We start from the raw sequence: 57,671 nt of genomic DNA, 5'->3' as shown, positions 1-57,671 counted from the left end.
ATTTTTTCCGAAAAATATAACAAATGGCGCCTTTACATCCCACTACGTTCAGATAAAACCTTATGAAGCTAATCGTTTTGCTTCTGTTCTTGGAGCTTTACATCCCACTACGTTCAGATAAAACTCGTGCAATGAACCGAATAGTCTGACAACTTCCTCACTTTACATCCCACTACGTTCAGATAAAACATGTAATCAAAAAAGCGTTACAAGATAAATTCGGCACACCTTTACATCCCACTACGTTCAGATAAAACGCAAAACATCTTCTCTATTTTTCCGTTTACTTTCTTCTTTACATCCCACTACGTTCAGATAAAACTATGGTGCGGACGGACATGCGCTTGCTCCTCGTTCGATGCTTTACATCCCACTACGTTCAGATAAAACTAACCGTCCATGTTATAATACGCTACTTATCCACAAGCTGCTTTACATCCCACTACGTTCAGATAAAACTTTTTCGATCTCGCTTATGATGTTCGTTTCGTAAGCGGCTTTACATCCCACTACGTTCAGATAAAACTCGTATATACGATACAACAAGAGGTCACGCAAGGATCTTTACATCCCACTACGTTCAGATAAAACATTATCGCATTTAAACAAAGATGATATAAGAAAATTTTTCTTTACATCCCACTACGTTCAGATAAAACGCGTAATTTCGTTACCGTCCTCAACAAACACCGCTTCCCACTTTACATCCCACTACGTTCAGATAAAACCGGTGGTTTTTGTTTTTTGGACAAGACTTTCTACAAGACAACTTTACATCCCACTACGTTCAGATAAAACTCGCAATTTCGTTTTTTCGATTTCGCAAAAACGAAATGACTTTACATCCCACTACGTTCAGATAAAACGTAGCAAGGATTTCGACGGAGATGCCATTCGTTTTGAACTTTACATCCCACTACGTTCAGATAAAACATAATTCACCCTTGAACGCTTCATAATCACGTACCCCTTTACATCCCACTACGTTCAGATAAAACGTATGTTAATCCCCCAATTTGTCGCTGTTTTTGTCGTGTCTTTACATCCCACTACGTTCAGATAAAACTTTTTCAATACATGAAGAAAGAACTGAATGTGAAGCTTTACATCCCACTACGTTCAGATAAAACTATTGAAAGTCCAGAGCCGTTTGAAGAGGAAGGGGTCACTTTACATCCCACTACGTTCAGATAAAACGTAGGCAGAAATAAAGAGACAGATGAAGAACTTCGCTTTACATCCCACTACGTTCAGATAAAACCCTCAAATCTAAAAACACAAAGTGCTGTCATATCAACGATTTTGGAAAATGGTTGATATGACAAGTTTCTACTTTTTGCAGTGAAGCGTCAGTCGTGTTTTTTTCTTATCCTAAAACTACCGCATTTCTTGTTGATATATCAAGCATTTTTTCCGTTTTTTCAAATTAGAGGTTCACTGCAAATGTTAAAGAAAAAGTTCATCAAAGTTTTTCTCCTGTCCAAATACTTGCTTCTTGATGTTCTTCGGATTAGCCACTTCGTAAATATAAATGGAATCCTCATCTTCATCGATAATTTGATCGATTTCGTTTAAGCATTTCATTAACAAACTTTTAGTAATTTCCCCCTCGAACACAGAGTTCTGTGTCCATGTTAAGTACTCTCTTAACTTTTTACACACTTTATTTACGCGCTTTTCCCCAACATCGTACGTAATAATTACAAACATAACTACCACCATGCTTTCAATGGTTTATAAGGCTCATCGCCAATGAAATGTTTAATGAGTTTGTAACATTCCAGACGAATAAAATACCGATAACTTACTTTTCTCTTCAGTTTCCGATGTTGTACCGTTGTTGATAGCTTCTCATCCCACTCTTTAATAAAACGCTTTTTTCCTTCCTCACTTAGCAACACCATTCCATCGAGAAAATCGAAATGCTTCTGGGTGATGATGCGATTATTAATGCACGAAATAATCACAACGTCAACAAGTAATGGCTTGAAAATCTCCGCTAAATCTAGACATAAAGAAAATCTCTTCGTTGACGGCTCATGCAAAAAGCTAATAGTCGGATCTAATTGTGTTTTATAAATTTCCGACAAAACTACCGTATAACAAAGCGAATTGCCGAACGAAATAAGGGCATTCAATGGATCTTGGGGTGGCTGTTTCGTTCGTTTTTCAAAGATAAAATCTTGCTTCAAAATTGCATTAAATGACTGATAATAATGTTGGCGAATGCGTCCCTCTAACCCCATTAGCTCTTGAATTGTCGTAGCACTATCCATCTTTTTCGCTTCTTCTTCGATGTCTTTTACATATTGCTCCGTTTTTTCTTTGTATCGTCGAATATTTCGTAGCATATGATGCACGGCACTTTGCAAAAACAACCTCGCCATATGTAGTCGTTTCTCGTGATCGAGATAATGGGCACTTTGTTGTACCACAGTAAATCCTGAAACTTTTTTATTTCGCGGACAAAACGTTCCTGCATAAAAACCATAGTAATTAAATACATGAAGATGAACATCATGCTGGCTCAATAGGTTCAATAACGACGAGTTTAAATCTACTTCTCCAAATACATATAAATTATCCGTTTGATGAACAGGAAGGCTCTTTTTATTTTCTTGTTCATCAAAAAAGTATAGCGTATTATCTTTTCTTTTCAATCTGCCGTTAGAAAAAATATAGTGATCCCGTAACATTTAATCATCACCTTCTAGCGCAAAACAAAATTCATAATATGCGCATTTTGTACAGTAAGGAAGTTTTTTTAACCGTGGTGGAAAAGGAGATTGTAAAATGACATAAATCTCCTTTATCGCCTTTTCAATCACACTCTCATCTTTTTCTGTCAGTTCTACCTCTTCTATTTTCCGCTCCTTCGTATAGCTAATCAATCCCTTCTTCGTAATGCCCCGTTTCTTTAGCTCATATAAGTAATACAACATTTGAAATCGATCAGCTTCTGACATTTTGCTAGAGATCTTAATTTCGCGAACATACTCCTTATCTAAAGCATCTAACTTGAATGTATCATCAACTAAGATTTCCCTATCTTCCAAACGCGGATAAGCCCGCTCGTGTAAAATCTTTCCCTCAATGACACGTTCATGTTCATTTTCCATCGCAATTCCTTTTGAAAACAACCATAGTTTCCGCTTACACACTTTGTAATACTGCATTTGCACACCACTAACCATGAATATAAACTCCCTCTTAATGTTGATTGGATGAAGGTTTGTCCAATAAAATGCCTTTTCCTTTCAACTGTTCACGATCAAAGTCATATTGAACATCGGCAATATATATGTGGTCAAATGGCTTTGGCAACCGCTCCGACACATATTTTTCCGCTACATATCGCTGGACGCTAACTGTTTTCTTTTCAATTTCCATTCGTAATTTCAACCGCTTTCTCCATTCTCTTTCTTTTTTATATTGCTCGAATAGATGCTCAATTTGATCATACATTTGCCGCGTAATAACTTGGATGTTTTGAATATCACGCAGTTTTTGTTGCGCCTCACGTTTATCCATTCCGTATGGATCGAGATTGTCAAACATATATAAGGCATCTTCAAACTCTTTCAAAAATGATGTGCCCTTTAATTGTTTTCGATCATATAGCTGCTTTACCATTTCTACCTTGGCACGTTCGTCAACGATTTGGTAATCGTATTGCTCTAACAGCCGAATGCTCTCATTTACAAGATGTTCGTTATATACTCTTGGAATGCCAGAGATCTTTTCAGTAAAAATATGAATATTGCAATGGTCATGGTCTAGTGCTCTTTTACGGTAACAACGTCCGAAACGTTGAAACAAGCTATCTAACGTTGACATTTCGGTAAACAAATAATCAAAATCAATGTCAATACTCGCCTCGACGAGTTGCGTCGTAATCCAAATTCCTCGTTCATTTTTTTCGTTAAATTGTTTAATGCGCTTTTCCAACAACTGACGATCTTCTTGTGTGAATTGCGAATGGAGTAAGTAGATAGGGACTTGTGTATCACAGTCTAAAAATTTATCATAAAGACTCATTGCCTTACGAACAGTATTGACAATGACAAGTACTTGTGACGTTTCGCCCAGTTCTAACATTTCTCCGATTGTTTCCTCAATCCCCTCCGCACGCATGCGAATACGGTGACGGTGTACGCTTGTATCGATGAACTCCCCAACTACAATCTGGTCGTTGTCAATCACATTTCGCTGTTTTAGCTCATCCAAATATAAAGTTGGAAGTGTGGCAGTCATAATCATAAATTTCCCACCTACACGATGGATCATCTCGAGGGATTTAATTAGCATCGCTGCAATTTTTGGTTCATATGCTTGTATCTCGTCGATTACTATTTTTGCATTCGCCATCGCTGCTAGTTCCTTTTCAAAACCCTTATAATAAAACGGGAACTTTAAAATTTGATCAATGGTTGTAAGCAATAACTTCTTCGCATAATGTTCAGACTGCTGTTTTAATTCTTCCCAATTTTCCTCCTTGTCTACTAAATAATGCACGCTCGTGGAGTGTAACAACCCAACCGCGTCATAGCCCATTTTTTCTTTTATTCTGTCGTATATCGCATTAATGCTCACTCGAAGTGGCAATGTAAAAAATGCTTTATCATCTCGAATCCATAAAAGGGCTGCTTCCGTTTTCCCCATTCCCGTTTGTGCGATAGCGATCACATGCTTATCATGATGTTGTTCAGCAAATTGTTGCAAATCGTTTTTATGAAATCCTTGTTTTTTCATATATTCATTTACATTTATGTAAATTGATTTTTCTACATCTCTTTCGACATCCATATGAGCAGATGCCGCATGGTCTAAACGATGTAGCAACCCTTTAATCATGACATATTTCCAAAACTCTTCTCCGTCATGATACGTATATCGCTTTAACAATCGATCAACGAATCGATATGAAAATTTTTCTGTCATAGGTAATCCCATATGTTCACTTAGTTGTGGTAACTGTTGCTTTATATCGTTTTCTAAAATATGACGAATCATTTCTTTTTCTGGAAATTGCTCACGCTCATGGTGATAACCGACTGCGTGAATAAGCAGTCGCTCTTCTTCTTTCGTGAAGTCTAGCTGTTTTAGCGGGATACATCCTACTGATAAATAATTGTGAGGCACATTTGTTTCTACATCTGTTTCTAACACGGATTCATGAATTACTTGACGAATTTTGTTTTGAAATACCGTATTCGCTTTGCCAACATCATGATATTGCACAGCTATTTCTAACAGCTTCCACATTCGCTCGTCCATTAACGTGAATTTGTAACCGTAAGCATTTTTTAACAAGTTTAAATTATGAAGGAGACGATCCGTATGTTCACGAATCGTCTCTTTTCCCTCCGATTTTGCATAAAAAGTCATCATTGCCCCTCCTGCAGATGATAAAAAACTAGTTCCCCATCTTCATCAATCCATACTCCCTCTGGAGCCTCGATTCCTTTTTGAACATAACCAACATGAATTTTTTCCCACTGCCGAATTCCGTTAACAATTTCATATTTCCAATTCAGCTGATAAGGAATACTTTTTGTTTCTGGATCAAGAAGATGTCTTGGAATATAAGCATCTCGCTGCAAAGTCTCCCCTTCTTCTTCAAGCTCTTGGACTTCTACGAGCTTATATTCATCAATCCGAACTAAATCTTCCCACCGCCCAAGGCTATAATGAGTGATACTATGCTCGATAGCATGAATGATTTGTTCTAAGATGTGTTGCTCTGCTTCGACATGGATTAATAAATGGACGTTGTGCAACAAATGCGTGTACATTGGCATCGTTGTGATTTCGTTTTTATCGTAGGAAAATTCCATTCGTGCTAACCCATCTAGTACAAGCGGAAAGCTTGATAGTTCTTTCTTTTTGAAAAAATAATATCGCTGATAATCAAGCAACTTCGCTTCATACGTCCCTTGTACACTTAGACGCATCGGAATGAATTGGCTTGCATCAATCAAAGCGTGAATCATTCCTTTTACGGTTGAATATGGCGGAAGCGGATACGTTTCCGCCACTTTGGAAGCAAACGGCTTTTTGTAGCACGCTGTTTCTTGAAATAACTTTAATCGTAATGCCTTCATATTTAAACACCGTAATACGCTTGAATTTGTTTTGAAACATATTGGAAAAACGGCTCGACAGGCATCACTTGCTCGTTGAATACATCGTACAACTCTCCTTCATTTGCAAAAACACCGCTCAATATACCGATGCGTGTATCCTTGCCGATCGCTTCTCCAGCAAATGTTTGTTCCATCGTTTCTTTAATTGGCTTCGTTTGAATAGCCCATCCGTTCCCTGTTACACTTAGTTGCACGCGCCCGAGGAAAAACGGGTTGGCGACATTGTACATTCCACCGATGACAAAAAGAGGAGATAAATTTTCTTGTCGTCCGCGAATGTTACGGTTTAGCACTTTTAACACTTCAAGCAACTGAAGGACACGGTTCGCTTTTTCTTCGCTTGGAAGTTCAATCTCCCCATCTACACCGACACGGTTTAAATCGATGGTAATCGTATATGTGTAAAAACTATGATGTTGTTCAATATTGGCCAAGTTAGCATCTTGTCCAATGCGACTTGCGAGTCCCATGTTGTTTAAAAATTCCAAATCACTTTTGTATGGCTCAAGCGAAATCGCATGGCTTAACCGAACAACAGCAGGACGTTTTTGCGAATTTTTATCTGTTTTTAAATATCCAAATAAGTCCATTTCAACAGAGTCATTAATCGTCACATCTTTTTTAAATTGGACAACTCCACTCGCTTTGTCAACCGTATCTAAATTCCACCCAAACAGTTCGTTCCCGAGCCGAACAATATCGTAACGGATACTTTGTCTCGATGCGTACGTATATACCTCGCCATCGCCGCGATGAAATTTTTTCAACTCTGAAATATTAGCAATACCTTCTCCATAGTTTAATGAGTTTGCTTGAAAAATCGCGGTCATCGTTAACGCTTTTTTCATGCTTGAACTTCCTCCTGTTCTTCTTTATATTGATTTGCTAGTAATCCAGCAATAAACGCATTCGCCACTGTCGCAAAATCTAAATCCCGTTCATGTAGCGCATTTAAGAAAATAGGTGACATCGGACGATCTGTAGACATATAAATACGCATAAGCGTATCCATAAAACTTTTTCGATTTCCGGCTTTGGCAGCGTTTAATAAACGGTAAGCAATGCTTGTTACTTTTTTCTCCGAACCGCTTGAACGTATGATCGCATCGCGAATTTCTCGCCCTTGCATAAACAATGCGCTTACTCTTTTATCTGTCGTGGCCATATCTCTCACTCCTTTTTTAAACTGCAAAATTCGATTCCGCTCCCGCACAGCAATGTACGGGCCGTTCGTACTTCTTTCATTTTTGATGCAATCGCGCAAATAGTGATAGATGACATGAATTGGATCGGCGCCGCGCAATACATATTGCACAAACTGCTCGCGATAGTCGTATGGTTTGATGTAATCAAGCCCGTCAGCATATTGCTTGAAATAATGGGCTAAGTACATAGGAAGGTGGTAATAATGCAAGTGTGTTTTTTTACTACTATAATCCGAAAAAAATTCCAGGAAAAATAAGTGATCGATCACATACTCTGATTCTTTTTTTACGCTTTGAACGAGTTGACTGACGATTTTGTTAAAAGGCTCTCTTTTTTTCTTTAATTGCTTAAAATGATTGTTTTTCTGTAAAACTTCCGCAAAAGTAGCGTCCGTCTGAACAAAACCTGCATACAGTCGTCGTTCCGTTTGTTCATTTATTCCTTCGTTTTTGTAATAAATAGTCGAGCCAATCGGTGCGAATAAAAGCACAAGTTTAGCTAATGAAGACAACGGTTTAGGTTGCTGACTATCAAAATGCCAACTAAAGTTAAACGCATTGTCTTTCGCAACCCCTATCGGAGAAAACACCATTTCTTCGAAGTTGTAAAAAGCAAGATGTTCATTGAAGAGCAGACACTTATTTATTTTTGTCTTGATGTATTCTTGTACTTCTTCTAACGTTTTTTTCTTCCATGCCCGTTTTAATTGTTTAAACGGTTGATAATCACTCTGTTTTTCTAACAAAGAACTTATCGCTTCAATAGAATGACTACCTCTAAGAGTGCATTCCAACTGTAGATCGCTAATCACAGGCAACACGTAACTTTTATAAAACTCCTCTACATGTCCATCCAAATCCAAACTATTCTTTGTCACATTTAAAAAAGATACTTGTCCAAAAAAAGATTGTAATATAGCGGCTTTAAAATAATTGAAGGTCAATTTTTCGTTAATCTTTTCTTCATTCACAATGTTTTTAAACGCATGAATATATTTTAACAACTGATCCATATGTTCGTATTTTTTTATTTCCTTCATTTTGTCAACGATGTTTTCTAATTCAGGGTTAGGGAAATATTTAAGAATTCTTTTCCCCGTATCTGATATAACTTTCTTTATCGCTGTCAAATGATTTTTAAACTGTTCTTCATTCTTCACCTGTTCCATGTAAGCATCTAATCTTTCGCATTCCCTTCTAGCAACACTATACTCCTCCAACAAATACAAGAAATATGCCCGTGGCAATTGTGGAAGCACATCGGTATCCAATTCAATTCCCCATGGTTTAACTGTCACGCTATGTTTTTGTTCTTCGCTAATTATTTCATGTTTCCGTCCGTATTCAAACACACGATATAGCCCGACAAGTCCCATGTTAATCATCCATTCCCCCATGTGCAATTCAACCTTCATTCCTTCACCTCCTCCACTTCAAGCATGCCAAATCCTTGATTACGCCGTTTTGATAAACCGAGTTGATAAAGCAATTGTAGATCGTCAGCGTCTCCACTTACCTTAAATAAGCCATGATACGCAGTGAAGTATAAATGCTGTTGTTCCCCATACTTTTCAGTAAATTGATGATTAGATTCTTTTATGACCGTCTTTTTAAATCGAATCGGTCGCACCGTCAACGGTCTATATAATCCCTTCTCACGATATTCATATAAAATCGTATCGGCTAAGTAATTGATATGTTTTTCATAATTTGGATCATCTGGAGCAATGGGAATTTTCTTTTCATCTTCTATTAACAAAGGAGAAAGCGTTCGAAATATGACAGCAGATGATGTAATCTTTTTTTCCTCTCCCATTACTATTTTTGTTCGAATAAATTCGTATCCTTTGTATTCAAACCTTTTTTTACTTTGCAAACCATTATACAAATGAAGCAAAAATTCATAATCAGGTGAACTAACAATAACGCGTAATTCATCTAGCTCAATTTCATCACCTTTTAAACAGAAGTTTTTTAAAAAAGGTGAGAAAACGAAAGGTTTTGTTTTTTGATTCATGTACAACTTTTCGTAATATTCCTCGCTAGATGTCCGTATACTTTCTTTCATGATCGACACAATTGCCATTCGATAATGAATTGGGAGTTTTTTCACTTGAAATGAGCAAATAATTCTCATAAGACACCTCCTTTTGCCTCATTTTATCGAAAAAGAAAAGAAAATGTTGTCGTTTTTTGTCAAATAAAAAGAAATTTCAATAAAATTTAACAATTAAAAACATACCATATTCAGTCATTATATTAATAAATTCGAAATCAAAAAACTCGCAAATATCCATCTATCTTCTACACTTTCTTGACATAATATTTAAATATACAAATAATAGGGAAGGGAGCAAAAAACATAAGGACTTGGGAGGGATCGATATTGTTAAGAGTTCTATTATCACTTGCTGCAGCTTTCACTCTTTTCTTTACTTCTTCTGTATATGCTCATCCTGGGAAAACAGATGCAAACGGGGGGCATACTTGTCGAACAAATTGCGAAAAATGGGGACTAAAATCTGGAGAATATCATTATCACGATAAAAATGGCAATATCATTCGTCAAACAAATAAAGCTACTCATCCCCCTGACATTCGTGTTAATTCAAAACATGTTGTAAAAGTTATTCGTGTAGTAGATGGCGACACAATCGATGTTCGTTTTTCTAACGGCGCAACATCACGAGTTCGTTTCATTGGCGTTAATACGCCAGAAACTGTCCATCCTCAAAAACCAGTAGAGAAATATGGAAAAGAGGCATCGAACTACACAAAAAAACGATTGACCAATCAAACGGTTACACTTGAATTTGATGTAGGAGTGAAAGACAAATACGGCCGTTTTCTAGCGTATGTTTGGGTCGGAAAAGAGCTTTATAACGAAACGCTTGTCCAAGACGGATATGCACGAGTGATGACAATTCAACCAAACGTCAAATATCAACAACGCTTTATTACAGCTGAACGAAAAGCACGTCAACAAAAGAAAGGGCTATGGCAATCATAACAACATAAAAGCTGTTCCGAAAAACACCTCGGAACAGCTTTTTAATCCTTATAGGTACGATACAAACCAAAAAAAGTGTTGATGTATCAACACATGGAAAAGCTATACAGCTCCATTATACACACGTTTGAAAATTCAGTCAATAGCCTGTATTCCTTGCTACATATGCAAAAATCGCGAAAAACAACTTGTCGTCGATCCCCTGGGATTTTTGCAAGATTGGAGGTCGACGACGGTTGTGAAGTTTTTCACAACCGTTGTGTAAAAAACAGCCTCCGATTCGGAGACTGTTTTATGCTTCCGCGTTCACTTCCGCAATAATAACAAAGCCAATGACGGCTGTGATGACTAAGCCTGTGATCATCCACATCATCGTGCATTCCCCCTTTGCCCATTTTCTTTTATTTTACACGTTTTTTCTTTGTTCGAAAATGGGTTTATGCGTCTTCTTCTATTTTTCGTGCGTATGCGTGCGAACGGTGAGTGAAAAAGATCGAGGCGAGCATGAGAACGAATACTGCGCCGAGCACAAGTGGACGCTTTTCACCGTCGATTGCGCTTGGGATGAGTGTACCGACATATAAAAACGCACTAAGCGCAAATAAAACGAGACTGTATGCTTTATAGTCACGCGCTTTTCCTAACCAATTTCGCTTTTGTTCATCCAAAATAACCGTCCCCCTTCCTTCTTTCAATGTATCATAGAAAAGAAAAAAGGGGACGATGTAATTTATGCCAACGCTTGTGCTAAATCTTCTATTAAATCGTCAGCATCTTCTAATCCGACAGAAATGCGAATGAGCCCGTCCGTAATGCCCAATTCGTCGCGACGCTCTTTCGGAATAGAGGCGTGCGTCATTTTTGCTGGGAGTGAAATTAAACTTTCTACTGCACCTAAGCTTTCCGCAAGTGTAAAGTAACGGACGCGGGTTAATACTTGTTCTGCCTTTTCGCCGCTGCCGACGTCAAATGAAACCATACCTCCAAATCCGCGCATTTGTTTTTTCGCTACGTCATAGTTTGGATGAGACGGAAGACCTGGGTAGTATACGCGTGTGACAGCTGGATGGTTGATTAAAAATTCAACAATTTTGTGCGTATTTTGTTCGTGTTCTTCCATGCGAATGCCGAGCGTTTTCATGCCGCGCATTAATAGCCATGAATCTTGTGGGCCGAGAATGCCACCTGTTGAGTTTTGAATAAAATGTACATCTTGCGCGAGTTGTTCGTTATTGACGACGACAAGCCCTGCGACGACATCGCTATGTCCACCTAAATATTTTGTGGCGCTATGAATGACGATGTCTGCACCAAATGCGATCGGCGTTTGCCAATATGGCGTGCTAAACGTGTTGTCGACAATCATCAATAGTCCATGACGTTTCGCAATTTCTGATGCACCTTGTAAATCAGTAATTTTTAAAAGCGGATTTGTCGGCGTTTCGATATAAATCGCTTTCGTGTTTGGTTGAATGTGCGCTTCAATGTTCGCTAAGTCGCTCGTATCGACAAACGTTGATGCAATGCCCAAGCGGTTTAATACTTTCGTCATGACGCGATATGTGCCACCGTATACGTCGTCCGTTAAAATGACGTGGTCGCCACTATTGAACAACATCATGACTGCGGTAATCGCTGCCATACCTGAACTAAACGCAAAACCTGCATATCCTTCTTCCACATCTTTAATGAGCTCCTCTAACGCATGGCGCGTCGGATTGCCTGTGCGCGAATATTCATATCCTTTATGCACCCCGACTGCCTCTTGTTTATACGTGCTCACTTGATAAATCGGAACGGATACAGCACCTGTATGGGCATCTCCCACAATGCCGCCATGAATGAGTTTCGTTTTTCTTCTCACGTTACATCCCACCTTCGTAAATGTTTTTACTTAAATATCGTTCGCTACTATCTGGGAAAATGACGACGATGTTCGTTCCTTCTTTCGCTTGTTCCGCCTCTAGCAACGCCGCATGAAACGCTGCCCCAGATGAGCTGCCGACAAGCAATCCTTCTTTTAGGGCAAGTTCTTTGACGCGACGAAATGCATCGTCATCGAGAATTGTATAAATCGCATCAAAATAGCTTTCATCCATATATGGTGTTAAACTTTCCATCCCGATGCCTTCCGTTCGATGCGGGCCCGGTTTTCCGCCGTTTAAAATCGAGCCTTCAGGTTCAACGATGACCGTTTTAATACTTGCATTTTTTTCTTTCAAAAATTTAGCCGTACCCATAAATGTGCCGCCTGATCCAGCACCGGCGACAAATACATCAATTTGTCCGTTCAGTTGTTCCCAAATTTCTGGTCCAAGCGTTTTGTAGTACGTGCGTGGGTTCGCTGGATTTTCAAACTGTTGTGGGCAATAAGCGTTCGGAATTTCCGCAGCAAGCTCTTTCGCTTTGCGAATCGCTCCCGCCATCCCTTCGCTCGTTGGGGTGTTGATTACCGTTGCGCCAAGCGCGCGCATCAGTTGTTGTTTTTCGATGCTAAATTTTTCTGGAACGCAAAAAATGACGCGAATATTTTTCCCGATCGCTGCAAGCGCAAGACCAATTCCTGTATTTCCTGCCGTCGGTTCAATAATCGTTCCCCCTTCTTTAAGCTTTCCTGTCGCTAGTGCATCGTTTAGCAGCTCTTGACCGAGACGATCTTTCACGCTTCCACCCGGATTCAAATATTCGAGCTTCGCAAATAAACGTACTCCTTTTGGAAGCGGAAACTGTGTAATTTCAACGATCGGCGTATTCCCGATTAATTCATGCACGTTTTTCGCTACCTTCATGTTGTGACCTCCCGAAAGATAAAAAGAAGGAGAGGAAAACTCTCCTATTTGTTTAACTCGTTTACCATTAATTGAACAAGCTCAGATGAATGAAGGGCTGCTTTTTGTAAAAATTGTTCAAACGATACGTTCGACTCTTTGCCAGCGATGTCTGATAATGCACGAATGACGACAAACGGCACACCAAACTGATGGCATACTTGCGCAATCGCGGCCGCTTCCATTTCCACAGCATATAAATCAGGAAACTGCGTGCGCACAAAATCAACGCGCGCAGGATCGTGCATAAATGAATCGCCTGTCGCAATTAATCCTTTCGCCACTTGGATGGCACGAATGTGCGCTGCGCTCGTTTCAGCCGCTTGTACTAATCGTTCATCTGCCTTATAGCGCGCTGGCATGCCTGGCACTTGACCGTATGCATAGCCAAATGCGGTGACGTCGACGTCGTGATGAACAACTTCAGTCGAAATGACGATATCTCCAACGTTTAATGATGGCGCAAAACCGCCAGCTGAACCTGTGTTAATAACGACATCTGGGGCAAAACGTTCAAGTAAAATCGTCATCGACATCGCTGCATTCACTTTACCGATGCCTGATTTTAATAAAACGACGTCTGCCCCATCTAACGTGCCGCTATAAAAAGAACAATTCGCTACCGTCGTTTCTGTTCGATCGGCAATTTTTTCGCGCAAAATCGCCACTTCTTCTTCCATCGCTCCAATGATTGCTATTTTCATCGTTTCAACCTCTTTCACTTATTGTTTCACAGCCTCCATCAACCAGACGAAACGATTCATTGGCGTAAATGTGACGGTAAAACCGTGCGTTGTAAACATATGCTCAAGAGCAGGAATCGTCGTGTAATATTCCCGTTGTAAATCTTCGGCTAAATCGACGAATCCTTTTTGTTTCGCTTCTGCAATCATCGCCTCGTGCGCTTCGCGGTCGATAAACGCTGTATCAGCAAACACTATTTTACCACCTTTACGAAGAAGTGCGCTATATTTGCCGATCGCTTCTTCTTTTTCCGTATCTGTTAAATGGTGAAACGCATACGTGCTCACGATCGTATCGATCGGTTCATTCAGCAACGGAAATTGTAAAAAGTCACCATCCTCAACGGACACATCTCCAAGTTTTTCTTTCGCCAGCTCGCGCATCGGGGCAGACGGCTCGATGCCGTACACTGTTTTTTTCGCCTCGATAAGCTTTTTCGTTAAATTTCCTGTGCCAACGCCGAACTCTAGCACGACATCGCCACTTTTTTCAACGACTGTATTTAAAATCGCCTCATATCCGTCAAATACGTCACGATATTGTTCATCGTGTCCGTATACAGACGAATCGTACGACTGCGCCCACGTTTCAAAGATGTCTAAAAACTCACGTCCCATGATGTCACACTCCATAATTATAATAATTCCTATAAGTATAGTATGAATTTAATGTATTGCTGTTCTCAATCTACCATATTTTTTTTAGATGTTCAATGGAAATGTGTTAAACTACGTGTAGAAAGGAGGAAGACAATGATTACGTTTGATCTCATTCAAGATAAAGTGGAGTTTTTTGAAGCGACAGATTTAAAGACATTGGAAAAGAAAATTAATGAACAAATTGAACATAACAAAGCGATTATGCTTGAAGTGTATCATGTGTCGTATGACGTACAGCTGTTAGAAAACGGACAACGTCTATACAGTGCGATGGTGCATTTTAAAGCAAAAAAATAGAGCGTCACGGACGGCGCTCTATTTCTTTTAGTTGTTGCACTTTTGTCGGCTTCCAACCTTCGTCGGTCACCCATTCGATAAACACTTTATAATGTTCTGTTTTATCTTTTTTTGAGACGGTGGCAACGGCGTGGTTCGGACTGCCGCCATTTCCGATAAACCAGACGATCAGATCAGAAGAAGAAATGCCTGTCGCATAACTAATGGCATCGAGCATTTCCTTCCAATCAACAGAGTTTTTATCATATTGTGTCACATGCGGCTCCGATTGGGTTGTACCGATCGGCTGCCATGACGGGTTAACAATTTCGCGAATGGCGTTTGAATTTGGATCTTCAACAACCGTTTCTTGTACGTTGTCGTTCGGCTGTTGTTCATTTGTTTCTGTTTCCGTTTCAGATGGTTGTTCGTCGTTTGACGGCTCATTTGTTTCCACTTCAACTGGTGCTGGTTGCGGAGAAGCGTTCGTTTCCTTGACGGAACGGTCGTTAGCGAACAACCATTTCCATCCGAAAAATAAAATAAGCGCAAACACAATCGCAATGAACGTATTCAATACACGATTCACTTTTCTTTGTTTTGAACGTTTTGCAAAACGGCTGCTCACTCTTGGTACCTTCCTTTCTGTTCCAACTCATATGTGGCACGAACGATATCGGCAAATATACTGTTCGTGACGGCGGCAGAGGACGTTGTTTCTAATTGTACCACAACGAGCGCATATTTTGGACGGTCATCTGGAAAATAACCCGCAAACCATTTGTTCACTACGTCATTTTTTCCTGTTTGCGCTGTTCCTGATTTTCCTGCTACGGCGTAAGGCAACGATTGAAACGAACGGCCCGTCCCTTCTGGGTGCTTCACAACAAGTTGTAACAGTTGTTGCAGTTCGTCTACCGTCTCTTTGCGCAATGAATCCATCGTTAATCGCTTCTCATCAAATGCAAAAAACGTCGTTCCATCTTTATACATCATTTTTTGAACGATGCGCACTTGTTTTGCTTCACCGCCCCGAGCAATCGTTGCCATCATATTCGCGACCGCAAGCGGTGAAACGCGCACATCTTTTTGTCCAATGGACGTTTGCGCGACGGCAAGCGGAATATGTTTATCCCGTTCATCTCCCCAAATGTTCCCTTTTTTCTCTTCATGAAGCGGGCGAAACGATGGAAAGTGATATACATCTCCCTCCCAACCAACGCGCGGCAACAATCCAAGTTTTTGAGCATATGTCTCAAACACATTTTTATCTATCGCAATCAACTGTTTTCCTAGCTCTCCAAACGTCCTGTTGCAACTGATCGCAAAACTATCTTCAAACGTGCGCATCCCTTTCTTTTTTTCTTCTGGCTCACCGTTAATTTTTTGGTCACAGTTAAACGTCTGTCCGTGAATGAGTCCATGTTCAAGCGCAGCAGCTGCAACGACGACTTTAAAAACAGATCCCGGCACTTGAGGAAGAAGCGCTTTATTTTCCATCGCTCCATCTTTGTACGGATCTCGTTCATCGATGGCGGGAGCGCTCGCTAAAGCGAGGACGTCATTTGTTTTGACATCAAGTAAAACGACAGCCCCTTTTTGCATGCCATGTTGCGCTACAATTTGTTCAACACGCTGTTGAAGGGTGCGATCAATCGTCGTTTGTACCGTAATCGGATAAAACGGATTCGCCTGCTCCGTATATTTCACATCCATCCCAAACAGCGGCTCACCGCGAGCATCTACGTGATACAATAACTTCGTTTCCCCATCAGGAATTAAAAATTCATCAAACGAACTTTGTAAGCCAGACACGCCTATTTTTGTTTTTGGAGATAAGTTTCGATCCGCGTAGCGTTCTTTTAACACTTTAACATTTTCTCCAAGTAAGCCGATGACATGTTGCGCATATTTTTGTTTGAGTTCGTACTGTTTATGAACGGCAATCACACCTGGAATGCGCAAATCATTAATCCGCTCCATTTGCCAAGGTTGCAGTTGAATTGGTTGTTGTCCATTGTGCAAAATGATCGGACCTTTCGCCGTTTCAAGCTGCCGTTTTATCGTTTCTTTTGGCATGGAAACAATCGTTGCGATTTGATCAATGGGCCAGTCCATTTTTTTTAAAAAAGGAAATAACACGAGCGTCGGAATGTATTCATATGTGAGCGGCTCGCCGTTTCGTGCGACGAACATGCCGCGTCCGTTATCAATCACAAGCTGTTCCGTCCGCTGTGCAACGCTTGCTTCAATTAAATTCACCCCATGAAACGACTCGGTGCTAACAAGTTGTAGTTGAACGAGTCGCCCTGCGAGCGCAAGTATTCCTAATTGTATCATCGTTAAGATAATGATGATTCGTTTTTTTATCATAAAAAACACCTCGTCTTCATTGTCGACGAGGTATCACATTTTAAAACCTATTTTACCGCGACGATTTTTACAACCATATCGCCACCAGGCGTATGAACCGTCACTTCTTCGCCAACGCGGCGACCGATAAGAGATTTAGCAATTGGAGAGTCGTTTGAAATTTTTCCTTCAAACGGATCCGCTTCTGCACTACCGACGATCGTATACGATTCTTCTTCCCCATCTGGAAGCTCGATAAATGTCACCGTTCTTCCGAGCGATACGACGTCTGTGCTTTCTAAATCTTCTTCAATAATTTTCGCATTGCGAATCATATTTTCAAGCATTTGGATGCGTGATTCAACGAACGCTTGCTCATCTTTAGCTGCATCGTACTCCGAGTTTTCGGATAAATCACCGAAACTGCGTGCGATTTGAATGCGCTCTACCACTTCTTTTCGCTTCACCGTTTTTAAATATTCAAGTTCTTGCTCGAGTTTCTCCTTCCCAGCTTTCGTCATTGGGTATTCTTTTTCCATTGACATGTAACTCACTCCTTTTTATTTATGTATGGAAAATGTACGAACGAGCTGTTCGTACAAAAGACAAAAAGTTTACATATTATCTATGCTATGGTATTACAAAATAGACTTTTGTTCAAGAATCGTTTGAATTTTTGTAACCATTAAATCAATGGCTACGTAATTATGGCCACCTTCTGGAATAATAATGTCAGCATACCGTTTCGTCGGCTCGATAAATTGATTGTGCATCGGACGCACGACGTTGACATATTGTTCGATGACCGACTCAAGCGTGCGGCCACGCTCTTTAATGTCACGCAACAAGCGACGAATAATACGAATGTCCGCATCTGTATCGACGTACACTTTAATATCCATTAAGTTGCGCAATCGTTCATCTTCTAATACAAGAATACCTTCTAAAATAATAACATCTTTCGGCTCGACGCGAATGACTTCGTTTGAACGTGTATGAAGCGTGTAGTCATATACAGGCTTATCGATCGGTTCATAATTTAAAAGCTTATGAATATGCTCGATTAATAAATCATTGTCAAAAGCGAGCGGATGATCGTAGTTTGTTTTTAATCGTTCTTCAAACGGTAAATGACTTTGGTCTTTATAATAAAAATCTTGTTCAAGCATTAAAATAGAATGTCCTTGAAAATGTTCATAAATTGCTTTTGTGACGGTCGTTTTCCCCGAACCAGAGCCACCTGCGACTCCGATCACAACCGGTTTCTTCCTCATGTTAGTGCCCCTTTCTCATCATGTTGTATGGGAAAACTTCTCGATCGACTTTAAAACGAACGATTTGGAGCGGATGGCGCGCAGCGTCAAGCTCGTTTCCTTCTTCATCCCAAATCGTTTCAATGACTTGTGTAAAGTTTTCAATTTCAGGTCCGAAAAATTCTACTTCATCGCCCGGTTTAAAGAAGTTGCGTTGTTGTAACGTCACGATACGTGTGTCTTTGTCATAGTCTAGCACGAGACCGACGAAATCGTACGTCGTCTTTTTACTATGCACCCCAAACATTTGCTCTTTATAGCCTGGAACACCTTCAAAAAAGGCTGGCGCTGTATCGCGGTTCGCACATTTATCGAGTTCATCTAACCACTCTTTCCGAATGACAAAGTTGTCCGGATCGGCACAGTAGGCGTCAATCACTTTTCGATACACGCTAACGACGGTAGCGACGTAGTGAATCGACTTCATGCGACCTTCAATTTTTAAACTATCGATGCCGAGTTCAATCATTTTTGGAATGGACTGAATTAAGTTTAAATCTTTCGGGCTCATCGCAAACGGGTCGTCATGTTCATCAAACAACGCCACCGCTTGATCGCCTTCAAGCTTGTACAAATCGTAATCCCAACGGCACGATTGACAGCAACCACCGCGGTTTGAATCGCGCGCAGTCATATGGTTGCTTAATACGCAACGACCAGAATAGGCGATACACATCGCACCGTGAATAAACGTTTCAATTTCAATATCGACTTTCTCTTTAATTTCACGAATTTCTTCCGCGCTTGTTTCGCGTGCTAAAACGACGCGTTCGAGCCCTTCTTCTTTCCAAAATTGTACCGCTTTCCAGTTCGTGAGCGATTGCTGTGTACTTAAGTGCACTTCTAATTTCGGTGCGACGCGGCGTGCTGTTTCAATAATGAGCGGGTCGGCAACGATAATGCCGTGCACGCCAACGCTCTCTAGGCCGCGCAAATATTCTTCTAACCCTGGAATGTTTTCATTATGAGCGTAAATGTTTGTCGTGACGTAAATTTTTGCTCCATATTGCTTTGCAAATTGTACACCTTCTGCCATTTCTTCAAGCGTGAAGTTGTCGGCATTTGAACGAAGGCCGTATTCTTGTCCACCGATAAAAACAGCATCCGCTCCGTAATGCACAGCTACTTTGAGCTTTTCTAAGTTGCCGGCTGGCGCAAGCAACTCTGGTTTTTTTACAATGACGCGCTTGCCGTTGATGATTTGTGATATGCTCATACGTCTCCCTCCTTTTCGTTTAATATACAGTTTCTTTAAAGAAAAAGCCGGTATCTAACGGACGATGTGTTGGTTGAATCGCTTCAATGCGCGCAAACAACTCGCCTTTTTCTTCCTCGTATTGCTCGCGATTTTCTGCGCACAAATCGATCGCGCGACGATATAATTTCGTCACTTCTGTAATATACTCTGGCTCATGAAGCACGCCGTCAATTTTAAAGCTATCAATGCCCGCATCGATCATGTCTTCAAGTTCATCGATAATGCAAATGTCATTTGGACTCATAATATGCGTACCGTTTTCATCTTCAAAAATCGGATATTTATTGTCGCGCTCTTTATCGTATAAAAAGAGCCCTTTCGCATATTTCATTTGTTGTACTTCCATAAACTTGCCTTGATATTCAAAATAGTTGCCGATGAGGGACCGCTTCGACTGAAACATGCACGTCATGCCGTGTACTTGCACTTCAATTTCCACTTCCGCATGATTTTTAATATCAATAATTTCTTCCATATTTAACTCTCGCGCTAAGACCGCACGTTTCGCTCCTTTTCGTCCCCAATAGTTGCACGCATACCAGTTTGTCGCTGTCGTTTCTGTGTTCCAATGAAGTTTCATATGCGGTGCGACTTCTCGTACGGTCATTAACACCGCTGGATCGCCAAATACGATGGCGTCCACTTGTTGTTCGGATAAAAAGCGGACGTAATCACCTAGTTCATCCACTTTATCGTTATGAAAAAGCGCGTTCATCGCAACATATACGCGCACCCCGTACTTTCGTGCCACGTGCATGGCATCGATGATATGTTGCCTTGAAAATTCGCCTGCTAAGCGTAAGCCGTACCGTTGTTCACCGATCATTACAGCATTTGCTCCCGCTTGAGCAAGTTGTTCCATATGCGCAACGCTCGTTGGCGTAACAAGCAATTCTGGTTTTTTCATGTTATTCACCTCTTTTTCTCGATATCGCTATTCCATCCCCGATCGGAATGATGACCGTTTCATAGCGCGGATGCGCCATTAGCCATTCGTTATATGCTTGAATTTTTTTAATCAGCTGGCGAATGCGTTTTTGTTCAATCGGTTCATGTGTAGCGACAAGCCCTTTAAACAATACGTTATCTGTTATAATGATTCCTCGCTCGCTTAATAGCGGCTCGTACAACTCAAAAAAGCGGCGATATTGTCCTTTTGCCGCGTCAATAAATAATACGTCAAAAGGGGCATGCTTTTTCACTTCGTCGCCCATATCAAGCGCATCACCAAACAATAACGTTATTTGCTCTTTTGTATTCGTTTGCTCTACATAAACGAGCGCCTGTTTATAGCGCTCTTCATCGCGTTCGATCGTGACAATGTGTACATGCGGCAACGCTTTTGCCATCCGAATGGCAGAGTAGCCAATGGCCGTGCCGATTTCTAAAATACGCATCGGTTGCACGAGTTTTAACATGTGCAACATCGTTTCGATGCTAAGCGCATCCATAATCGGAACGTTATGTTCACGCGCATATCGTTCCATCGCTACGATCGCTTCTTCTTTTTTTGGTAGTAATCGTTCTACATATTGAATCATTTCCTCATTTACCAACGAACTGTCCTCCTCGCAAAAACAAGAGTTCAAACGAATTGAACTCTTGTTTCATCACGATCCATAACTTTATATATACTACCATAAATCAAAATAAAAAGCGAACGTTTTATTGCTTTCCGATATATTTTGCCTTCTCACGATTATGTTCGTCAAGCGTTTTTGTAAAAATAACATCGCCTGTTGGTGTTGCTAAAAAGTAAAAGTAGTCCGTTTCCGCTGGATGAAGCGCCGCATGAATCGACATTTCTCCCGCATTTGCAATTGGCCCTGGTGGAAGTCCTTTATGCATATACGTGTTATACGGTGAGTTTACTTCCAAGTCTTTGTAATATACACGTTGTTTATGCTTTCCGAGCGCATATAAAACCGTTGGGTCTGTTTGAAGCGGCATTCCTTTTTCCAATCGATTGTAAAACACACTAGCAATTTTTTCGCGATCCGCTTTTTCCGTCGCTTCTTCTTCAATAAGTGAAGCCATCGTTAACAATTGATGAACTGTCATGCCGCGCGCTTCCATATCTTCCGTATATTTCGCCAATATTTCTTCCGTTTTAGCGATCATCGTTTCAATCATTTCTTCAAGTGGCGGTTTTTCTTCCGTAAATGAATAGGTTGCTGGGAATAAATATCCTTCCAGCGCATAACGAATGTTTTTATTTAAAATATCCGCTGTTAAAACAGAAGGATATTTTTTCATTAACTCTTCAATATACGTGCGATTTGTTAATTTCGCCATAATGTCTTCTGTGGAATAGCCCGTCTTTTGTGACATAATCGTCGCAATTTGCGTCAACTGTTTTCCTTCTGGAATCGTTATTTTCAATTTTGGTTCTTTCACAACTTTCCCTGTTTTAAGTTGCTTTACAATTTGTTCAAATGTCATTGCTTTTGTAAACGTATAATTGCCGGCTTGAAAGTCCGCATGGTTTTTAAATTTTACGTAATAGCGAAAAATCGTTGCATCTTTTACGACACCGTTTTTTTCTAATATATTTGCGATTGTATACACCGATGAACCGATCGGAATTTCCACTTGAATCGGTGTTTTGTCGCTCGGATCAACCGGTTGCAAAGCAGAACGAATGTATACAAATAAACCAATGCATGCAGCAACCATGAACAATAACAAAGGTGCAGTAATATATAAAACAATTTTTCGCACCGTTTTCGCTTCGTGTTCTTGTAACATACGCTATCCTCCCCTCACTTTTGACATTATACTACAAACCACGACATGACATAAATAAAAAAAGAAGCTGACGCGCAGTCAGCCTCTTATTCTTCCTCTTCTTCCTCTTCGCCGAGGAATGTGTTTAACATTTCTTCAATCATTTCCCATTCTTCTTCTGTTTCGATCGGCTGCAATTCTCCTGCTTGCCCATCTTCTCCTGGGATAAAGGAAGATGCGTGAATTTCGATTTCTTCGTTGTCATCTTCTTCTGCACCAATTGGGTAGTACAAAACATAAGATTTTCCGAATTCCTCAGATTCAAACGTAAATAATACTTCACAAAGTTGCTCATTGCCGTTGTCATCAACGACTGTAATGTGTTTTTCACCGTGTTCCATCATGTTCACCTCAATTGTTTATGGTCCAAATACGATTGTAAAATCATCACTGCGGCCATTTTGTCGATCACTTTCTTTCGCTTTTTTCGACTGACGTCCGCAGCGATCAACATGCGCTCTGCCGCCATTGTAGACAACCTTTCGTCCCACAAGACGACAGGAAGTGAAAACGTTTGTTTCACTTGTTCTGCAAAGCGTTTTGTCGCTTCACCGCGCGGTCCGATCGTGCCGTTCATGTTTTTCGGAAACCCGACGACGATTTCTTCGACCGCATATTGCTCGATCAGTTGCCGCAAACGGTCAAAACCATATTCGCCATGTTCTTCATCGATGCGAATCGTCTCGATGCCTTGAGCCGTCCATCCTAATTCGTCGCTTACAGCAACGCCGAGCGTTTTCGTTCCAACGTCTAATCCTAAAATACGCATATGGCTATTCCTCGCGATGTGTTCGTAAATAGAATTTCACTAATTCTTCAATTAATTCGTCACGATCAACTTTTCGAATTAAGTTTCTGGCATCTTTATGGCGAGGGATGTAAGCTGGATCACCAGACAATAAGTAGCCGACAATTTGGTTAATCGGGTTATATCCTTTTTCTTGCAACGCGTCGTATACAGTAAGCAATACTTCTCGAACATCGACGTTCATCGGCTCTTCCGAGAAGTTAAATTGCATTGTATTATCAAACGAACTCATCGTTTTTGCACCCCACTCTCACGTTCCGAGAAATCTGGCATATCCATCCTTACATCCATTGTACACGATTTCTACCGTTTATTAAACAGATTTTACCCACTGCTCGACAAATTTCAATGCTTCGTCTACTTTATTCGCATCTTTTCCGCCTGCTTGTGCCATATCTGCTCGGCCGCCACCGCCGCCGCCGCAACGCGTCGCCACTTCTTTAATGAGTTTTCCAGCGTGATAACCGCGGTCGATTAAGTCGTTTGTGACACCGGCAATTAAGTTTACTTTATTTTGTTGTACAGAAGCAAGCACAATGATTGCTGATCCTAATTTTTGTTTTAAATCGTCGACCATTGCACGTAAGCTGTTCATATCAGCGTTATTTACTTTGCTTACAACAAGTTGAACGCCATTGATTTCTTTCGTTTGGTTGACTAAGTTTTCTGCTTCCATATGGCTTAAACGGGCAGCAAGCGATTCGTTTTCACGTTGCAATTCGCGCATGTCATTCATAAGCGTATCGATGCGCGTGAGCACATCTTTCGGGTTCGTTTTTAATTTTTCCGCTACTTCTTTTAACAATGCAATTTGATCGTTCATTAAACGATACGCTGCTTTTCCTGTGACCGCTTCAATGCGGCGTGTGCCTGCGCCAATACCTGATTCAGAAACGATTTTAAACAAGCCGATTTCCGCCGTATTTGTGACATGGCAACCACCACAAAGCTCTAAGCTATAGTCGCCTACTTGCACAACGCGCACGATGTCACCATACTTTTCGCCAAACAGCGCCATCGCCCCCATCGCTTTCGCTTCATCAAGCGGCTTATAGTCGATGTTTACAGGAAGATTACGCCAAATTTGTTCGTTGACGATCGCCTCAATTTGTTCAAGTTCTTCTTGTTTCACTTGACCGAAATGAGTGAAGTCAAAGCGTAAACGATCAGGCGCAACAAGCGAGCCTGCTTGGTTTACATGCACGCCAAGCACATCTTTTAACGCTTGATGTAACAAATGCGTCGCTGTATGGTTTTTCACGATATCGACGCGCGCCGCTTCATCGACATGCGCTGTATATGTGCTGTTTGTTTGAATAACACCGTGTTCGACAACGATATGATGTAAATGTTGGCCGTTCGGTGCTTTTTGTACATCTTTGACGTACGCTTTTCCTGTTTCTCCTTCGATCCAGCCACGGTCGGCAATTTGTCCACCGCTTTCTGCATAAAACGGCGTTTCACGTAAAATGACTTGTGCTTCTTCCCCTGCGCGTACTTCATTGACAAGTTGACCGTCTTTTACGATCACTTCCACGACAGAGGAAACAGAAAGTTGTTCGTAGCCGACAAACGTGCTTTCCACTTTAATGTCACCTAATACGCCGCCTTGAACTTGCATCGAATCAACATCTTGACGCGCAGCACGTGCTCGCTCACGTTGTCGCTCCATTTCACGTTCAAAACCGTCGTGATCCACTTTCATTCCTTCTTCCGCCGCATACTCTTCCGTTAATTCAACCGGGAAGCCGTATGTATCGTACAAACGGAATACATCTTCACCGCTAATCGTGTCACTACCACGTTGTTTTTCTTTTTCAATGACGCTCGCTAAAATCGCAAGACCTTCATTTAATGTTTCATGGAAGCGCTCTTCTTCGTTTTTAATCACTTTTTGAATAAATTGTGCTTTTTCTTTCACTTCCGGATAATAGTCGACCATAATTTCGCCGACAACCGGAACGAGCTCATACATAAACGGACGTTGAATGTTTAATTGTTTTGCATAGCGAACCGCACGGCGCAATAAGCGACGTAAGACGTAGCCGCGTCCTTCGTTTGATGGAAGCGCTCCGTCGCCAATGGCAAACGTGACCGTACGAATATGGTCGGCAATAACTTTAAATGCGACATCTTTTTCTGCATCGGTGCGATATGTTTCACCTGAAATTTGTTCCGTCGCTCGAATGATCGGCATAAATAAATCCGTATCGAAGTTTGTCGGCACGTCTTGTAAAATCGAGCACATCCGCTCTAGCCCCATGCCTGTATCAATGTTTTTCTTCGGAAGCGGCGTATACGTGCCGTCAGGGTTATGGTTAAATTGAGAAAAGACGAGGTTCCATACTTCTAAATAACGTTCGTTTTCTCCGCCAGGATATAATTCGGGATCGTTCGGATCGTTACCAAATTGTTCCCCGCGATCGTAGAAAATTTCTGTATTTGGGCCGCTTGGGCCTTCCCCGATATCCCAGAAGTTTCCTTCTAAACGAATAATTCGTTCTTCTGGCAAACCAATTTCGTTATGCCAAATGTCAAACGCTTCTTCATCTTCTGGATGAATCGTCACAGAAAGACGGTTTGGATCAAAGCCGATCCATTTTTCGCTCGTTAAAAACTCCCATGCCCAGTGAATGGCTTCTCGTTTAAAATAATCACCGATTGAAAAGTTTCCGAGCATTTCAAAAAACGTATGATGGCGCGCCGTTTTTCCGACGTTTTCAATATCGTTTGTACGAATCGACTTTTGCGCGTTACAAATGCGCGGATTGTCCGGAATGACACGGCCATCAAAATATTTTTTTAACGTTGCGACACCGCTGTTAATCCATAACAATGACGGGTCGTCAATTGGAATAAGCGATGCGCTCGGCTCAACGGCGTGACCTTTTTCTTTAAAAAAGTCTAAAAACATTTGACGTACTTGAGCAGATGTTAGCTTTTTCACGTTTCCTTCCTCCCTTAAAAATATAAAAAACTCCCATCCCTGCTCAGGGACGAGAGCTTGCTCGCGGTACCACCCTGTTTATGGACAAAACGTCCATCACCTCAACCGCCGTAACGTGGCTTCGTCGGCAGGGTTTGCCTGCACTCCGGATTAGCGTTCTGTTACCCTTCATCTGGAATTTCTTTCAGCCACGGAAATTCCTCTCTGTGCGCCGAAAGCGCTTTAAGATGGACTGTAACATACTCGATCCTTCATCGTTTTTTATGTATTACTCTTGTGAAAATTATAGACAAGCCCCTTTTTTTTGTCAATGCACCGTTGTTTTCAACGCACGAATGTGCGTAAATGTCTCCTTTACGATCGCAACAATTGGGACAGCGACAATTAAACCAAGCACTCCACCTATTTCCCCACCGACAAATAACGAAAACATAATGATGAGCGGATGTAAATGTAAACTTTTTCCTACGATCAAAGGGGATAAAATGTTCCCTTCAATAAATTGCAATAAAAAGACGATGCCAACGGTCAAAAACAACATATTTACTGAAACGGTGGCGGCGATAATGGCGGCTGGAATCGCGCCAATAATCGGCCCGAAATAAGGAATAACATTTGTTGCGCCGACGATGATGCCGAGCAACAGCGGATATTTCATGCCGATGAGCCAAAACGCAAGTGCGGCGGCTGTTCCGATCAATAAGCAAACGAACAATTGTCCACGAATATAGCCACCGAGCGCCCGATCGACGTCACGCAAAAATTGAACACCTTCATTTCGCCATTTTTTCGGTGTTAAATCCCACGCGGCTTTTTTCATGAGCTCCACATCTTTTAACATGTAGAAAGCGATAAACGGGATAATAAAAAGAACGATAACCCGATTAATCAACTGTTTCAAGCCAATAATCGTCCCTGTAACCGCCTCGCTAATAAATGACTCGGCTTCCGCTATCATGGCTTCAATTCGTTGATGAACATCATAAGGCCATGTTGCCGTTTGTTCATGAATGACGTTCGTCCATTGTTCATACGTACGAACAAACATCGGCAAACTTTTATTTAAGTCTTCCAACTGGGCGATAAATAACGGTGTCCCTTTATAAACAGCAAAACCGATCCCGCCGAAAAATATGGCGTAAATCAAAAGAATAGCGAACGCCCTCGGCATGCCACGTTGATGAACGTATTCAACGACAGGATGCAGCAAGTATGTAATAAATGCAGCGATAAAAAAAGGAGTCGAAATTTTTATAAATAAGTGCAAAAACGGAAGCCATACAGACTTCAGCTTTATGATAAAATATAAACAAACTAAAACAACTAACAATTTCGTTAAACGAACGAAAAAATGAAGATGTGAATATTCCAAGATGATCCCTCCTCTTTTCATAGTGTGAGGTCAAAAGAAGGATGTTATACAAAAACCGGCAACCTCAGATGAGATTGCCGGTTTTTCGTTACATAAATGGACGTAACATTTGTTTGCCGACTTTTCGCATGTTGCGCATGTTCATGCCACCGTTTCGTTGCGCTAATTGATATGCAGCTACTCCTGCACCGATCGCAATTAAAGAAGCGATTGTTCGATTCATCGTCATTCTCCTTTCATTACGAAAACAAAGTTCGTTCTTGTTCACTAAACAAATCATCGAGCGAGCTGAGCGTTCCGTCTTCTTCAACTTGGTGCGTATAAATCATTCCTTTTTGAACGGTTAGCTCAATAAAGCAGTTCCAACAATAATACTGATTAACACCGATTTTCCCTAAATCTTTACTTTGACAATTCGGACACTTTAACATAAAAGGACACGCTCCTTTTTATTTTTTCTTCTATCTTTGTCATTTTTTTATGCAAACATACGTCACGGAAAGAAGGAGCGTGCCAATATGTGTGTCCGTCATTATGTTACGTCATTTTCCATGAAGTCATACGGGGTAACACCTTCCATTCCGATGTTTGCATCTTCCATCGGAAGTAGTTGTTGTTCTGGTGAAATAGCAGCAATTAATTTTTCGTATAATGTCGTCTGTCTCGTTCCGTCTTCTGTTCGCATCACCCCGAGTTGGAACGCTTCTTCTTCACCGCATAAAATTAAATATTGCTTACTGCGGGTAATGGCTGTGTACAATAAATTGCGCCGAAGCATACGATAGTAGCTTTTTACAACAGGCAAAATGACGATCGGAAATTCACTTCCTTGTGATTTATGAATCGAACAACAATATGCGTGCGTAATTTGATGTAATTCTTGTTTTGGGTATGTCACTTCATTCCCATCAAATGAAACGACGACAAGGTCTTGTTTTTCTATATTTTCGTTTGCATAAAAAATGGCAACGATCTCACCAATGTCGCCGTTAAATACGTTTTCATCTGGCTGATTGACGAGTTGCAACACTTTGTCACCAACGCGATAAACGACATCGCCAAAAACGAGTTCACGTTTACTGTCGCATTTCGGATTAAATAATTGTTGAAGCGTCTCGTTAAGCCGATCAATTCCTGCGTGGCCGCGATACATCGGCGCAAGCACTTGTACATCTTTTGCACGATATCCTTTTTGCTTCGCATTTTCCGCTACTTTTTTTACAACGTCAACGACTTGTCCGCTCGTACAACGAATAAACGAACGATCTTTTTGTGGAACCGTCAAATCGTGAGGAATGTTGCCATCTTTAATTGCATGGGCAAGCGAAATAATCGATGAACCTTCCGCTTGACGATAAATGTCTGTTAGCCGAACGGTCGGAATGACGTTTGCGCGAAGCAAATCTTTTAACACTTGTCCCGGACCGACAGAAGGTAATTGATCTTCGTCACCAACGAAAATGACTTGCATCGTTGTTGGGACAGACTTTAACAACTGATTGGCTAACCATGTATCAACCATCGACATTTCATCAACGATTAACAGCTTTCCGCAAATCGGCTCATCTTCTCCGCGCTGAAATCCGTCTCCGCTCCAACCGAGCAAACGGTGAATCGTCATCGCAGGCAAGCCTGTCGATTCCGTCATGCGCTTCGCTGCACGTCCTGTTGGAGCAGCAAGCAAAATAGGAAATGGCTCATCCGTATCATAGCTCGTCGGATCAAGCGATAGCCCATGCAATTTCGCAAACAAATGAACGATGCCGTTAATGACCGTCGTTTTTCCTGTGCCCGGTCCGCCCGTTAAAATAAATAAAGGGGAACAAAGTGCTTGTTGAATCGCTTCTTTTTGCTTCTGCGAGTATTGAATGTTTGCCTCTTCTTCCCATTCCCCGAGCGCAAGTAAAAATTCGGCTTCAGAACATGTCAACGTGTCCGTTTGTTTAAGCAGTCGCTTTATGTTTGACACAATACCTTTTTCGGCAAAATATAGCGAAGGGATATAAAAGCGATCTTCTTCGGCGATTAACTTTCCTTCTTCAGATAAATGAACGATTTCGCGGGAAATACAACCGACATCGACAAGCTCTTGACGTTTCGCTTCTAGTAGTTGTTTCACTTCCGTAAGCAGTTGTTCATACGTCATGTACACGTGCCCTTCTTGCATGCAATGTTGCTCGATAACATATAAACAACCTGCGCGAATGCGATCAGGATGATTGCCCGAAATGCCAAGTTGCAAGCCGAGATCGTCTGCGCGGCCGAATCCGATCCCTTCAACGTCTTCTACAAGTTGATACGGATTCGTGCGAATGATTTGTAACGTTTCATCTTTGTACACTTGATAAATTTTCATCGACAACTGCGGACCGAATCCGAATTGTGACAAGGCGATCATGATTTGTTCTAGCCCTTCATGTTCGCGCAACGTTTCATACAACTGCTTCGCTTTTGCTTTTGTCAGTTTCGGTACGTTCGCGAGCACATCTGGGTCTTCTAATATTTTAGAAATGGCTCTCTCGCCTAAAGTTTCTACGATGGCGGCTGCTGTTTTTTTCCCGATTCCTTTAAACATGCCACCTGATAAATATTGAATGACTCCTTCTTTTGTTTCAGGAAACTCTTTCCGAAAATGCTCGACAACATATTGTTTCCCAAAGCGTGGATGTTCTTTAAATGAGCCGAAAAACGTATATGTGTCATACTCTCCGAGCAAAGGGAAATAGCCTGTTACAACAACGTCTTTTTCTATATGCGCTTCATTTGTCTCTTCCACGCGTACACGAATGACAGAATATAAATTGTCTTCGTTATGAAAAATCGTGCCAATATGGACGCCTTTAATAAACGATCGTCCGTCTAGATCTAGCTGTTGTTGCAACTCCATCTCCCCCTCTTTTATTGCAACGCTCGTTCCATTAGCTTTTTCCCATGTCCTGCAAGTAAATGATCTGGTTGAATAGCAAGCGCTTGTTCGAACATCTCATGCGCTGTTTTTGGATCGTCTTTGTATGCGTAGGCGACACCTAAATTGTAGTAAGCATCGGCATGTTGATTGTTTAATTGCACAGTGCGTTCAAAATAAGTCATCGCCTCATCGACAAACTGCAGTTGTGCTAAACAAAGCCCAAGTTGAAACATCGCTTCCACATCGCGCTCGTTTAGTTCTACCGCCCGTTGTAAATACGGCATCGCTAAGCGCGGTTGCTCTAAGTACATGAGCGACATACCGAGCATAAAAAAGACATCGCCATCTGTTAACCCAGCTTGAATAGCACGTTCAAATTGCTCTTTCGCACGTTCGAACTGTTGCTTGTTGTAATAAATGGATCCGAGACCGTAATACGCTGTCGCTGCTTTTTCATCAAGTTCAAGCGCTTTTTTGAAAAAACGGATCGCTTTTTCTTCTTCACCAACCGCTGCCAACACGTTCCCAAAATTAATGTAACCAACAGGATCGTTCGGGTTTTGTTCAATTGCTTCATGAAAACATTTGACCGCTTCTTCATATTTACGTTGCTGCATATATTGAATGCCTTGTGCGTTGTAATCCATCTACCTCACCTCATATGCATATTATAACAAAAAAGCCTTCAACTCGTCTGTTGAGTTGAAGGTTAGCCAACGTATGTGAGTCGATTGCCGTCGCGAAATACTTGATCAATCGTACCGCCACCGAGACATTGTTCACCGTGATAGAACACAACTGCTTGTCCCGGCGTCACTGCGCGCACGCGTTGGCTAAATGATACACGCGCTGTCGTCTCATCAATCATTTCTACAGTAACCGGCACATCTGGTTGACGATAACGGAATTTCGCCGTACATACAATCGGTTCGCGCGGCTTTCGATCACTTACCCAATTGACATTCGTCGCAATAATGGCATCAGAATAAAGCAATTCGTTATCAAATCCTTGTGCGACGTACAACACGTTTTCTTTCAAATTTTTCCCGACAACAAACCAAGGCTCTCCGCTTCCGCCAATGCCAAGCCCGTGGCGCTGTCCGATCGTATAATACATGAGCCCATCATGTGTACCTTTTATTTCTCCATCGAGCGTTTGCATCTTGCCCGGTTGCGCAGGCAAATAATTGCTTAAAAACTGTTTAAAATTGCGCTCACCGATAAAACAAATGCCTGTGCTATCTTTTTTTCCTGCTGTTGCAAGCCCCGCCTCTTTCGCTATTTCACGCACTTGCGATTTTTGCAATTCTCCGATTGGAAACAGCACTTTCGACAATTGCGCTTGTCCGAGTTGATTTAAAAAGTACGTTTGATCTTTATTTGCATCTAATCCGCGCAACAATTGATATTCACCATCGCGATAAGCGACGCGCGCATAATGCCCTGTCGCTAAATAGTCAGCTCCAAGCGCCATCGCATGTTCTAAAAATGCTTTAAATTTAATTTCTTTATTGCACATCACATCTGGATTCGGTGTACGCCCCGCTTTATATTCATCTAAAAAGTACGTAAATACTTTTTCCCAATATTGCTTTTCGAAGTTCACCGCATAATACGGAATACCAATTTGGTTGCATACACGCACGACATCTTCGTAATCTTCCGTTGCCGTACATACCCCGTTTTCATCTGTATCATCCCAGTTTTTCATGAAAATGCCGATGACATCGTATCCTTGTTGTTTTAACAATAGCGCTGCGACAGATGAGTCGACACCACCAGACATTCCAACAACTACCCTTGTCATTCTTCTCCCTCCTTTCATGCTTTTATTAGTCGCTTCACAATTTTTACAATGTCATACGCTGCTCGTTCTACTTGTTCCAACGTATTTCCATACCCAAAACTAAACCGAACAGATGAGCGAATGCGCTCTGATTCATTTCCGTACATCGCTACTAACACGTGCGACGGATCAATCGAACCAGCCGTACATGCTGATCCACTTGATGCGGCAATGCCTGCTAAGTCTAAATTGACAAGCAATGCTTCGACATTTGTTCCGAAAAACGACACATTTAACACATGTGGCAAGCGACATGTTTCATGACCATTGATTGCGTAATGAATCCCTTCTTGCGCAAACGTCTGTAACATTGTTTTTTGAAACTGTTCATATAACGCTCGTTTTTCAGCCATCGTTTGTTGAGCAAGCTCTGCCGCTTTTTGCAATCCGACAATACCGGGCACGTTTTCTGTTCCTGCACGCCGTTTTCGTTCTTGTTCTCCTCCGTATATGTGCGGGGTAAGACGAACGCCTTCACGCACATATAAAAAGCCGACTCCTTTTGGCCCGTTAATTTTATGGCCAGATACGGAAAGTAAATCAATGCCAAGTTCACGAACGTCAATTGGAACTAAACCGTACGCTTGAACCGCATCGGTATGAAAATAAGCACCATGGTCACGAAGCAATTGCCCGATGTCATGAATCGGTTGCAAAACGCCCGTTTCATTGTTGCCAAACATCACAGATACGATAATCGTATCATCGCGCAACGCACTTTTTAGCTGTTCAACCGAAATGATCCCATGTTCATCAACAGGTAAATACGTCACATCAAACCCTTGTTTTTGTAAATATTTGCACGTATTTAATACGGCATGATGCTCGACAGACGTCGTAATAATATGGCGACCTTTATCGCGATTCGCCATCGCTACGCCCACCAACGCTAAATTATCCGCTTCTGTTCCGCCGCTTGTAAAAATGATTTCGTTTGCTTTTGCCCCAATTGTTTTCGCGATTATCTCCCTCGCTTCATCAAGCGCGCGTCGACTTTCACGGCCGAACGAATGAATGCTTGATGGATTCCCAAAATATGTCGTCATATACGGAATCATTGCCTCAACGACTTGTGGATGAACAGGAGACGTCGCTGCATGATCGAAATAAATGCGCTCCAAATATATTCTCCTTTCTTAAATGTAAAACATGTATGCGTCACCGTGATCGTCAGTATGGCTTGCTAAATCTTCAAGCGTCGTGCTATCTAATACTTCTTTTACCGCATCGCGAATGCGCATCCATAATTCACGCTTCGCTGGTTCTTCGTCTTCTAGCTCTTCGACGACTTGCAACGGACCTTCTAATACACGAATGACATCGCCCGCTGTAATTTTCGACGGTTCATTTGCTAAAATGTAGCCGCCATACGCGCCGCGAATGCTTTTTACTAACCCAGCGTTTCGCAATGGGGAAATGAGTTGTTCTAAATAATGTTCCGATAAATTGTTCATTTGAGCAATCGACTTTAACGAAATTGGTCCCTCTCCATAACGCTTAGCCAACTCAATCATAATCGTTAAGCCGTATCGACCTTTCGTAGATATTTTCAAACGAATCATCCCCTTATTTACTATCAAAAGAAACACAAGCCATTATAACATAAAAGTGCAGAACAAAGGAACGTTACTGCTTTTTTCGTTCATTGAGCCGCTCATAGACGGAAGCAAGCTGCTTTTCTTCTCCGTTTCGTTTCGGTTCATAATATCGCGCACCGATTAAATCATCAGGCAAGTATTGTTGTGCCACCCAACTGTACGGATAATCGTGTGGATATTTATACCCTATTCCACGTCCAAGATGTTTCGCCCCCGCATAGTGAGCGTCTTGTAAATGAAGCGGAATCGACTGTCCTTTTCCGCTTCGCACATCCGCAAGCGCTTGATCTAACGCTTCATATGCGCTATTGGATTTCGGTGATAAGCACATTTCAATCGTCACAACCGAAAGCGGAATGCGCGCTTCTGGCATCCCGAGACGCTCCGCTGCTTCGATCGCGCTCATGACCTTCACACCAATGAGCGGATTCGCTAATCCAATATCTTCATAAGCAATGACCGCAAGGCGACGGCACACTGCGGTAAGGTCTCCTCCTTCAAGAAGACGCGCTAAATAATGAAGCGCAGCATTTACATCGCTTCCGCGAACACTTTTCTGAAAAGCCGAAAGCAAAGAATAGTACGTATCTCCTTGTTTATCATACGTCAACGCCATTTTTTCTACACAAAATGAAACGGTATTTGTATCAACAATGGCACTCTGATCGCCTTGTTTCGTTGCATATACCGCTTCTTCTAAAATCGTTAATGCCATGCGCGCATCCCCGTTCGCTCCTTCGGCAATGATGGAAAGCACCTCGTCGCTAATGTCAATATGCCAATTGCCTAATCCGCGTTCACGATCGGTTAAGGCGCGGTGCAGTAATTCGATCGTTTTCTCTTTTGTTAATGGCTGTAATTGTTTCATTTGTCCTAAGCGGCTCCGCACAGCAGGGTTAATCGAATGAAACGGGTTTTCTGTCGTCGCTCCAATGAGTGTAATGAGTCCATTTTCAACATGCGGCAATAAATAATCTTGCTGCGCTTTTGTAAACCGATGAATTTCATCAATAAATAAAATAACGTTCCCTTCAAAACGAGCATCTGCCACAATTTCTTCGATTTCTTTTTTCCCTGCCGTCGTTGCATTTAACGCATAAAACGGGCGTTTCATCGTTCCAGCAATCGCATAAGCGAGCGATGTTTTACCGACGCCCGGCTGTCCGTAAAGTAACAGGGATGGAACATATCCATTTTTAATCATTCGATATAATGCTGTATGTGGACCGATGACATCGTCTTGTCCGACGACTTCGTCGATTGTGCGTGGACGCATACGATAGGCAAGCGGTTCTTGAGCAAACACTGTTTTTCACCTCACAACGCGAGCGCCGCACGTAAGGCAGGAACGAACTGACGCATGTCGCTTTGTTGTAAATATAAAAGAAACGCTTCAACAATCGCTTTTCTCGGTTCATCTCGCTCCATTTCTTCTTTCAATTGTTTCAACAAATCCATCGTATGATAATCACGTGCTTCTTCAATCATCTCATCAATGAGGGCAAGTGCGCGCGCTTTTTCTGCTTTTGCATCGTGGCAAATGAGGGGCATGTCGTGCTGTAAACTATCGACAAGCGCATCTAGTCGCTCCATTAAAAAAGGAGCTAAACGTTGAAAAGAAAACGACTGTTTTTCAAACAAAGCAAAAAATAAATATTCTTTTAACATCCCATTTAACATAATGGCACAATCAAGTACAAATGGACGAATACGCTCCCCGTACATATCGATGAATGACTGAATGTACCAATCAAACAAATGAGAACGGATGCGCAAAACGAGCGCATGAACGTCTTCACTTACTTTTTGCGCATGGTCTCCCATATGCATTTGCACAATTTCTTTATGTTGTTCAAACGCTTCAATTTGTAAAGAAAGTTGTTTTAAAAATTTTTCTCTTGCCGTCAGCGAACGATCTGAAGCGATGCGCGCAAATTGTTGAAACAACTGATCGTAATGATATTGAAAAATCGACAAAACAATTTCTTCTTTTGACTTAAAGTAGTTGTATAGCGACCCTTTCGCTAAATGACTATGTTCAGCAATTTCTTGCATCGATGTCGCGTGATACCCTTTTTCCGCAAATAGTTTCATCGCGACTTCAATAATTTGCTCTTTTCTGCTCATGCGACCTCATCCTTATTGTTTTCTCGTTTTATTATAACACAACAGGCTGACCGAATTTCAGCCAGCCTGTCATCAATTATGCTTGTCGTTCTTTTTTCGCTTGACGGAAGAAAAATAGTTCATACACAACAGGAACGAGAATTAACGTCAGCAATGTAGATGATGTCAATCCACCGATGACCGTAATCGCTAATCCTTTCGAAATGAGCGTTCCTGATGATTTCGTGAGCGCAAGCGGAATGAGTGCGGCAACCGTCGCAAATGCGGTCATTAAAATTGGGCGTAGCCGCGTTTTTCCTGCTTCAATGAGCGCGTGACGAATCGTCATTCCTTTTTGCTCTCGATTTTGTCCGATGCGGTCAACGAGAACGATCGCGTTTGTTGTGACAATTCCAATGAGCATGAGCAAGCCGATCATGACGCTGACAGACATCGGTTCATTTGCGATAAATAAACCGAGCAAAGAACCAATTGGGACGAATATGAGCGACGATAAAATGATGAACGGAATACGCGCTTTTCCAAACGTAATGAGCATTGTAATATATACGAGCCCAATCGCAACAGCCATCGCTAAGCCGAGCTGCTGGAACGTTTCGACCGTTTCATCGCTTCCACCGCCACCTTCAAGTGAGACGTCTTTCGGTAACTGTACGTCTTGTTTGACGCCATTGATGACGTCTTGTGTCACTTTTTGAATGTTATCGCCTACAATTTGGGCAGAAACGCGAGCAAACACTTTTCCATCTAGTTTTTGAATCGATGTAAACGTATCTACTTCTTTTACGTCTGCTAACTGTTTTACTGGAACAGGACCAAACTTTGTGAAAATAAGCGTATTTTCTAGTTGTTCCATCGATGTCATTTGTTCGTTATATGACAATTGAACCATCCGCTCTTCATCGTCGAGTTTTAACGTTCCAACTTGCACCGGACGAGTTTGATCAGCGATCGTGCCGAGAATTTGGAAGCCAGAAACTCCGTATTGTGCTGCTTTTTGCGGATCAATGTTTACGATCACTTGCTTTTGTTTATCTGCAAAGTTGTTTGTGACATATTTTAAATCGTCACGCTTTTTCAAATAAAGCTCTACATCTTTCGCTGCTTGTTGTAACGCTGTTAAGTTTGTCGAGTATAAGTCAATGTTCACGTTATTGTTAGACGGCGGTCCACCCGATTGCAATTCTTGGACGCCAACTTTCGCTGCTTTTACTTCAGCTTGGGCAATGTCTTCCATTTCTTTTTCAAGCTCTTTAATAAATTGAGAAACGTTTACGTTTTCTTCTAACGTAATGAAATAGTTCGCTTGATTTTTTCGTTTTAATCCGCTTCGGAAGTCGCGCGTACCAATTCCAGCTGTCACTTCTTTAATTTCTTTCTTTTCATCAAACATTTTCTCGACTTGGAGCGACACTTCATTCGTTTTTTCTAACGGCGTCGAAGAAGGAAGCTCAATGGCAGCAATGAGCGTTTTTTGTTCTTCGTTTGGAATAAATGTAAAGCCTAACTTCGGCACAATAGCAAACGAACTACCGAGCAATACAACAGACAGGAATAACACCGTTTTTTTATGATCAAGCGCCCATTCAATCGCTTTTCCGTAAGCTCGTTGCAATGCTCCTTCTTTTTCTTCTGGCGGCACCTTTTTGAACGAGAACTTCGCTAGAATCGGAACGATCGTAATGGCAACAACAAGCGACATTAAAAGCGAAAATATGATCGTTAACGCAAATGGTAGGAAAAACTCACCTGTTACACCGCCAACAAGACCGAGCGGTAAAAAGACAACGACTGTCGTAATGGTCGATGATGTAATCGCCTTTAAAATTTCTTTTGTTGAATCTTGGACAAGTTCATCTGTCATCCCTGTCTTTGACTTACGAACGCGGCGGAAAATGTTTTCGATAACGACGATGCTATCGTCAACGACACGTCCGACAGCAACCGCCATTCCACCGAGCGTCATAATGTTTAAAGAAATATCCATTCGTTGTAAGAAAATTGATGCCACTAAGAGCGAAAGCGGAATGGAAATGATTGCGATAATCGTTGCACGCACGTTTCGTAAAAAGACGAGCACCGCGATAGATGCAAACAATGCCCCAAGCAATCCTTCACGCACAAGCGTTTCAACTGACTTTTTAATTCCCTCTGCTGAATCAAATCCGATTGCATAATCAATTTTGTCTTTATATTTGTCAAGCACGTTCAGCACTTTTTCTGCCACTTCAACCGTATTGGCATCTTGCTTTTTTGTAATGGCCATCGACAGTGCAGCGTTTAAATTGTAGCGCGTGATTTCTCCTTGTTCTGTGACAGGTTCAATCGTTGCGACATCTTTTAATGTAATCGTTGTCGGTGCTTCTTGCCCGCTTGCCGGCGCACCTGGTGATGCATTCATGATCGGAGAAGATAATGGTAAATTTTCAAGCTGTTTTATCGTTTCAATTTTTTGTTGAACGCGAATCGGAATTTGTACCGTTTCTGTTTGAACGTTTCCAGCTGGGAATGCTAAAAACTTTTCGTTAATTTGTTCTTTAATTTGCGTTAAGCTTAAGCCGTATTGCAACGCTTTTTGTTTGTCTACTGTAATTTGAATTAATTTTTCTTCCATTCCACCGACGGAAATGGAGTTAATTCCGTTAATTTTTTTCAGCTCTGGAATAATTGTCTCATCTAAAAGCTGCTGTGCGTTCGTATCTCCTTTAGCGAATACGGAAATGTTATAAATCGGGAACGTACCAAACGAGAAACGATTCACTTTCGTCTGCACGTTTTCTGGTAAATTCGCTTCTTTGACAAGCGATTCAACTTGTCGTTCGACTTCTTCCATATCTGTGTTAAATGGAAATTCTAAATTCACGATGGCGATGCTTTCAAATGAAGAACTTTGAATCTTCTTTACTCCTTCAATTGCTTTAAATTTTTCTTCTAACTTCGCCGTCACTTGCTCATTCATATCTTCTGGTGAAGCACCCGGATAAATGACTTCCACAGACAATTGTGGAAACTCAATATTTGGAAGTAAATCCACTTTTAAAGAAGAAAATGAATATAGTCCGCCTAATATAAGTAAAAATGAAATGATGAACACGGCGACTGCGTTTTTTAAACTAAACCTTGTTAAAAAGTTCATCCCGCTCTTCCTTTCTTTCTTGAAATATGACCGATTGGTCGTTTGATCACGACCGAACAGTCATACTTTCACTATAATTCAATTTTTGTTTATTTGCAACTAATAATGTGCGATAAGAAAAGCGCAAAGCGCCCCCATTTCGCCTAAAGGCAGCCCGCGTCCTGCGGGCAACGGCGAAATGTCGCCATCCTTGGCTCCGCGAAGAGCGCACAAGCCCCACCGAGGAGAGCTCGAACCAATCGATCGCTTGGTTCTGCGTGGGTAACATCACAGAAGTGTCTCAATGTGTCGCCGCCGAAAGAAGGGGCGGAGCGTATCACACCGATGGCGCTTGGAGCTAGACATCAATTTATAGAAAAGCGCAAAGGATTTCCCCTTGCGCTTATTGTTGATCAACACGTTGAATCGGGATGTCTTTTAATAATTGTTGCACGACATGTGCCGCCATAATGAGACCAGCGACAGATGGAACGAACGCATTCGATGACGGCGGCATTTTTGCCTTACGAATCGTTGCTTCATCGTTTCCTACTTCTTTTCGCACATCTTCGCGAATGACGATTGGACTTTCATCTGAAAAAACAACCGTGATGCCTTTTTTAATTCCTTCTTTTCGTAATTTTGTACGAATGACTTTCGCAATCGGATCTGTATGCGTTTTTGAAATATCCGCAATACGGAAACGAGTCGGATCCATTTTATTTGCGGCTCCCATACTTGAAATGATCGGAATGTTGCGTTCTAAACATTGTTTCATTAAATGAATTTTATATGAAATCGTATCCGATGCATCGATGACATAGTCAATGTCATACGAAAAAATTTGTTCATACGTCTCTTCTGTATAAAACATTTTTAACGCAATCACTTCGCACGCTGGGTTAATGTCAGCGATCCGCTCCTTCATCACTTCCACTTTCGGACGCCCAACAGTGGATAACAACGCATGAATTTGGCGATTGACATTTGTAATGTCAATATCGTCTTTATCGATTAAAATGAGGCGCCCGACGCCTGAGCGAGCTAGCGCTTCTACTGCAAACGATCCGACACCGCCAATGCCGAGAACGGCAACTGTACTTTCGCTTAATCGTTTCAACCCTTCTTTCCCGATTGCTAATTCGTTACGAGAAAATTGATGTAACATATTGTTCCTCCCATATGTAAGTATTTCAATCGGATATACATGCATTATGGCACAAAAAAAGCCCCAACGTAAAGCATGTTCTTTACGTTAAGGCTTTATTCGTTTTTGTTTCTTAAGTCCCAATCGTGCCGTCGCTGATGGCCTTTGTTTTGAACCCGCTCTCTCACAGGTGGGTGCCCTGTTTCAAGCTTATGTACGTCCTCTCTATGTAAATGAGGCATGTACGCCACCTGAAAACCCGGGCTCCCGTATCACACATTGTTCGGTCAAAACAATAGGTGATACGACAAACACATCAGGACTTGTTGTTATTTGTATGTTAGCACACTTCGTATGCATTTGCAACGTTACAAATTTAGTCTACTTTTTGAACGTCCTTCACTGACAAATGCAATTCGTCTAATTGCGCTTCGCTTACTGCACTCGGCGCTTCTGTTAGCAAGCAGCTTGCGCTCGCTGTTTTCGGGAAGGCAATCGTATCGCGTAAGTTGGAACGGCCCGCAAGCAACATAACAAGTCGGTCCAACCCGAGCGCGATGCCGCCATGCGGAGGAGTGCCGTATTCAAACGCCTCAAGCAAAAACCCAAACTGTTCGCGCGCTTGTTCTTCAGTAAAGCCAAGCGTCTTAAACATTTTTTCTTGTATGTCGCGTTCAAAAATACGGAGCGATCCTCCGCCTAACTCATACCCGTTTAACACAAGATCGTATGCTTGTGCGCGGACGCTTGCTGGATCTGTTTCAAATTTTGGCACATCTTCGCGCACAGGCATTGTGAACGGATGGTGCGCTGCATAGTAACGGCCTTCTTCCTCATCGTATTCAAAAAGTGGCCAATCTGTAATCCATAAGAAATGAAACGCGGATTCGTCAATCAACTTCAAATCTTTCCCTAATTTTAAACGCAACGCGCCAAGTGAGTCTGCAACGACACATTTTTTATCCGCTACAAATAACAACAAATCGCCGACTTCCGCTTCAAGCGTTTGCATCATTTGTTTTTGCTCGTCTTCGTTAAAAAACTTCGCGATCGGCCCTTTTAATCCGTCATCTTCCACTTTCAACCACGCTAACCCTTTTGCCCCGTAGCGAGCCACATATTCCGTCAACGCATCAATGTCTTTGCGCGAATATTTATCCGCAGCTCCTTTCACGTTGATCGCTTTCACTTGTCCACCGTTTTGCACTGCGCTAGCGAACACTTTAAAGCCACAATCTTTCACTTGCTCAGATAAATCGACAAGCTCAAGTCCAAAACGCGTGTCTGGCTTGTCCGAACCGAAGCGTGCGATCGCCTCGTCATATGACATGCGCGGGAATGGAATAGGAATGTCGATCCCTTTTGCGATTTTCATGACGCGTGCCATCATCCGTTCAATCATCGCTAAAATATCGTCTTGGCTCATAAACGATGTTTCAATATCGACTTGCGTAAATTCCGGTTGGCGATCGGCACGTAAATCTTCATCGCGGAAACAGCGGGCAATTTGATAGTACCGTTCAAACCCAGCGACCATTAATAATTGTTTAAAAATTTGAGGCGATTGTGGCAACGCATAAAACTCTCCTGGATGGACGCGACTCGGTACTAAATAGTCACGTGCTCCCTCTGGCGTGCTTTTCGTTAAAATTGGCGTTTCTACCTCTAAAAAGCCTTCTTCATCTAAAAAGTCGCGAATCGCTTTCGTCACTTGATGGCGCAATTGAAATGTTTGAAACATCACCGGGCGACGTAAATCTAAATAACGATATTTTAACCGAACATCTTCGGATACGTCCGTTTTATCCGAAATCGGAAACGGCGGCGTTTTCGCTTCACTTAAAATCGTTACGTGCGTCGCATGCACTTCGACTGTTCCTGTCGGTAAATTCGGATTGACTTGTCCTTCCTCGCGTTGAACGACTTTTCCTTCTACGTCTAACACGTATTCGCTACGAATCGTTTCTGCTACTTGCAATGCTTCTTTCGATACATCAGGACTAAATACAATTTGAACGATGCCTGTTCGATCGCGCAAATCAATGAAAATAAGTCCTCCTAAATCGCGACGTTTTTGCACCCATCCTTTTAAACGAACTGTTTGACCAATCGCTTGATCCGTTACTTCTCCACAATAATGCGTCCTTCCGAACATAATTTCCCCTCCTATTGCAATACGTTTTTCATATGTGAAACAAATGTATGAAGCGATACTTCTTGCTGTTCTCCTGTTGCCATATGTTTAACGTTAATGACTCCTTTTTCGAGTTCATCTTCCCCTAAAATAGCAACGTATGTCGCATGCAAACGATCGGCTGCTTTCAGCTGTGCTTTCACTTTTCGCTCTTGATAATCTTTTTCTGCCGCGATGCCTTCTTGACGAAGGGCAGCAACGAGAGCAACCGCCTCTTCTTTCGCTCGTTCCCCTAACGCAACAACGTAACAGTCGATTCCTTCTGAAATTGGTAGCGAAATACTTTCTGCTTCTAATGCTGCAAGCAAGCGCTCAATGCTTAAAGCAAATCCGATACCTGGCGTTTCAGGTCCGCCAATTTCTTGAACGAGACCGTTGTAGCGACCGCCTCCACATAACGTCGTAATCGCGCCAAATCCTTCTGCCTCGCTCATAATTTCAAACGCGGTATGATTGTAATAATCTAAACCGCGCACAAGCCGCGGGTCGACTTCAAAGGGGATACCGAGCTTTTGTAAATACATTTGCACTTTTTCAAAATATGTGCGCGACTGTTCATTTAAGTAATCAAGAATAGACGGAGCCGTGCGCATCAGCTCGTGATCACGATCTTTTTTACAGTCTAAAATGCGCATCGGGTTTTTATGTAATCGCGCTTGGCAATCATCGCAAAACTCGTGAATGCGATGTTGGAAATGATCAATTAACGCTTGTCTATGCGCCTTTCTACTTTCAACGTCACCTAAACTATTGATGACAAGTTTCAGCTTTTTCAATCCGAGCGTGCGATATATGTCCATCGCTAAAGCAATGACTTCGGCATCAATGGCCGGATCGTTGCTTCCGAGCGCTTCGACGCCAAATTGAACGAACTGACGAAAGCGACCTGCTTGCGGACGTTCGTAACGAAACATCGGTCCCATGTAATAAAGTTTGACCGGCTGATTTGGATATCCGTACATTTTATTTTCAACAAATGAGCGAACGACCGCTGCTGTTCCTTCTGGACGAAGTGTCAAACTGCGACCGCCACGATCTTCAAATGTGTACATTTCTTTTTGAACAATATCGGTCGTATCGCCGACACCGCGTAAAAATAGTTCGGTATGTTCAAAAATAGGGGTGCGAATTTCTTGGTAATTGTAACGACGACAAAGCTCGCGCGCAATTTGTTCAATATACTGCCATTTTGCTGCTTGTTCTGGCAATATATCTTGCGTCCCGCGCGGAATTTGAAATGACATATATTTCCCTCCTTTAGTTTTTATGCAAACAAAAATCTCCCATCCCTAATAAATTAGGGACGAGAGACGAATTCCCGTGGTGCCACCCTAGTTGAAGCGCATGCTTCCACTTTTATCCGATAACGCTCGGAAAGCGTTCTCTCCTACTAGCAATCGCGCGTTCAAAGAGAAACCTACGGAGTGTTCGTTCGTTAAGTCATCATGGAGAAATGCTTCCAGCCTAAGGCATTTCCTCTCTGGCCATGTGTACTCTTAACTACTTTTCTCCATCATCGGCGAGATGTTGAATTTTCTTTTATATTACGTACGAACAAACCATTTGTCAAGATGACCGTTATTTTCCGAAGTAGCGAACTAATCCGTTACAAATCGCCTCTGTCACGGCTTGTTGATATGTTGGCGACACAACGAACATCTCTTCGTTCGGATTGCTTAAATAGCCAAGCTCTAGCAACACAGAAGGGCGGCTATTTTCACGCAACACATGATAATTTCCTAAACGAACTCCGCGTTGTTGAATGCCTGTTAATCGACTGAGGGAATCAAAAAGCGCATCCGCAAGCGAACGGTCGATTTGCTTATAGTAATATACTGTTAAACCGCTGGCGGTACGGTTTAATGCACTATCGTAATGAATGCTAACAAACGCATCCGCTTTATTTTTCCCCGCTATTTGCACTCGCTCACTTAACGATAAAAACCGATCATCTTCACGCGTTAAAATGACATTAGCGCCCGTTTGTTTTAGCTTTTCACTTAGCAACAATGCGGTTTGTAACGTTAACATTTTTTCGATCGTTCCATTCACACCTGTCGTACCGTAATCTTTGCCACCATGTCCGGCATCAATGACAATCGTTTTCCCTACGAGCGATTGCGGTTGAGAAGGAGACGGTTGGTTACTTACTTGAACGACCCATTCTGCTACATATCCAATTGTTTGCGCATCAACTTGAATAACGTACCATTGTCCTTCTTTACGAATGACCGAAAACTGATCGCCTTGCTTCGCTTTCGTAATGACAGGCGATTGGGTGGAAGGAGCAGAACGAATATTTGTATTGTCGTATAACATTTGAACGTATGTATGTTGTTCATTATTTTGTTGATTATTTTGTTCGTTATTTTGTTCATTTTGCTCAACATTCGCTACGTATGACCGATGCACCCATCCTTCTTTTCCGTCCCAACGTACGTACACCCACTCCCCTTGGGCGATCGTTGCCGTCCCTTTTTCATTGCGATTGACATATCCGATAACCGAAAAAGTCGTACCCGGACCTTTTCGAATTCGCAAACCGTCGACTTGACAGACGACAAGTTGTTGTATTTGTTTTTTCGTTTCATTCGCTTCATTTTTTATTTGAACATATTTTCCATGCACCCAGCCAGTTCGGTTCGATGCGAGCCGAATTTGTAGCCATTCGCCTCGCTTTTGGACGACAGCATATTGCTTTCCTTTTGCTACTTTTTCTTGCACCGTAAACGTCAATCCTGGACCGGTGCGGACGTTCAATCGGTCAACAACGATGCGCACGTTCATTGCTGCTGATGCTGTTTGAACAATCAGCAACAAACAACAAAACATGAACAATGACGCGATAAGCGATTTTTTCATGTTGCAAATCCTCCTACGTTGTCAATAGTCGCTACTTTATTTCTTCATAAATAAAAAAAATCCTTCTTTGAATGGAAAGGTAGAAAAATTGGGAATAATACGAACGACATAGACACGAAAGGAGATTTGTCATGCGCCATAGTGAAAAAGGAGAGTTTATCCATTCACAACCCCCGCTTATGCACGTTGATTTTCACTCATTTATTCAAAAAGAAAACGAGCTCACATCGTTTGAACTCGCTTCTGAATTCGGGCTTACTCTTCGTGATGTACAAAAACTAAAAAAACATTTAGCACGAGGATAAGAAAAGCGCAAAGCGCCCGCCTATCGGCGAAGAGCGCACAAGCCCCACCGAGGAGGCTGTCGCCGCCGCAGTGTGGGGCGGAGCGACTCGAGCCGATGGCGCTTGGAGCTAGACAGCTCCCCAAATCCGAAATTTTATACTTTCTTATCTTGTAAAAAAACCGAGCTCGTCCACATGCGAGCACGGTTTTTATTTACTTTCGACAATGAGCGTCACCGGTCCGACGTTCGTTAACGTCACATCCATCATCGCACCGAATACGCCTGTTTCCACACGAATCCCTTTTTGACGCAGTTGCTCATTCAACGCTTCATACATTTGTTTCGCATGTTCCGGTCTAGCTGCGTCCATAAAGTTTGGTCTTCTTCCTTTCCGACAGTCCCCGTACAGCGTAAATTGGGAGATGGATAAAATTGACCCACCAACATCTAAAAGCGACACGTTCATTTTTCCATGCTCATCTTCAAATATACGCAAATGAGCAATTTTGTCTGCAACAAACGCCGCATCTTCCTCTGTATCATCATGAGTAATACCAACTAGCAACACAAGCCCAAAATCAATTTCCCCAACGACTTCGCCAGCTACTGTGACTTTTGCATCTTTTGCGCGCTGAACGACAACTCTCATTCCGACAACCCTTTCTAGTTCATTATCCGTCTCACTGAATAAATATCTGGAATTTGTTTAATGCGCTCAACAACTTTTTGTAAATGGCTTACGTTATGAATAAAAATCGTCATATGAATCGTCGCCATTTTATTTCGATGATCTGTTCTCCCAGATACAGCCGAAATATTCGTTTTCGTTTCATTTACAGCTTGCAATACTTCATTAAGCAAGCCACGTCGATCGTAACCAGTAATTTCGATATCGACTGTATATTCTCGTTGACAATTTGCACTGCTCTCCCATTGAACAGGAATAAGCCGCTCTTTCGCTTCTTCTGCAAGTACGTTCGGACAATCGGCACGATGGACGGAAACGCCACGCCCTTTTGTAATAAAACCGATAATTTCATCGCCCGGAACCGGATTGCAACAGCGCGACAAACGAATGAGCAAATTGTCCACACCTTCGACGCATACGCCAAAATCGCGCTTTTTCATCGGTGCAATCGTTTTTGCTTCTTGCAGCATGTCCGACAGGCGTTTCGCTTGCTCTTCTAAATCGCGCTGTTTGCGCCATTTTTCTGTTAAGCGGTGAGCCACTTGAGCAGCGGTAATGCCGTTATAGCCAACAGCAGCATACATGTCTTCTTCGCTGGCGAAATTAAATTTTTCCGCAACACGTTTCGTGTTTTCTGCAGTAAGCACTTCTTTTACGTCAAAACCCATGTTGCGAATTTCTTTTTCAACGAGCTCTTTTCCTTTTTCAACATTTTCTTCGCGGCGTTGCTTTTTGAAAAATTGTCGAATTTTATTTTTTGCATGCGACGTTTGCGCAATTTTTAACCAGTCTTGACTTGGACCGTATGAATGGTTAGACGTTAAAATTTCAACAATATCTCCCGTTTGAAGCGGATGATCGAGCGGCACCATTTTTCCGTTTACTTTTGCCCCGATCGTTTTGTTTCCGATTTCTGAATGAATGCGATATGCAAAATCAATCGGCACCGAACCAGCTGGAAGTTCAATGACGTCGCCTTTTGGTGTAAAAACGAACACCATGTCAGAAAATAAATCCATCTTTAACGTTTCTACAAACTCTTCGGCGTTGTTCGTTTCGTTTTGCCATTCGACAATTTCGCGAAACCATGATAGTTTTTCTTCAAACGTATTTGGGCGAATCGTCTTTCCTTCTTTGTATGCCCAATGGGCAGCAATTCCAAATTCCGCAATATGATGCATCTCAAACGTCCGAATTTGCACTTCAAGCGGCTCGCCTTTTGGGCCGACAACCGTCGTATGAAGCGATTGATACATATTCGGCTTCGGCATGGCAATATAATCTTTAAAGCGACCTGGCATCGGCTTCCAACATGTATGAATGATGCCAAGCACCGCATAACAGTCTTTAATGCTTTCAACGATAATGCGCACAGCAAGCAAATCATAAATTTCGTTAAATTGTTTATTTTGCAAAACCATTTTTCGATAAATGCTATAAATATGTTTCGGACGTCCAGAAATTTCAGCTTGAATGCCGACTTCGTTCAACCGTTCACGCATTTCTCGAATGACTTCTTCTAAATATTGCTCACGTTCTGCACGCTTCTTTTTCATTAAGTTGACAATTCGATAATATTGTTGCGGATTTAAATAGCGGAGCGCTGTATCTTCGAGCTCCCATTTAATTTTTGAAATTCCGAGACGATGCGCAAGCGGTGCGAAAATTTCAAGCGTCTCATTTGCGATGCGACGTTGTTTTTCTAACGGCAAATGTTTTAACGTCCGCATATTGTGCAAACGGTCCGCTAACTTAATTAAAATCACCCGTATATCTTGCGCCATTGCTAAAAACATTTTTCGATGGTTTTCCGCTTGCTGTTCTTCATGTGATTTATATTTAATTTTCCCAAGCTTCGTCACGCCATCAACGAGCATCGCTACTTCTTTGCCAAACTCTTTTTCTAAATCTTCCTTCGTCACAGCTGTATCTTCCACAACATCATGTAAAAATCCCGCCGCAATTGTTGCAGGATCCATTTCCAAATCGACTAAAATACCCGCCACTTGAATCGGATGAATAATGTACGGTTCTCCAGATTTCCGATATTGCTCGCGATGCGCTTCTTTCGCAAACTCATATGCCCGCTCGATAAACTGTACGTCGTCTTTCGACAAATAACGGCTCGCCTTTTCAATGACTTGCTCCGCCGTTAATACTTGTTCATTTGCCATGCAATCACCTTTTTTTATTTTAAACGTATTGACAATATTATCATGAAAATTTTTTTAAATGTAAAGAGCAACGATGTGAAAAAGAGGAGCGTTTTGCCCCTCCTTCCTTAAAATTGCATTAACGTTAAAATATCGTATCCTTTTAACTTCTCGCGACCTTCTAAATACGTTAATTCAATTAAAAACGCAATACCTGCAACGACGCCGCCAAGTTGTTCAACGAGCTTAATTGTTGCTTCAATCGTTCCACCTGTCGCTAATAAATCGTCTGTAATGAGAACGCGTTGCCCTGGCTTAATCGCGTCTTTATGCATCGTTAATACGTCCTTGCCGTACTCTAAGCCATATTCCACGCGAATGACTTCGCGAGGTAATTTTCCTTCTTTCCGAACAGGAACAAATCCAACACCGAGCGCGTAAGCAACCGGGCAGCCGATAATAAATCCGCGCGCCTCCGGTCCAACGACGACATCAATTTTCTTTTCTCGTGCATAATTGACGATTTGATCCGTCGCGTATTTATATACTTCCCCTTTATCCATAATCGTTGTAATATCTTTAAATTGAATACCTGGTTTTGGGAAATCAGGAACAATCGTTACGTATTGTTTTAAATCCATTGACTTTTTCCTCCTCATACAATGAATCAAACCAACGTTTTAGTTGGGCATAAGATGAATATAAAAACATATGTTCAAGCTCTGCTTGCGCTTGTTTCAGCCGGTAAGACGGTGATTCCGTTAAATCCCGCTTTTGTACATCACGTGCTAAAGAAACGATCCCGTTTTCGACTGTAATGAAACCAAGCTCTCTAAACACTTGAATCATAAACAAAATCGTTTCTTTCGTCCATCCGCGCGAGCGAGCTAAATCGTCTGCGTAACGCCGCACATCAAACGGGCTACGCTTATGCAAAAAAGAATACAGCCACTTAAAATGTTCGCGCGTTGGCAACACGCTGAAGAAGTGACTCTCCCTTTGATAGAATAACGCATAAATGCGTTCAGGTAAACTACAACTTAATAAAACTTTAACGATTTGTTGCGACGGAGGTAAGTCAAGAAGGACGACATACTTTCCACTCACATCGATCGCCGCTTCTTGTTCGCTTTGCACATAAACAATTTCATTAGCGTATGCGGACAATTGCAACGCATCCGCAGTGTCGCGATGAAAAGCAATAAACAACCGCTTTTCTTTCGGAAGCGATGCCATGAACTTGCTCGGATGACGAATATGACGGACATCAAACAGCTGCCACTCATTGACAGCTATATCTTGAATCATTAATTGTGGTTTGCGAAAGTTATTCCATTCGTTAATAGACAGCTCTCCCACGACCGAAAGACGAGCGTTCGGTGCAATTTCATCGCCAATATGTCCAAAGCCAAATCCGATCGCTTCTAACGTTTTTCCATCTTCAACTAACAACAGCTTTAAATGACTTTGATCTGTTCCAATTTTTCGTAACGTATCAAGCTGCACACGTTCGAGAAGAACACGCGGTTTCGGATTCCCCATGCCAAACGGTGCAAGCCGATTCATTTGTTCAATTAATTCAAGTGAAACGTCCGAGATCGAACAACATACATCGACATGCGTGACAGGAACGAAATGTTCAGGAGTTAGCAGTTGCTTCGCCGCCACGTTTAGACGGTGACGTAATTCATGTACATCATGTAAAGAAAGCGTCATCCCCGCAGCCATCGGATGTCCGCCAAAATGCGGTAAAATGTCGCGGCAGTTTGACAAATTGGCAAATAAATCGAACCCTTCAATGCTGCGCGCTGATCCTTTCGCAACTCCCTTTTCTTGATCTATACTTAAAACGATCGTCGGGCGGTAAAATCGTTCCACTAATCGGGAGGCAACAATGCCAATGACGCCGACATTCCATCCTTCTTTCGCTACAACTAACACGCGGTCGTCGGCATAATGTTGTTCAACGAGTTGAATCGCTTCTTCTGTTATGTCGTTTACGAGTTGTTGACGCTCGCGATTCATCATATCAATTTGTTCAGCGAGCATGTCCGCCTCATGCACATCTGTCGTCAACAATAACTGCACAGCAGGATCGGCGCAATCGAGACGTCCGGCCGCATTAATACGCGGACCGATCATAAACGCAATCGTGTCTTCCGTCACCGCCGTATGAGATACGCCACATTGTTTACAAAGCGCCTGTAAGCCGAGGCGGTTCGTTTGCCGAAATTGTTCAATGCCTAACCGAGCAAATAAGTGATTTTCATCTTGAAGCGGAACGAGATCGGCAATCGTCCCGATCGCGACGACGTCCAGCCATTCATACGGCACGCGCCCGATAAGCGCATGAGCGAGTTTAAATGCTACACCGACGCCGGCTAAATGTTTAAACGGATAATTTGGACTAATTTTCGGATGGATCGTCGCATACGATTCAGGAAGCACAGGACCCGGTTCGTGATGATCGGTAATAATCAAATCGATGCCAAGCTGTTTTGCTACGTTCGCTTCATGCAAAGCGGAAATTCCTGTATCGACTGTAATAATTAGTGAGACACCTTGTTCTTTCGCAAGTCGAAACGCTTGTTCATTCGGACCGTATCCTTCTGAAAAGCGGTTCGGAATATAGAAGGATACATTCGCTCCTTTTTCTCGTAACGCACTTACCATCACGACTGTGCTACTTACTCCATCGGCATCATAATCGCCAAAAACGAGAATATGTTCACCGTTTGTAATCGCTTTCTCTATTCGCTCAACCGCTTTTTCCATATCGTTTAACAAAAATGGCGAGTGAAACGATTGCTTTTGCTCAAAAAAAGAACGAGCGGCTTCAACGGTATCGTAGCCGCGGCTAACGAGCAATGTAGCAACGAGCGGAGCTATATGTAACGCTTGCGCAATCATTTGCACTTGCTGTTCGTTTACTTGTTTCATGTTCCAGCGGGTTTTCGATGCTAACATGTCATTCACCCCTCAACCTTTTTATTATACAAAACAATAGGCTAAGGGGCAATTGATTCATCGTACGGATTAATATGCACCATCACATTATGCACTTGTGGAAATGACAATAACTTTTCTTTCACTTTTTTTCCGATATCATGTGCTTCTAAAACAGTTAAGTGTGGCGACACGGCAATTTTTAAGTCAACAACAACATAATGACCATGTTGACGAGCATAAAGCGAGTCAATGCGCTTCACTTCTGAAAATGACAAAACGGCTTCGCGCAAACTCATCGTTTCTTCCTCATGCCACACGTGGTCAAGCGCATGATGAATCGATTCCGCCCCTAACTTCCACGCCATTTTTAAAACGAGAAGGGAAACGAAAAGCCCAGCAACAGGATCAGCGTAAATAAGCCAACGAATGTCGATATTTTGTCCAACAATGGCAGCAACGATGCCGATGAGAGCTGCAAGCGATGAAAAAACGTCTGAACGATGTTCATACGCATTCACGATAATGGCATCGCTTTTAATTTTTTTCCCTAACGCATACTTGTAACGAAACATCGCTTCTTTCACAACGATCGATAAAATAACAGCATATACAGCGATCATTTTTGGCGGTTCAATCGGATGAAAAAATGAAGAAAAAGAAGATGTTCCAATTTCTATTCCGACGAGAAAAAGCAAAACTGCGACAATAATGGCAGCAATCGATTCAGCTTTCCCGTGCCCATACGGATGATCGTCATCCGGCGGCTGCTTCGCCGCACGCAAGCCAATCCATACGGCAAATGATCCCGCCACATCAGATGCGGAATGTACCGCATCGGCAATAAGTGCCTTACTGTTTGCGATCATTCCGATCCACCCTTTAATTACCGCCAGTATAATGTTGCCGACAACACCAACCATAGCGGCAAATTGGGCTTGTTGAAAGCGTGTTTGTTCATTCACTCCATTCGCTCCCTTTCTCTTTTGTTTTTTTTAGTGTATCCTATTCACTTCATGAAAAAACGTCGCGGCATGCGCCACGACGTTTATACTTCTGGTTCTGCTTCCCACTGTTCGCGTTTTTGCTTTCCTTTTTTCAATTGTTTCGATTTCCAAATGAGCCATAATTGTGCTGCGATAAAAAGCGAAGAATATGTGCCGGAAATTAAGCCAGCAAGCAACGCAAATGAGAAATTGCGAATCGCTTCACTACCGAACAATAAAAGGGCGACAACGGTAAACACGACGGTTAATACCGTATTTACAGAGCGACCAAATGTTTGTTGTAATGCTTTGTTGACGACATCTTTTAAATCATCGACCGTTTTTACTGTCCGCTTTTTCATTAAATAACGAATGCGGTCAAACGTGACGATTGTATCATTAATCGAATAACCGACGATTGTTAATACAGCAGCAATAAACGTTAAGTCGACTTCTAAGCGCGTCAAACTAAAGAAAGCGATAATGAAAAACGCATCGTGTAATAGCGCAACAATGGCCGCAATCGCCATATACATCTCAAAGCGAACGGTAACGTAAATAATGATCCCGATCGACGCAATGAGTACAGAAATAAACGCATTGCGCGCTAGTTCTTTTCCGACCGTTGGCGATACCGTGCTTACGTTTGGTTCAATGCCATATTTTTCTTTAAAATGCGACTTCAACTGTGAAATTTCTTTTTGGTCAAGTACGCCGAGAAAACGTACAATCGCCATCTCGTTGTTATTGCCTGATAAGACGACATCTTTCGGCTTAAGACGTAATTCATTTAATTCTTGCTTCACTTCTTCTGCTGTGAGCGGCTTTTCACTCATTAAATCCACGCGCGTTCCGCTTGAAAAATCAATGCCTAAATTTAATTTAGCGGTCAACAATAACACGAGTCCAATAACGACCATCGCTCCTGAAATCATGAAAAATAGTTTGCTTCGTTTAACAAAATCGAGACGTGCAAACTTTGTTGGAACGTCTGTATCATCTGTTACTTTCGCAATGTCTAATATATCTTTCGGATTGACGCCAAAATAATGCGGTTTTTTATCGAATAAGCGGCTCTTCACGAGCAAGCCGAGCAGAAGACGAGTACCATATACTGCTGTAATAAAGCTCGCTAAAATGCTAATGATGAGCATCGTTGCAAATCCTTTTACAGAGCTCGTCCCGTATACAAACAAAACAACGCCAGCAATGATCGTTGTAATGTTCGCATCTAAAATCGTTCCAAAAGAACCACGATTTCCGATGCGGTACGCTGACATAAGCGATTTTCCGAGCTTTAATTCATCTTTTATTCGCTCGTATGTAATAATATTTGCATCGACTGCCATTCCAACCCCAAGAATGAGCGCAGCAATTCCCGGTAGCGTTAGCACACCGTTCATCCAATCAAAGACGAGCAAAATAAGGTAAATATATACGCTTAACGTGACGACTGCAACAATCCCAGGCAAGCGATAAAACAAGATCATAAATAAAAAGACGAGCGCAATACCAATGATTCCTGCAAAGATCGTTTTTTGTAATGCTTGTTCCCCAAACTGTGCACCTACCGATGTTGAATAAATTTCTTTTAGTTCAACCGGAAGTGCCCCTGCATTTAACAAGTCAGCTAGCTGTTTTGCCTCTTCAACCGTAAAATTACCAACGATAGAAACGTCCGTCTGGTTGAACACTTCATTGACTTGGGCGGCCGAAATAAATTTTGGATGCTCTTTTCCTACTTCTTTTGCGTATGAGTCAACGCCTTCCTCAAAATCAAGCCAAATAACGAGCACATTATTTGGTGCCATGCTTAATACTTTTTGTGTCACTTCTTTAAACTTGTTTGCATCTTTTAATTGAATCGCAACGCTTGGCTTTCCTTTATCATCAAACGTTTGTTTTGCGCCTCCTTCAACGAGGTCGCTTCCATCCATCAATACGTTATCATGTACGTCGCGAAACGTTAATTTCGCCTCTGTAGATAAAATTTCGCGCGCTTTATTTTGATCTTTCACCCCCGCTAACTGAACGCGAATGCGATCGTTTCCTTCTACATCAATGCGCGGTTCGCTTACGCCAAGCACGTTAATGCGTTTATTTAATGCGCTTACCGTGCTAAGCAATACATCTTTCGTAATTTTTTCTCCTTCTTTTGTCGGCTTCACTTCGTATAAAATTTCAAAACCACCTTGCAAGTCTAAGCCGAGTTTAATATTTTTGACAATTTTCTCTGCTGTCGTTCCCATCATGCCGCCTAGTAAAACGACAAGAAGGAAAAAAGCAATGATGCGACTACGTTTTACCATAAAAATCCTCCTCTATTCTGGACGCTGCCAGAATTTTTACCAACAAAACAAATTATGAATGACAGTACACTTTCTGTCAATTTCCAAACGAACAATTAAAACAATTGTTCTAACTCCGAAAGCCCTTCTTCCGTAAACCAACGATCGTGCTTTTGTTCCTTTGCGACAATATACGCCATATAGTCGCTTGCCCGCAATGATAAAATGTCGTTCACAAGCTCAAATAGACGCTTTTCTTCTTTGTTTTTTTTCCATTTTTTCACCATTAAACAATTCCATACGTCTTCAATCGTCGCTTGTTCATAGCCGAGCAGCTTCAACTCATCTACTTTACTTTGTAACGCTGGCATTAATTGTTCGCGATCCATATTCGTCTCCCCCATTTTGTCATGCTTGGCCAACATGTGCATATATTTCATTGTATAAAAGATGACCTCATTTGAGAAGGTAGGGAGGAACATGTCCAAATTTTTGAAAGGGACGATGATTTTAATTGTTGCTGGATTGTTGACGCGCATACTTGGCTTTATTAATCGTATCGTCGTTGCTCGTCTCATCGGTGAAGAAGGGGTAGGTTTATATATGATGGCTGTGCCGACGCTCGTATTAGCGATTACAATTACGCAGTTCGGCCTCCCAGTCGCCATTTCAAAGCTCGTTGCTGAAGCGGAAGCGGTAGGCGATAAACGAAAAGTGAAAAAAATATTAGTCGTATCTTTGTCTATTACTGTCGTTTTAAGTTTCATCTTTTTCCCAGCACTACTAGCCATTGCACCGATTCTTTCTAACACGTTATTTACAGATGCGCGCGTATATTATCCGCTCGTCGCAATTGCACCGGTTGTCCCGATTGTCGCTGTTTCTTCTGTCTTACGTGGTTATTTTCAAGGAAGACAGGAAATGAAACCGTATGCGTATTCTCAATTGCTTGAACAGGCGGTGCGCATTACGCTCATTGCTGCTTTTACAACCGCTTTTTTGCCTTACGGTATCGAATATGCCGCAGCGGGAGCGATGATTTCCGCCGTCGTTGGCGAGCTTGTATCTCTTATTTATTTGTTTATTACGTTTAAACGAAAGAAGCCGATTCGCATTCGATACCATTTTTTTGCGTACGTCAAACAAGGGAAAGATACGTTTGTTTCGCTGATGCGCATCGCTGTTCCAACCCTCGGAAGCCGGTTGATTGGATCGATTGCATGGTTTTTTGAACCGATCGTCGTGGCACAAAGTTTAGCGCTCGCCGGCATCACTGCAACCAATGCGACAAAACAATACGGGGAGCTTACCGGATATGCGCTCCCCCTTTTAATGCTTCCATCGTTTATTACATACGCGCTCGCCACTTCGCTCGTTCCAGCAATTAGCGAAGCCGCTGCCCAAAAACAACACCGTTTAATTGAATATCGGTTACATCAAGCGGTACGGTTATCGCTTTTCGCTGGGGGATTGTCCATTGTCGTGTTGTACGTATTAGCAGAAGAAATCATGCACCTCATGTATGGGGCTAATCAAGCAGCAATCTTTGTCAAAGTCATGGCGCCGTTTTTTATCTTTTACTACTTGCAAGGGCCGTTGCAAGCCGTATTGCAAGCGCTTGATCTAGCGAAAGAAGCGATGACAAATAGCCTGATCGGTGCCGTCGTAAAAACAGCGCTCATTTTTTGGCTCGCTTCACAACCGTCGCTCGGCATTATGGGAGCGGCGCTAGCCATTACGGTCGGCATCATGATTGTCACGTTATTACATGCTGCTACAATCGTTAAAGCGATTTCGCTTACTTTATATATCAAACAATATGTCGCTCATTTCGTCGTTATCGTTTCTGTTGCAGCAATTGGACATATGCTCGTTCCGATTTTACCGTTTTCATTGCTTATGAAAACGATTGTTGTCATCGTCATCATGACGTTCATCTATTTCGTTCTTGCACAATCGTTTCGTTTAATTGAAAAAGATGAATTTCGCCAATTGTTTCGTTAATTATTCATCTTTTTCATCAATATAGAACGTCCCATTTTCATATGTACAATAAGAAATATGTTCAATTCGTTCATATCCGCGCTCTTTTAGTTGCTTGATTAACCATGTGGGCGTTTGATCGATCAATGTTAAATGTTCTTCTTGAATGACACCGTCTTTAATGAGCGGCAAGGCTAAAGACGGTGTTTTCTTTTTTCTTTTGTCTTTTTCAAATACGGACAGTTTGCCAGACGGCTCTAAAATGGCAAATTCAACGTCCGCAATGTTTTTAATATTTTTTTCACGCAATTGAATAAGCAAATCATCAAAATTGTACCGTTGCTTTCGCATCGCTTTTTCATCAATTTTTCCGTTGTTAATAATGACAGTCGGGGAGCCATCAACGAGACGCCGAAACGCTTCGCTTTTTAAAGAAAAAAATGCAAAAGCAATTTGGGCGATTGTCAATACAATCATCGGAACGAGCGTATGAAAAATCGGATCTTTCGGTTGCTCGATCGCAATGACCGCCATTTCCCCAATCATAATAAAAACAACTAAGTCTAAAATGCTCAACTCCCCAATTTCCCTTTTCCCCATCATGCGAAAAATAAATAAAATAGCTACGTACAACAGTAACGTTCGCAAAATAATTGTAACGTACTCCACCTTTATTCCTCCTCGTTTGTTCTACGTTTTTATTCTAAACAAATGGACAATGGAATATGTTTGTACTAAATGTAGGGTAGCGTCAAAAATTCTATGAAAAACACCTGTGAGCGACCTGTTGAAGGAAAATAAAGGGGATGGTGGAGTCGGATTCGCCCTTGACCAACACT

Annotated in this window: 52 protein-coding genes, 1 other RNA gene, 1 CRISPR repeat array and 1 other annotated feature (1 of these 55 running past the window's edge); of the genes, 4 read left to right on the top strand and 49 right to left on the bottom strand. The window is 41.9% G+C overall.

Features of this window, described 5'->3' with window-relative positions:
- Window positions 1-1,261: direct repeats of the CRISPR family, unit length 29 nt; unit sequence CTTTACATCCCACTACGTTCAGATAAAAC (it extends 4,014 nt beyond the left edge of the window).
- 185 nt (window positions 1,262-1,446) lie between these two features.
- From cas2 to cas6, 8 genes are read right to left on the bottom strand one after another with little or no spacing between them, the layout of a single operon-like run.
- Window positions 1,447-1,710, bottom strand: coding sequence for a CRISPR-associated endonuclease Cas2 (gene cas2 / locus HNR63_RS09625; RefSeq protein ID WP_012574449.1), 264 nt, complete (start codon window positions 1,708-1,710; stop codon window positions 1,447-1,449).
- Window positions 1,711-1,712: 2 nt separating this feature from the next.
- Window positions 1,713-2,696 carry a type I-B CRISPR-associated endonuclease Cas1b gene (cas1b, locus tag HNR63_RS09620; protein WP_085788200.1) on the bottom strand — a complete coding sequence of 328 codons (984 nt, stop codon included), beginning with the start codon at window positions 2,694-2,696 and terminating at the stop codon, window positions 1,713-1,715.
- Window positions 2,697-3,194, bottom strand: coding sequence for a CRISPR-associated protein Cas4 (gene cas4, locus HNR63_RS09615; RefSeq protein ID WP_181520568.1), 498 nt, complete (start codon window positions 3,192-3,194; stop codon window positions 2,697-2,699).
- 16 nt (window positions 3,195-3,210) lie between these two features.
- The gene (gene cas3 / locus HNR63_RS09610; RefSeq protein WP_181520669.1) at window positions 3,211-5,388 is read right to left on the bottom strand and encodes a CRISPR-associated helicase Cas3'; all 2,178 of its coding nucleotides are present in this window, start codon (window positions 5,386-5,388) and stop codon (window positions 3,211-3,213) included.
- Window positions 5,388-6,104 (bottom strand): type I-B CRISPR-associated protein Cas5b, encoded by a 717-nt coding sequence (gene cas5b, locus HNR63_RS09605; protein WP_181520567.1) that lies wholly within the window; start codon window positions 6,102-6,104, stop codon window positions 5,388-5,390. The genes cas3 and cas5b overlap by 1 nt, the downstream gene beginning before the upstream one ends.
- 2 nt (window positions 6,105-6,106) lie before the next feature.
- Window positions 6,107-6,994 (bottom strand): type I-B CRISPR-associated protein Cas7/Cst2/DevR, encoded by an 888-nt coding sequence (cas7i, locus tag HNR63_RS09600; RefSeq protein WP_181520566.1) that lies wholly within the window; start codon window positions 6,992-6,994, stop codon window positions 6,107-6,109.
- A complete protein-coding gene (gene cas8a1, locus HNR63_RS09595; protein WP_181520565.1) occupies window positions 6,991-8,766 on the bottom strand; it encodes a type I-B CRISPR-associated protein Cas8b1/Cst1 in 1,776 nt (591 codons plus the stop codon). Before cas8a1 ends, cas7i begins: the two co-directional genes overlap by 4 nt.
- Window positions 8,763-9,488 (bottom strand): CRISPR-associated endoribonuclease Cas6, encoded by a 726-nt coding sequence (gene cas6 / locus HNR63_RS09590; protein WP_181520564.1) that lies wholly within the window; start codon window positions 9,486-9,488, stop codon window positions 8,763-8,765. Before cas6 ends, cas8a1 begins: the two co-directional genes overlap by 4 nt.
- A gap of 249 nt (window positions 9,489-9,737) precedes the next feature.
- Here cas6 and HNR63_RS09585 point away from each other — a divergent pair, with 249 nt between their 5' ends.
- Complete coding sequence (locus HNR63_RS09585) at window positions 9,738-10,361, top strand: thermonuclease family protein (protein ID WP_181520563.1); 624 nt, start codon at window positions 9,738-9,740, stop codon at window positions 10,359-10,361.
- 437 nt (window positions 10,362-10,798) lie between these two features.
- Here the strand turns inward: HNR63_RS09585 and HNR63_RS09580 are convergent, their stop codons facing one another.
- The 5 genes from HNR63_RS09580 to HNR63_RS09560 form a co-directional block, all read right to left on the bottom strand.
- Entirely contained in the window at window positions 10,799-11,029 is a 231-nt protein-coding gene (locus HNR63_RS09580; protein WP_043965975.1) for a YrhC family protein, read from the bottom strand.
- A 62-nt stretch (window positions 11,030-11,091) separates the two neighbouring features.
- A complete protein-coding gene (locus HNR63_RS09575; RefSeq protein WP_181520562.1) occupies window positions 11,092-12,225 on the bottom strand; it encodes a bifunctional cystathionine gamma-lyase/homocysteine desulfhydrase in 1,134 nt (377 codons plus the stop codon).
- A 1-nt stretch (window position 12,226) separates the two neighbouring features.
- Complete coding sequence (locus tag HNR63_RS09570; RefSeq protein WP_181520561.1) at window positions 12,227-13,150, bottom strand: PLP-dependent cysteine synthase family protein; 924 nt, start codon at window positions 13,148-13,150, stop codon at window positions 12,227-12,229.
- A 44-nt stretch (window positions 13,151-13,194) separates the two neighbouring features.
- Complete coding sequence (gene mtnN / locus HNR63_RS09565; protein WP_181520560.1) at window positions 13,195-13,893, bottom strand: 5'-methylthioadenosine/S-adenosylhomocysteine nucleosidase; 699 nt, start codon at window positions 13,891-13,893, stop codon at window positions 13,195-13,197.
- A gap of 18 nt (window positions 13,894-13,911) precedes the next feature.
- A complete protein-coding gene (locus HNR63_RS09560) occupies window positions 13,912-14,550 on the bottom strand; it encodes a class I SAM-dependent methyltransferase (protein WP_181520559.1) in 639 nt (212 codons plus the stop codon).
- Window positions 14,551-14,685: 135 nt separating this feature from the next.
- On the opposite strand from HNR63_RS09560, the gene HNR63_RS09555 reads away from it, so the two are divergent.
- Window positions 14,686-14,889 (top strand): DUF2536 family protein, encoded by a 204-nt coding sequence (locus HNR63_RS09555; RefSeq protein ID WP_181520558.1) that lies wholly within the window; start codon window positions 14,686-14,688, stop codon window positions 14,887-14,889.
- Between the two features lie 4 nt (window positions 14,890-14,893).
- Here the strand turns inward: HNR63_RS09555 and HNR63_RS09550 are convergent, their stop codons facing one another.
- The 28 genes from HNR63_RS09550 to HNR63_RS09415 form a co-directional block, all read right to left on the bottom strand.
- Entirely contained in the window at window positions 14,894-15,496 is a 603-nt protein-coding gene (locus tag HNR63_RS09550) for a DUF1510 family protein (RefSeq protein WP_181520557.1), read from the bottom strand.
- Window positions 15,493-17,241, bottom strand: coding sequence for a peptidoglycan D,D-transpeptidase FtsI family protein (locus HNR63_RS09545; protein WP_181520556.1), 1,749 nt, complete (start codon window positions 17,239-17,241; stop codon window positions 15,493-15,495). The genes HNR63_RS09550 and HNR63_RS09545 overlap by 4 nt, the downstream gene beginning before the upstream one ends.
- Window positions 17,242-17,288: 47 nt before the next feature.
- Window positions 17,289-17,765 (bottom strand): transcription elongation factor GreA, encoded by a 477-nt coding sequence (gene greA / locus HNR63_RS09540; protein WP_009361671.1) that lies wholly within the window; start codon window positions 17,763-17,765, stop codon window positions 17,289-17,291.
- A 93-nt stretch (window positions 17,766-17,858) separates the two neighbouring features.
- Window positions 17,859-18,494, bottom strand: a complete 636-nt coding sequence (gene udk, locus HNR63_RS09535; RefSeq protein WP_181520555.1) for a uridine kinase — start codon at window positions 18,492-18,494, stop codon at window positions 17,859-17,861.
- 1 nt (window position 18,495) lies between these two features.
- A complete protein-coding gene (locus HNR63_RS09530; RefSeq protein ID WP_181520554.1) occupies window positions 18,496-19,749 on the bottom strand; it encodes a peptidase U32 family protein in 1,254 nt (417 codons plus the stop codon).
- A gap of 19 nt (window positions 19,750-19,768) precedes the next feature.
- Window positions 19,769-20,698, bottom strand: coding sequence for a peptidase U32 family protein (locus tag HNR63_RS09525; RefSeq protein ID WP_181520553.1), 930 nt, complete (start codon window positions 20,696-20,698; stop codon window positions 19,769-19,771).
- A gap of 1 nt (window position 20,699) precedes the next feature.
- The gene (locus tag HNR63_RS09520) at window positions 20,700-21,347 is read right to left on the bottom strand and encodes an O-methyltransferase (protein ID WP_021093927.1); all 648 of its coding nucleotides are present in this window, start codon (window positions 21,345-21,347) and stop codon (window positions 20,700-20,702) included.
- Between the two features lie 109 nt (window positions 21,348-21,456).
- Window positions 21,457-22,539 (bottom strand): endolytic transglycosylase MltG, encoded by a 1,083-nt coding sequence (gene mltG, locus HNR63_RS09515; protein ID WP_181520552.1) that lies wholly within the window; start codon window positions 22,537-22,539, stop codon window positions 21,457-21,459.
- Window positions 22,540-22,625: 86 nt separating this feature from the next.
- On the bottom strand, window positions 22,626-22,919 hold the full coding sequence (locus tag HNR63_RS09510) for a DUF1292 domain-containing protein (protein ID WP_181520668.1): 294 nt from the start codon (window positions 22,917-22,919) through the stop codon (window positions 22,626-22,628).
- Window positions 22,920-22,924: 5 nt separating this feature from the next.
- Complete coding sequence (gene ruvX / locus HNR63_RS09505) at window positions 22,925-23,347, bottom strand: Holliday junction resolvase RuvX (RefSeq protein WP_021093924.1); 423 nt, start codon at window positions 23,345-23,347, stop codon at window positions 22,925-22,927.
- 4 nt (window positions 23,348-23,351) lie between these two features.
- On the bottom strand, window positions 23,352-23,618 hold the full coding sequence (locus HNR63_RS09500) for an IreB family regulatory phosphoprotein (RefSeq protein WP_026011524.1): 267 nt from the start codon (window positions 23,616-23,618) through the stop codon (window positions 23,352-23,354).
- A gap of 81 nt (window positions 23,619-23,699) precedes the next feature.
- Window positions 23,700-26,333 (bottom strand): alanine--tRNA ligase, encoded by a 2,634-nt coding sequence (gene alaS / locus HNR63_RS09495; RefSeq protein WP_085788106.1) that lies wholly within the window; start codon window positions 26,331-26,333, stop codon window positions 23,700-23,702.
- Window positions 26,334-26,640: 307 nt separating this feature from the next.
- Window positions 26,641-27,705 (bottom strand): AI-2E family transporter, encoded by a 1,065-nt coding sequence (locus tag HNR63_RS09490; RefSeq protein ID WP_181520551.1) that lies wholly within the window; start codon window positions 27,703-27,705, stop codon window positions 26,641-26,643.
- An 88-nt stretch (window positions 27,706-27,793) separates the two neighbouring features.
- Window positions 27,794-27,934: a YrzQ family protein gene (locus tag HNR63_RS09485; RefSeq protein ID WP_080730253.1), complete on the bottom strand. Its 141-nt coding sequence runs from the start codon at window positions 27,932-27,934 to the stop codon at window positions 27,794-27,796.
- Between the two features lie 10 nt (window positions 27,935-27,944).
- Window positions 27,945-28,136 carry a hypothetical protein gene (locus HNR63_RS09480; protein ID WP_021093919.1) on the bottom strand — a complete coding sequence of 64 codons (192 nt, stop codon included), beginning with the start codon at window positions 28,134-28,136 and terminating at the stop codon, window positions 27,945-27,947.
- 101 nt (window positions 28,137-28,237) lie between these two features.
- Complete coding sequence (gene recD2 / locus HNR63_RS09475; RefSeq protein WP_181520550.1) at window positions 28,238-30,592, bottom strand: SF1B family DNA helicase RecD2; 2,355 nt, start codon at window positions 30,590-30,592, stop codon at window positions 28,238-28,240.
- Between the two features lie 11 nt (window positions 30,593-30,603).
- Window positions 30,604-31,260 carry a tetratricopeptide repeat protein gene (locus HNR63_RS09470; protein ID WP_021093917.1) on the bottom strand — a complete coding sequence of 219 codons (657 nt, stop codon included), beginning with the start codon at window positions 31,258-31,260 and terminating at the stop codon, window positions 30,604-30,606.
- A gap of 62 nt (window positions 31,261-31,322) precedes the next feature.
- Entirely contained in the window at window positions 31,323-32,438 is a 1,116-nt protein-coding gene (gene mnmA / locus HNR63_RS09465; RefSeq protein WP_181520549.1) for a tRNA 2-thiouridine(34) synthase MnmA, read from the bottom strand.
- Window positions 32,435-33,580 carry a cysteine desulfurase family protein gene (locus HNR63_RS09460; RefSeq protein ID WP_181520548.1) on the bottom strand — a complete coding sequence of 382 codons (1,146 nt, stop codon included), beginning with the start codon at window positions 33,578-33,580 and terminating at the stop codon, window positions 32,435-32,437. The genes mnmA and HNR63_RS09460 overlap by 4 nt, the downstream gene beginning before the upstream one ends.
- A 15-nt stretch (window positions 33,581-33,595) precedes the next feature.
- Window positions 33,596-34,012: a cysteine metabolism transcriptional regulator CymR gene (cymR, locus tag HNR63_RS09455; RefSeq protein WP_009361688.1), complete on the bottom strand. Its 417-nt coding sequence runs from the start codon at window positions 34,010-34,012 to the stop codon at window positions 33,596-33,598.
- Between the two features lie 73 nt (window positions 34,013-34,085).
- The gene (locus HNR63_RS09450; RefSeq protein WP_181520667.1) at window positions 34,086-35,333 is read right to left on the bottom strand and encodes a replication-associated recombination protein A; all 1,248 of its coding nucleotides are present in this window, start codon (window positions 35,331-35,333) and stop codon (window positions 34,086-34,088) included.
- Window positions 35,334-35,374: 41 nt separating this feature from the next.
- Window positions 35,375-36,184: a TetR/AcrR family transcriptional regulator gene (locus HNR63_RS09445; RefSeq protein ID WP_021093913.1), complete on the bottom strand. Its 810-nt coding sequence runs from the start codon at window positions 36,182-36,184 to the stop codon at window positions 35,375-35,377.
- A gap of 76 nt (window positions 36,185-36,260) precedes the next feature.
- Window positions 36,261-39,320, bottom strand: a complete 3,060-nt coding sequence (locus tag HNR63_RS09440; RefSeq protein ID WP_181520547.1) for an efflux RND transporter permease subunit — start codon at window positions 39,318-39,320, stop codon at window positions 36,261-36,263.
- Window positions 39,321-39,702: 382 nt separating this feature from the next.
- Window positions 39,703-40,467, bottom strand: a complete 765-nt coding sequence (locus HNR63_RS09435; protein ID WP_181520546.1) for a tRNA threonylcarbamoyladenosine dehydratase — start codon at window positions 40,465-40,467, stop codon at window positions 39,703-39,705.
- A 112-nt stretch (window positions 40,468-40,579) separates the two neighbouring features.
- A non-coding RNA gene (gene ssrS / locus HNR63_RS09430) (6S RNA) lies at window positions 40,580-40,772 on the bottom strand.
- Window positions 40,773-40,822: 50 nt separating this feature from the next.
- Window positions 40,823-42,601, bottom strand: a complete 1,779-nt coding sequence (aspS, locus tag HNR63_RS09425; protein WP_021093910.1) for an aspartate--tRNA ligase — start codon at window positions 42,599-42,601, stop codon at window positions 40,823-40,825.
- A gap of 11 nt (window positions 42,602-42,612) precedes the next feature.
- Entirely contained in the window at window positions 42,613-43,884 is a 1,272-nt protein-coding gene (hisS, locus tag HNR63_RS09420; protein ID WP_181520545.1) for a histidine--tRNA ligase, read from the bottom strand.
- Window positions 43,885-43,936: 52 nt separating this feature from the next.
- Window positions 43,937-44,166, bottom strand: a binding site (T-box leader).
- A 52-nt stretch (window positions 44,167-44,218) separates the two neighbouring features.
- Window positions 44,219-45,502 (bottom strand): N-acetylmuramoyl-L-alanine amidase family protein, encoded by a 1,284-nt coding sequence (locus HNR63_RS09415; protein WP_181520544.1) that lies wholly within the window; start codon window positions 45,500-45,502, stop codon window positions 44,219-44,221.
- A 131-nt stretch (window positions 45,503-45,633) separates the two neighbouring features.
- Between HNR63_RS09415 and HNR63_RS09410 the strand changes: the two genes are divergently transcribed.
- The gene (locus HNR63_RS09410; protein ID WP_181520543.1) at window positions 45,634-45,807 is read left to right on the top strand and encodes a hypothetical protein; all 174 of its coding nucleotides are present in this window, start codon (window positions 45,634-45,636) and stop codon (window positions 45,805-45,807) included.
- Window positions 45,808-45,996: 189 nt separating this feature from the next.
- Here the strand turns inward: HNR63_RS09410 and dtd are convergent, their stop codons facing one another.
- From dtd to HNR63_RS09375, 7 genes are all read right to left on the bottom strand, one after another.
- Window positions 45,997-46,437: a D-aminoacyl-tRNA deacylase gene (gene dtd, locus HNR63_RS09405; protein WP_021093907.1), complete on the bottom strand. Its 441-nt coding sequence runs from the start codon at window positions 46,435-46,437 to the stop codon at window positions 45,997-45,999.
- Between the two features lie 14 nt (window positions 46,438-46,451).
- Entirely contained in the window at window positions 46,452-48,650 is a 2,199-nt protein-coding gene (locus HNR63_RS09400; protein WP_085788096.1) for a RelA/SpoT family protein, read from the bottom strand.
- A 107-nt stretch (window positions 48,651-48,757) separates the two neighbouring features.
- Complete coding sequence (locus HNR63_RS09395) at window positions 48,758-49,270, bottom strand: adenine phosphoribosyltransferase (protein WP_003396235.1); 513 nt, start codon at window positions 49,268-49,270, stop codon at window positions 48,758-48,760.
- Window positions 49,236-51,596 (bottom strand): single-stranded-DNA-specific exonuclease RecJ, encoded by a 2,361-nt coding sequence (gene recJ / locus HNR63_RS09390; RefSeq protein WP_181520542.1) that lies wholly within the window; start codon window positions 51,594-51,596, stop codon window positions 49,236-49,238. Before recJ ends, HNR63_RS09395 begins: the two co-directional genes overlap by 35 nt.
- Before the next feature lie 41 nt (window positions 51,597-51,637).
- Window positions 51,638-52,540 carry a cation diffusion facilitator family transporter gene (locus tag HNR63_RS09385; RefSeq protein ID WP_085788094.1) on the bottom strand — a complete coding sequence of 301 codons (903 nt, stop codon included), beginning with the start codon at window positions 52,538-52,540 and terminating at the stop codon, window positions 51,638-51,640.
- Between the two features lie 83 nt (window positions 52,541-52,623).
- Entirely contained in the window at window positions 52,624-54,870 is a 2,247-nt protein-coding gene (secDF, locus tag HNR63_RS09380) for a protein translocase subunit SecDF (RefSeq protein WP_181520541.1), read from the bottom strand.
- A gap of 95 nt (window positions 54,871-54,965) precedes the next feature.
- Complete coding sequence (locus HNR63_RS09375) at window positions 54,966-55,238, bottom strand: post-transcriptional regulator (protein WP_181520540.1); 273 nt, start codon at window positions 55,236-55,238, stop codon at window positions 54,966-54,968.
- 91 nt (window positions 55,239-55,329) lie between these two features.
- On the opposite strand from HNR63_RS09375, the gene spoVB reads away from it, so the two are divergent.
- Window positions 55,330-56,853: a stage V sporulation protein B gene (gene spoVB, locus HNR63_RS09370; protein WP_181520539.1), complete on the top strand. Its 1,524-nt coding sequence runs from the start codon at window positions 55,330-55,332 to the stop codon at window positions 56,851-56,853.
- On the opposite strand, the gene HNR63_RS09365 is transcribed toward spoVB, so the two are convergent.
- Window positions 56,854-57,501, bottom strand: a complete 648-nt coding sequence (locus HNR63_RS09365; RefSeq protein WP_181520538.1) for a YetF domain-containing protein — start codon at window positions 57,499-57,501, stop codon at window positions 56,854-56,856.
- Between the last annotated feature and the right edge of the window lie 170 nt (window positions 57,502-57,671).

The sequence above is a fragment of the Anoxybacillus ayderensis genome (genome assembly GCF_013761015.1).
Classification (GTDB): domain Bacteria; phylum Bacillota; class Bacilli; order Bacillales; family Anoxybacillaceae; genus Anoxybacillus; species Anoxybacillus ayderensis.
The sequence above is the reverse complement of the archived record's forward strand: the minus strand, read 5'-3'. Positions and strand labels throughout refer to the sequence as shown.

What these genes read in the sequence shown, in the direction of transcription:
- cas2 (WP_012574449.1), bottom strand. Translation starts at nt 1,710, where the DNA reads ATGTTTGTAATTATTACGTACGATGTTGGGGAAAAGCGCGTAAATAAA.
- cas1b (WP_085788200.1), bottom strand. Translation starts at nt 2,696, where the DNA reads ATGTTACGGGATCACTATATTTTTTCTAACGGCAGATTGAAAAGAAAA.
- cas4 (WP_181520568.1), bottom strand. Translation starts at nt 3,194, where the DNA reads ATGGTTAGTGGTGTGCAAATGCAGTATTACAAAGTGTGTAAGCGGAAA.
- cas3 (WP_181520669.1), bottom strand. Translation starts at nt 5,388, where the DNA reads ATGACTTTTTATGCAAAATCGGAGGGAAAAGAGACGATTCGTGAACAT.
- cas5b (WP_181520567.1), bottom strand. Translation starts at nt 6,104, where the DNA reads ATGAAGGCATTACGATTAAAGTTATTTCAAGAAACAGCGTGCTACAAA.
- cas7i (WP_181520566.1), bottom strand. Translation starts at nt 6,994, where the DNA reads ATGAAAAAAGCGTTAACGATGACCGCGATTTTTCAAGCAAACTCATTA.
- cas8a1 (WP_181520565.1), bottom strand. Translation starts at nt 8,766, where the DNA reads ATGAAGGTTGAATTGCACATGGGGGAATGGATGATTAACATGGGACTT.
- cas6 (WP_181520564.1), bottom strand. Translation starts at nt 9,488, where the DNA reads ATGAGAATTATTTGCTCATTTCAAGTGAAAAAACTCCCAATTCATTAT.
- HNR63_RS09570 (WP_181520561.1), bottom strand. Translation starts at nt 13,150, where the DNA reads ATGAAGGTAGCGAAAAACGTGCATGAATTAATCGGGAATACGCCGATC.
- mtnN (WP_181520560.1), bottom strand. Translation starts at nt 13,893, where the DNA reads ATGAAAATAGCAATCATTGGAGCGATGGAAGAAGAAGTGGCGATTTTG.
- HNR63_RS09560 (WP_181520559.1), bottom strand. Translation starts at nt 14,550, where the DNA reads ATGGGACGTGAGTTTTTAGACATCTTTGAAACGTGGGCGCAGTCGTAC.
- HNR63_RS09555 (WP_181520558.1), top strand. Translation starts at nt 14,686, where the DNA reads ATGATTACGTTTGATCTCATTCAAGATAAAGTGGAGTTTTTTGAAGCG.
- HNR63_RS09545 (WP_181520556.1), bottom strand. Translation starts at nt 17,241, where the DNA reads ATGATAAAAAAACGAATCATCATTATCTTAACGATGATACAATTAGGA.
- greA (WP_009361671.1), bottom strand. Translation starts at nt 17,765, where the DNA reads ATGTCAATGGAAAAAGAATACCCAATGACGAAAGCTGGGAAGGAGAAA.
- udk (WP_181520555.1), bottom strand. Translation starts at nt 18,494, where the DNA reads ATGAGGAAGAAACCGGTTGTGATCGGAGTCGCAGGTGGCTCTGGTTCG.
- HNR63_RS09530 (WP_181520554.1), bottom strand. Translation starts at nt 19,749, where the DNA reads ATGAGCATATCACAAATCATCAACGGCAAGCGCGTCATTGTAAAAAAA.
- HNR63_RS09525 (WP_181520553.1), bottom strand. Translation starts at nt 20,698, where the DNA reads ATGAAAAAACCAGAATTGCTTGTTACGCCAACGAGCGTTGCGCATATG.
- mltG (WP_181520552.1), bottom strand. Translation starts at nt 22,539, where the DNA reads ATGTTACAAGAACACGAAGCGAAAACGGTGCGAAAAATTGTTTTATAT.
- HNR63_RS09510 (WP_181520668.1), bottom strand. Translation starts at nt 22,919, where the DNA reads ATGGAACACGGTGAAAAACACATTACAGTCGTTGATGACAACGGCAAT.
- ruvX (WP_021093924.1), bottom strand. Translation starts at nt 23,347, where the DNA reads ATGCGTATTTTAGGATTAGACGTTGGAACGAAAACGCTCGGCGTTGCT.
- HNR63_RS09500 (WP_026011524.1), bottom strand. Translation starts at nt 23,618, where the DNA reads ATGAGTTCGTTTGATAATACAATGCAATTTAACTTCTCGGAAGAGCCG.
- HNR63_RS09485 (WP_080730253.1), bottom strand. Translation starts at nt 27,934, where the DNA reads ATGACGATGAATCGAACAATCGCTTCTTTAATTGCGATCGGTGCAGGA.
- HNR63_RS09480 (WP_021093919.1), bottom strand. Translation starts at nt 28,136, where the DNA reads ATGTTAAAGTGTCCGAATTGTCAAAGTAAAGATTTAGGGAAAATCGGT.
- recD2 (WP_181520550.1), bottom strand. Translation starts at nt 30,592, where the DNA reads ATGGAGTTGCAACAACAGCTAGATCTAGACGGACGATCGTTTATTAAA.
- HNR63_RS09470 (WP_021093917.1), bottom strand. Translation starts at nt 31,260, where the DNA reads ATGGATTACAACGCACAAGGCATTCAATATATGCAGCAACGTAAATAT.
- mnmA (WP_181520549.1), bottom strand. Translation starts at nt 32,438, where the DNA reads ATGAAAGGAGGGAGAAGAATGACAAGGGTAGTTGTTGGAATGTCTGGT.
- HNR63_RS09450 (WP_181520667.1), bottom strand. Translation starts at nt 35,333, where the DNA reads ATGCGTCCACGCACAATCGACGAAGTCGTCGGACAAGACGATGTCATC.
- HNR63_RS09445 (WP_021093913.1), bottom strand. Translation starts at nt 36,184, where the DNA reads ATGAGCAGAAAAGAGCAAATTATTGAAGTCGCGATGAAACTATTTGCG.
- HNR63_RS09440 (WP_181520547.1), bottom strand. Translation starts at nt 39,320, where the DNA reads ATGAACTTTTTAACAAGGTTTAGTTTAAAAAACGCAGTCGCCGTGTTC.
- HNR63_RS09435 (WP_181520546.1), bottom strand. Translation starts at nt 40,467, where the DNA reads ATGTTACATCAATTTTCTCGTAACGAATTAGCAATCGGGAAAGAAGGG.
- aspS (WP_021093910.1), bottom strand. Translation starts at nt 42,601, where the DNA reads ATGTTCGGAAGGACGCATTATTGTGGAGAAGTAACGGATCAAGCGATT.
- hisS (WP_181520545.1), bottom strand. Translation starts at nt 43,884, where the DNA reads ATGTCATTTCAAATTCCGCGCGGGACGCAAGATATATTGCCAGAACAA.
- HNR63_RS09415 (WP_181520544.1), bottom strand. Translation starts at nt 45,502, where the DNA reads ATGAAAAAATCGCTTATCGCGTCATTGTTCATGTTTTGTTGTTTGTTG.
- HNR63_RS09410 (WP_181520543.1), top strand. Translation starts at nt 45,634, where the DNA reads ATGCGCCATAGTGAAAAAGGAGAGTTTATCCATTCACAACCCCCGCTT.
- dtd (WP_021093907.1), bottom strand. Translation starts at nt 46,437, where the DNA reads ATGAGAGTTGTCGTTCAGCGCGCAAAAGATGCAAAAGTCACAGTAGCT.
- HNR63_RS09400 (WP_085788096.1), bottom strand. Translation starts at nt 48,650, where the DNA reads ATGGCAAATGAACAAGTATTAACGGCGGAGCAAGTCATTGAAAAGGCG.
- HNR63_RS09395 (WP_003396235.1), bottom strand. Translation starts at nt 49,270, where the DNA reads ATGGATTTAAAACAATACGTAACGATTGTTCCTGATTTCCCAAAACCA.
- recJ (WP_181520542.1), bottom strand. Translation starts at nt 51,596, where the DNA reads ATGTTAGCATCGAAAACCCGCTGGAACATGAAACAAGTAAACGAACAG.
- secDF (WP_181520541.1), bottom strand. Translation starts at nt 54,870, where the DNA reads ATGGTAAAACGTAGTCGCATCATTGCTTTTTTCCTTCTTGTCGTTTTA.
- HNR63_RS09375 (WP_181520540.1), bottom strand. Translation starts at nt 55,238, where the DNA reads ATGGATCGCGAACAATTAATGCCAGCGTTACAAAGTAAAGTAGATGAG.
- spoVB (WP_181520539.1), top strand. Translation starts at nt 55,330, where the DNA reads ATGTCCAAATTTTTGAAAGGGACGATGATTTTAATTGTTGCTGGATTG.